Origin of the sequence: Streptomyces sp. NPDC048639, assembly GCF_043199075.1 — a bacterium.
GTDB lineage: Bacteria > Actinomycetota > Actinomycetes > Streptomycetales > Streptomycetaceae > Streptomyces.
The window spans coordinates 911515-969185 of the sequence record NZ_JBICVP010000001.1 but is presented as its reverse complement, the minus strand read 5'-3'; the positions used below and the strand labels follow the sequence as shown (position 1 = coordinate 969185).

General features: G+C 72.7%; 37 protein-coding genes and 1 tRNA gene (1 of these 38 running past the window's edge). 14 read left to right on the top strand and 24 right to left on the bottom strand.

The annotated features are described in order from the left end of the window. Positions 1-516 precede the first annotated feature (516 nt). Positions 517-592: transfer RNA gene (locus ACGFNH_RS04090), tRNA-Arg, on the bottom strand. Between the two features lie 296 nt (positions 593-888). Between ACGFNH_RS04090 and ACGFNH_RS04085 the strand changes: the two genes are divergently transcribed. The 7 genes from ACGFNH_RS04085 (at position 889) to ACGFNH_RS04055 (ending at position 11730) form a co-directional block, all read left to right on the top strand. Then, a complete protein-coding gene (locus ACGFNH_RS04085; protein WP_393651505.1) occupies positions 889-2562 on the top strand; it encodes a dynamin family protein in 1674 nt (557 codons plus the stop codon). Next, positions 2559-5150: a GTPase gene (locus ACGFNH_RS04080; RefSeq protein WP_393651393.1), complete on the top strand. Its 2592-nt coding sequence runs from the start codon at positions 2559-2561 to the stop codon at positions 5148-5150. The genes ACGFNH_RS04085 and ACGFNH_RS04080 overlap by 4 nt, the downstream gene beginning before the upstream one ends. A gap of 332 nt (positions 5151-5482) precedes the next feature. After that, positions 5483-6007 (top strand): single-stranded DNA-binding protein, encoded by a 525-nt coding sequence (locus tag ACGFNH_RS04075; protein ID WP_393651392.1) that lies wholly within the window; start codon positions 5483-5485, stop codon positions 6005-6007. 275 nt (positions 6008-6282) lie between these two features. Continuing rightward, positions 6283-7674: a Cys-Gln thioester bond-forming surface protein gene (locus ACGFNH_RS04070; RefSeq protein WP_393651391.1), complete on the top strand. Its 1392-nt coding sequence runs from the start codon at positions 6283-6285 to the stop codon at positions 7672-7674. Positions 7675-8759: 1085 nt separating this feature from the next. Continuing rightward, on the top strand, positions 8760-10424 hold the full coding sequence (gene ettA / locus ACGFNH_RS04065; RefSeq protein WP_393651390.1) for an energy-dependent translational throttle protein EttA: 1665 nt from the start codon (positions 8760-8762) through the stop codon (positions 10422-10424). Positions 10425-10429: 5 nt separating this feature from the next. Beyond that, positions 10430-10900, top strand: coding sequence for an acyl-CoA thioesterase (locus ACGFNH_RS04060; RefSeq protein ID WP_393651389.1), 471 nt, complete (start codon positions 10430-10432; stop codon positions 10898-10900). After that, entirely contained in the window at positions 10897-11730 is an 834-nt protein-coding gene (locus ACGFNH_RS04055; protein WP_393651388.1) for a hypothetical protein, read from the top strand. The genes ACGFNH_RS04060 and ACGFNH_RS04055 overlap by 4 nt, the downstream gene beginning before the upstream one ends. Positions 11731-11787: 57 nt before the next feature. On the opposite strand, the gene ACGFNH_RS04050 is transcribed toward ACGFNH_RS04055, so the two are convergent. Then, positions 11788-13467: a cytochrome P450 gene (locus ACGFNH_RS04050; RefSeq protein WP_393651387.1), complete on the bottom strand. Its 1680-nt coding sequence runs from the start codon at positions 13465-13467 to the stop codon at positions 11788-11790. A gap of 47 nt (positions 13468-13514) precedes the next feature. After that, positions 13515-13919 carry a globin gene (locus ACGFNH_RS04045; protein ID WP_393651386.1) on the bottom strand — a complete coding sequence of 135 codons (405 nt, stop codon included), beginning with the start codon at positions 13917-13919 and terminating at the stop codon, positions 13515-13517. 279 nt (positions 13920-14198) lie between these two features. Here ACGFNH_RS04045 and ACGFNH_RS04040 point away from each other — a divergent pair, with 279 nt between their 5' ends. Continuing rightward, positions 14199-15257 (top strand): methyltransferase domain-containing protein, encoded by a 1059-nt coding sequence (locus tag ACGFNH_RS04040; protein ID WP_393651385.1) that lies wholly within the window; start codon positions 14199-14201, stop codon positions 15255-15257. A gap of 30 nt (positions 15258-15287) precedes the next feature. Here the strand turns inward: ACGFNH_RS04040 and ACGFNH_RS04035 are convergent, their stop codons facing one another. The 7 genes from ACGFNH_RS04035 to ACGFNH_RS04005 form a co-directional block, all read right to left on the bottom strand. Further along, complete coding sequence (locus tag ACGFNH_RS04035; protein ID WP_393651384.1) at positions 15288-16649, bottom strand: FHA domain-containing protein; 1362 nt, start codon at positions 16647-16649, stop codon at positions 15288-15290. A gap of 79 nt (positions 16650-16728) precedes the next feature. Next, positions 16729-18069, bottom strand: coding sequence for a VWA domain-containing protein (locus tag ACGFNH_RS04030; protein WP_393651383.1), 1341 nt, complete (start codon positions 18067-18069; stop codon positions 16729-16731). 84 nt (positions 18070-18153) lie between these two features. Beyond that, positions 18154-19701 (bottom strand): protein phosphatase 2C domain-containing protein, encoded by a 1548-nt coding sequence (locus tag ACGFNH_RS04025; protein ID WP_393651382.1) that lies wholly within the window; start codon positions 19699-19701, stop codon positions 18154-18156. 3 nt (positions 19702-19704) lie between these two features. Beyond that, positions 19705-22449, bottom strand: coding sequence for a tetratricopeptide repeat protein (locus ACGFNH_RS04020; protein WP_393651381.1), 2745 nt, complete (start codon positions 22447-22449; stop codon positions 19705-19707). Next, a complete protein-coding gene (locus tag ACGFNH_RS04015) occupies positions 22446-23861 on the bottom strand; it encodes a hypothetical protein (RefSeq protein ID WP_393651380.1) in 1416 nt (471 codons plus the stop codon). The genes ACGFNH_RS04020 and ACGFNH_RS04015 overlap by 4 nt, the downstream gene beginning before the upstream one ends. Positions 23862-24054: 193 nt before the next feature. Further along, complete coding sequence (locus tag ACGFNH_RS04010; protein WP_393651379.1) at positions 24055-25080, bottom strand: glutamate ABC transporter substrate-binding protein; 1026 nt, start codon at positions 25078-25080, stop codon at positions 24055-24057. Between the two features lie 8 nt (positions 25081-25088). Then, positions 25089-26519 (bottom strand): hypothetical protein, encoded by a 1431-nt coding sequence (locus tag ACGFNH_RS04005; protein ID WP_393651378.1) that lies wholly within the window; start codon positions 26517-26519, stop codon positions 25089-25091. A gap of 397 nt (positions 26520-26916) precedes the next feature. Between ACGFNH_RS04005 and ACGFNH_RS04000 the strand changes: the two genes are divergently transcribed. After that, positions 26917-29625, top strand: a complete 2709-nt coding sequence (locus tag ACGFNH_RS04000) for a hypothetical protein (protein WP_393651377.1) — start codon at positions 26917-26919, stop codon at positions 29623-29625. Positions 29626-29669: 44 nt separating this feature from the next. Here ACGFNH_RS04000 and ACGFNH_RS03995 read toward each other — a convergent pair whose 3' ends face one another. From ACGFNH_RS03995 to ACGFNH_RS03960, 8 genes are all read right to left on the bottom strand, one after another. Continuing rightward, positions 29670-30674: an N-acetylglucosamine kinase gene (locus ACGFNH_RS03995; protein ID WP_393651376.1), complete on the bottom strand. Its 1005-nt coding sequence runs from the start codon at positions 30672-30674 to the stop codon at positions 29670-29672. Next, on the bottom strand, positions 30665-31915 hold the full coding sequence (locus ACGFNH_RS03990; RefSeq protein ID WP_393651504.1) for a 6-phospho-beta-glucosidase: 1251 nt from the start codon (positions 31913-31915) through the stop codon (positions 30665-30667). The genes ACGFNH_RS03995 and ACGFNH_RS03990 overlap by 10 nt, the downstream gene beginning before the upstream one ends. A 112-nt stretch (positions 31916-32027) precedes the next feature. After that, positions 32028-33281, bottom strand: coding sequence for an ROK family transcriptional regulator (locus ACGFNH_RS03985; protein ID WP_393651375.1), 1254 nt, complete (start codon positions 33279-33281; stop codon positions 32028-32030). Between the two features lie 232 nt (positions 33282-33513). Continuing rightward, the gene (locus ACGFNH_RS03980) at positions 33514-33747 is read right to left on the bottom strand and encodes a hypothetical protein (RefSeq protein WP_393651374.1); all 234 of its coding nucleotides are present in this window, start codon (positions 33745-33747) and stop codon (positions 33514-33516) included. Between the two features lie 134 nt (positions 33748-33881). Continuing rightward, positions 33882-36371, bottom strand: a complete 2490-nt coding sequence (gene malQ, locus ACGFNH_RS03975) for a 4-alpha-glucanotransferase (protein WP_393651373.1) — start codon at positions 36369-36371, stop codon at positions 33882-33884. Continuing rightward, positions 36372-36659, bottom strand: coding sequence for a hypothetical protein (locus ACGFNH_RS03970; protein WP_393651372.1), 288 nt, complete (start codon positions 36657-36659; stop codon positions 36372-36374). It abuts the gene before it with no gap. 239 nt (positions 36660-36898) lie between these two features. Next, positions 36899-38314, bottom strand: a complete 1416-nt coding sequence (locus tag ACGFNH_RS03965) for an amidase (protein ID WP_393651371.1) — start codon at positions 38312-38314, stop codon at positions 36899-36901. A 179-nt stretch (positions 38315-38493) separates the two neighbouring features. Then, positions 38494-39030 carry an HNH endonuclease gene (locus ACGFNH_RS03960; protein ID WP_360849715.1) on the bottom strand — a complete coding sequence of 179 codons (537 nt, stop codon included), beginning with the start codon at positions 39028-39030 and terminating at the stop codon, positions 38494-38496. Between the two features lie 231 nt (positions 39031-39261). Here ACGFNH_RS03960 and ACGFNH_RS03955 point away from each other — a divergent pair, with 231 nt between their 5' ends. Further along, complete coding sequence (locus ACGFNH_RS03955) at positions 39262-40338, top strand: mechanosensitive ion channel family protein (protein WP_393651370.1); 1077 nt, start codon at positions 39262-39264, stop codon at positions 40336-40338. Positions 40339-40544: 206 nt separating this feature from the next. Here the strand turns inward: ACGFNH_RS03955 and pepN (ACGFNH_RS03950) are convergent, their stop codons facing one another. Next, entirely contained in the window at positions 40545-43124 is a 2580-nt protein-coding gene (gene pepN / locus ACGFNH_RS03950; RefSeq protein WP_393651369.1) for an aminopeptidase N, read from the bottom strand. A gap of 110 nt (positions 43125-43234) precedes the next feature. On the opposite strand from pepN (ACGFNH_RS03950), the gene ACGFNH_RS03945 reads away from it, so the two are divergent. After that, positions 43235-43738: a DUF1203 domain-containing protein gene (locus tag ACGFNH_RS03945; RefSeq protein ID WP_393651368.1), complete on the top strand. Its 504-nt coding sequence runs from the start codon at positions 43235-43237 to the stop codon at positions 43736-43738. Positions 43739-43790: 52 nt separating this feature from the next. On the opposite strand, the gene ACGFNH_RS03940 is transcribed toward ACGFNH_RS03945, so the two are convergent. Together ACGFNH_RS03940 and ACGFNH_RS03935 are read right to left on the bottom strand one after the other, a co-directional pair. After that, positions 43791-44819, bottom strand: a complete 1029-nt coding sequence (locus ACGFNH_RS03940) for an aspartate-semialdehyde dehydrogenase (RefSeq protein WP_393651367.1) — start codon at positions 44817-44819, stop codon at positions 43791-43793. A gap of 462 nt (positions 44820-45281) precedes the next feature. Then, the gene (locus ACGFNH_RS03935) at positions 45282-48602 is read right to left on the bottom strand and encodes a S8 family serine peptidase (RefSeq protein ID WP_393651366.1); all 3321 of its coding nucleotides are present in this window, start codon (positions 48600-48602) and stop codon (positions 45282-45284) included. A gap of 561 nt (positions 48603-49163) precedes the next feature. Here ACGFNH_RS03935 and ACGFNH_RS03930 point away from each other — a divergent pair. After that, the gene (locus ACGFNH_RS03930; protein ID WP_393651365.1) at positions 49164-50912 is read left to right on the top strand and encodes a TIGR03767 family metallophosphoesterase; all 1749 of its coding nucleotides are present in this window, start codon (positions 49164-49166) and stop codon (positions 50910-50912) included. Between the two features lie 138 nt (positions 50913-51050). Beyond that, positions 51051-52316 (top strand): serine hydrolase domain-containing protein, encoded by a 1266-nt coding sequence (locus ACGFNH_RS03925; RefSeq protein ID WP_393651364.1) that lies wholly within the window; start codon positions 51051-51053, stop codon positions 52314-52316. Between the two features lie 46 nt (positions 52317-52362). Here ACGFNH_RS03925 and ACGFNH_RS03920 read toward each other — a convergent pair whose 3' ends face one another. Beyond that, positions 52363-53394, bottom strand: a complete 1032-nt coding sequence (locus tag ACGFNH_RS03920) for a hypothetical protein (RefSeq protein ID WP_393651363.1) — start codon at positions 53392-53394, stop codon at positions 52363-52365. A gap of 475 nt (positions 53395-53869) precedes the next feature. Continuing rightward, positions 53870-56515, bottom strand: a complete 2646-nt coding sequence (pepN, locus tag ACGFNH_RS03915; RefSeq protein WP_393651362.1) for an aminopeptidase N — start codon at positions 56513-56515, stop codon at positions 53870-53872. Between the two features lie 160 nt (positions 56516-56675). On the opposite strand from pepN (ACGFNH_RS03915), the gene ACGFNH_RS03910 reads away from it, so the two are divergent. Then, the gene (locus ACGFNH_RS03910) at positions 56676-57341 is read left to right on the top strand and encodes a DsbA family protein (RefSeq protein WP_393651361.1); all 666 of its coding nucleotides are present in this window, start codon (positions 56676-56678) and stop codon (positions 57339-57341) included. 196 nt (positions 57342-57537) lie between these two features. Here the strand turns inward: ACGFNH_RS03910 and ACGFNH_RS03905 are convergent, their stop codons facing one another. Next, positions 57538-57671, bottom strand: partial view of a superoxide dismutase gene (locus tag ACGFNH_RS03905; protein ID WP_393651360.1) — the end only. 508 nt of this gene lie beyond the right edge of the window; only the last 134 of its 642 coding nucleotides appear in the window; its start codon lies off the right edge, out of view — the gene reads right to left on this strand; the stop codon is at positions 57538-57540.

Sequence of the window (57671 nt, the reverse complement as noted above, 5' to 3'; positions counted from 1 at the left end):
CACGCCCGGGGCCTGGGAAGGGCATCGCCATGGGGGGGAGCTGAACCCCATGGCGGGTCGCCGCCCCCCCCGGGCGTAGCCGATGGTGGCAACTGGACTGCGGTCCAGCTGCGTCGGGCCGGACGGGCCATGCGACTCGGCGGGTCGGCCGGGCAGTCCACCGCGTTGGGCGGCGCGCCCGGGCGGGCATAGGGCGTTTCCTTACGGATCGCCGGCCGTGCTCGCTGCATCTCCGGCCGGCTCAAGGAACTCCCCTGCGTGTGAAGGACGGCCCTTGGCCGGGCATCGCGCGACAGCTCTAAGGGGGAGGCCTTCACGGCCCATGGGGAAGTCGAGCCTGCCGGAACGTCACCCCGTATCCGCCGCGCCCGCCCCCGGAACCGCGGTGGCAGACCTCCGCCGCCGGCCCGGCGTGATGCTCGTCCGAGGGCCGTGCCGCGCTTACGCCCGCGCTACGCCCCGCCCACTAGGCTGCTCTGACCAGCAAAAATGCCCTCCCGGAGGAGGGCTGGTCCGTGGCGCCCCCGGCAGGACTCGAACCTGCGGCCAAGCGCTTAGAAGGCGCCTGCTCTATCCACTGAGCTACGGGGGCCAGGTGTGGTGGCCGGAAGGGCCTGGACAAGGATAGGGCCCGGTGCGCCCCGTCCCGGTTGCTTCACCTCCGTGACACGATGTGGAGGTTCGGTGAAGCAGTCCGATAATCGCAGGCAGATGTGAATCCTGCACCGCTTTTCGCGCTCCGAACGCGTGCTGTTGTGCACTCGTTATGCCTGAGTCTCGGCCGTCACACACGCCCCGCGTTGCTCCGGTAGGGATGCGGTGGCGCGCAGAGGTAAGCATACGCTTCAAAAAGACTCCAAAATTGGGCATTCTTCGCATGTGGCGACCTTGGACGTACGGCCCCAGATGCTCGAAGCACTGTCCGCACTGCGCGACCGTGTCGCCGCCGCGCGCTTTCCGCTCGCCCTGCCGGGCGCCGCGCGGGCGCGGCGCGACCGGGCCGAACTCCTCGCGCAACTCGAGGACTACCTGATCCCCCGTCTGCACGCCCCCGACGCGCCCCTCGTCACCGTCATCGGCGGCTCCACCGGCGCAGGCAAGTCCACCCTCGTCAACTCCCTCGCCGGCCGCCAGGTCAGCGCCGCCGGCGTGCTCCGCCCCACCACCCGCACCCCCGTGCTCGTCTGCCATCCGGATGACCATCACTGGTTCGCCGGGCAGCGGGTGCTGCCCGGCTTCACGCGCGTGTGGACTCCGGTGCACGCCACCATGGGCGCCAAGGACGGCAAGGGCCACGGAGGCGGAGGCGCCTACGACCCGTACGACACCTACGAGAGTTACGACGACGAGCCGGCGCGATCCGGCCCCCGCAGCGGGCCACCGTCCCTGCGCATCGAGACCGTCAACAGCCTTCCGCCAGGCCTCGCCCTCCTCGACGCGCCGGACATCGACTCCCTCGTCTCCCGCAACCGCGAGCTCGCCGCCGAGCTGATCTGCGCCGCCGACATCTGGGTCATGGTCACCACCGCGACGCGCTACGCCGATGCCGTGCCCTGGCACCTCCTGCGCACCGCCAAGGAGTACGACGTCACACTGGTCACCGTCCTCGACCGCGTGCCCCACCAGGTCGTCGCCGACGTCTCCCGGCAGTACGGCGCGCTGCTGGACAAGGCCGGGCTCGACGCCGTACCCCGCTTCACCATCCCCGAACTGCCCGAGTCCACCGGCGTCGGCAGCGGGCTGCTGCCCGGCAGCGCCGTCGCTCCGCTCCGCGAGTGGCTCGTCCGCCACGCCCAGGACCCGGGCACCCGCTCGGCCGCTGTGACGCGCACTGCACGCGGCGTGCTCGCCTCCCTGAACGTGCGGCTGCCCGCGCTCGCCGGTGCCGCCGCCGCCCAGCACGCGGCCGCGCTGCGGCTCGCGCACTGCGTGGAGGAGGCGTACGCGGAGGCGGGTGAGCGGGCCCGCCGGGACGTCGCCGCCGGCACCGTTCTCGCGGGCAACGCCCTGACGCGCTGGCGCGGTTACCCGCAGGACAGCGGCGCCGCGGAGTTCCTCGACGCCCTCGCCGACAGCCTGACCGCCCTCCTGTGCTGCGCCGTCGCGGGCGCCGACGAGCGGACCGAACAGGCCTGGCACGCCGACCGGATGGGCGCACACGCGTACCAGCCGGGCAGCACGCGCACGGAGGGTTCCGCCGCACGCATCGGGGTCGCCGTACGCCGCTGGAGGCGCTGTCTCGAAGAGCTGGTCGACGAGGAGATCCGCACCCTGGAACGACCGGCGAACGTCGACGCCGACCGGATCGCAGTCCTCCTGGCCGCTGCGCTCCTCGGCGCGGACCGTGGCCGGGCAGCGGGCGAGAACCTCGCCGACACCCTCGGCGCGCAGGGCGCCGTCCGCCTGCGGGACCGCGGCGGTGAACTGCTGGCCGAGTGCCTGGACGAGGTCCTCAAGGGCGAGCGCGACCGCCGACTGGCCCCCTTGGACGCCCTCGACGTCACCCCCGAGCAGCAGGCCGCTCTCATCGCCGCGCTGTCCGTACTGCAGAAGGAGAGGTGACCGCGGTGACCTCCGCCGCCACCGACCGCCCCGGCGAGCCCCGCCACCCGTCCGGATCCGCCCCCGCCTCCGACGCCGACGCCGACTCAGCCCGTCCGACAGAGCGGTGGGCGGGCCTGCCGCGGCGCGAGGACGCGGAACGCTCCTACGAGGCCCAGGACGCGTACGGACAGGGCCCGGTGTACGAGCCGGGGCGTCCGTACGAGCCGCGTTCCTACGAGCCGGAGGCGGCGCCGTACGGACGCGGGAGCGCGTACGAGAGCGGTGCCTCGTACGCAAACCACGGCTCCTATGGTTCCGGCGGCTCCTATGGAGGCGGCGGGGCCTATGGACCCGGTGTGGTCGAGGACCGTGCCGAAAGGGCGGACGCCGCGGACAGGTGGCAGCCGCACCATGCCCCTCAGGACCCGGCGCCCCGTACGGAGAGCGGACAGGTACCCGCTCACCGGGATGGCAGCGTGCCCGCGTACGGCCCCGGCGGCGCTGCCGAGTACGGTCCCCGCGCCGCCGAGTACGGTCCGGACGGCCATGCCCTCCATGGTCCCGGCGGTGCCGATGGCCAGGCCCCCTGCGACGCGCCCGCGGCTGAGGAGGAACCGCGACGCGCCCCCTCGCACGAGCAGGCACACGGGGCGGAGTCCGCATCCCATGACGACCTCGACGCCGAAGCGGTGGGGGAGTGGGACGACGGTCTGATCGCCCGCAGGGCCCGCGACGACGCCGACACCGCGTACTACCGGGCGGCCCGCCGGCCGGAAGCCGGGCCTCCCCTGTGGGAGACCGACAACGCACCGGGTCCGGGCCCCAGGGAGCAGGCATCCCCGCGCGTGGCCACGGCACTCATGCCGGGTACGCCGACGGCACCGACCCGCAGCGGGTTCAGCCGGGGGCTGCGCCAGCGGCTCGAGGCGCTGCGCGAACTCGTCGGGCTCTCGCGCGCTCGCCTCGAACCGGGGGCGCTCGCCGAGCCCTCCCGCGTCCTGGAGGAGGCCGCCGCCCGCCACCGCCTCTCCCTCGACCACACCGTCGTCGCCATCGCCGGTGCCTCCGGGAGCGGCAAGTCGACGCTGTTCAACGCCCTGGCCGGAACGATTCTTTCGGAGGCGGGCGTCCGGCGGCCGACCACCTCCTCACCCATGGCCTGTACGTGGTCGGAGGGGGCGGACGGTCTGCTGGACCGGCTCGGCATCCCGCCCCGGCTGCGCCGCCGTCCGCAACGCGTCCACGACACGGGACTGCGCGGGCTCGTCCTCATCGATCTGCCCGACCACGACTCGGCCGTCGCCGGGCGGCGCGAGCAGGTCGACCGGTTGCTCGGGCTCGTCGACGCGGTGGTGTGGGTCGCCGACCCCGAGAAGTACGCGGACGCGGTGCTGCACGAGCGCTATCTGCGGCCGCTCGCCGGGTACTCCGAGGTCACGTTCGTCGTCCTGAACCAGGTGGACCGGCTGCCGGGAGACGCCACCGATCAGGTGCTGGACGATCTGCGCCGGCTGCTCGACGAGGACGGGCTGGCGCTGGGCGAGCACGGCGAGCCCGGGGCGACCGTCCTGCCCGTCTCGGCCCTGACGGGCGAGGGAGTCGGTGAACTGCGCCGGAGGCTGGGCCAGTTCGTCTCGGAGGGCGGCGCGGCCGAACGCAGACTGGTCGCCGACATCGACGGCGCGGCCGACCGCCTCCGTTCGGTCTACATGGCCAAGGGCCGTCCCGGGCTCACGGAGCAGGCGCGCGCGGACTTCGAGGACCGGCTGGCCGATGCGGTGGGCGCGGTGGCCGCGGGACAGGCGGCCGAGCGTGAATGGCTGCGCTACGCGGAACTGGCCTGCGGCGCGCCCTCGGCCCATATGCGGCGCCGGTACGACGCGAAGCGCTCGACGGAGGGGAACGGGGTGAAGTCCCGGCTCCCTTGGCCGGGCCGCATTAAGGGCTCCGCCCCCGTCGGCGCCGCGGTGACGGACGGCGAGGTGCTGCCGCCCGTACAGGCTTCACGGGGCGAGGCGGCGGCCGGGGCGCTCGGGGACGAGGCCGCGCCGCTGGTCCCGAGCACGGCGCGCGCGATCGTGGAGCAGGCCGTGCGCACGCTGACCGACGAGGCGTCAGCAGGGCTGCCCGATGCCTGGGCCCAGTCGGTGCGGGAGGCCGCGGCCCGCGGCGGTACGCGACTGCCGGATGCTCTGGACCAGGCGGCAGCGGCACAGGCGGCCGGTACGGCGCGGCCCGCGGGACCGGGCTGGTGGCGCATCGCCTCGACACTGCAGGGTCTGCTGCTCGCGGTCCAAGTCCTGTGCGCGCTCTGGCTGGTGGCGTCCGTGGTGGGCGGGCCCGGCAACAGCTGGATCCTGCCCGCGGTGCTGATGGGCGTCGGCGTGACCGGTGGGCCGTTGCTGGCGTGGTGCTGCCGGGCGGCGGCCCGAGGGCCCGCCCGTCGGTACGGGCAGGACGCCGAGCGGCGGTTGCGCGGCGCGGCGGCGTCGTGCGGCCGGGCACGGGTGCTGGAGCCCGTGGCGGCGGAGCTCCTGCGGTACCGGGAGTTGCGGGACCAGTACCTGGTCGCGGCGGGCGGACCATCGCACACGACCCTGTTGTAGGCGGGTGGGCTTGCGGGCGCCTGCGGGCGTCTGCGCCCGCACTGTCGGCGACTGCCGGACTGCTGCCCGCTGCCGGGCTGTTGTGGCGGGCCGGGGACGGCGGGTTGGTACGGCGAGGGGGTGCGGCGGACCGGGAGGACGGGTTGGTGCGGCGGACCGGTACGACGGGTTGGTGCGGCTGGGCCTTCGCGACCGGGTCGCGGCCGCACCTCTCACCCGTTCCGGTGACGGAGTTGTCCACAGCCGGAGGCCCGTCCACAGCCGTCAGCAGCCGTGCTCGATCGCGTGCAGCATGGTCGGCACGAGGTACGGAACGAGCGCCGGGGGATGGAATGCGTACGAGTCCGGGGACGGGTGTGCGGGAGAGGGCCGGGACGGGAGCGGCCGGCTCAGCGACAGCCGTGGAGGCGGCAGTCGGCTCCACGACGACGGTGACGGTGGTGGGCAGCGCCGCGACGCCGGTGGAGTTGTCCGAGACGCGTGCGGGCGTCCCCGTGGCGCGGTTCCGGCTCGCGGCGACGACCGACCGCCGCCGGGACGGTCGGAGCGGGGACGGCCGGGGCAGGGGCGGCCGAGGCAGGGACGGGACCGACGGGCACACGAGCTTCTACACGGTGTGGGCGGCGCGGTCACTGGCCGCCAATGTCGCCACGTCCGTGACGAGCGGTGAACCTCTCGTCGTCCACGGCCTGTTGAGGGTGCGCGAGGAGGAGCGCGACGGTAGGCCGCGTCTCTGCGCGGAGATCGAGGCGATGTCCGTGGGACACGATCTGACGTACGGCACCGCCGTGTTCCGCCCGGTCTCGGACGCCAACCCGGCGCTGACGGCGCCGATAGGTGGCCTGAGCGCCTACTGACCGTCCCCTTCGCCGCCTGTGCGTGCGCTGCGACCGCAATGGGCGCGTTGCCGAACTGGCGTGGAAACACCCGGGTTTGGGCTGCGGGTTTGTCGATAAACCCAGGTCAGACACGGGCTGGGCGATAACGATTCCGAGTCGGATCGGTTATCCCCTGTGATTGGTGGGGACGGTGTTGCGCTTTCTCCTTAAGATCCGACCGTGCTCACGGGGGCACTTGAGTTCGCTTGCGGGGCGCTTCCTCCCCCCAACTTCGCCTCGCCGGAGGGGAATCCATGTTTTCTGTACGCAGGCGTGGCTCCGCCCGCCTCGCCGCCGCGATTGTGGCCTCCGGCCTCGTCGCGGCGGGTGTGATAGCCGGCGCGGGCCCGGCCGCGGCCGACGACGCCACGCCGAGCCCCGGTGGCGCGACCGCGACGCTCGACGGCCTGAAGATCTTCGATCAGGCCGTCATCACCAACGACGGCGGCGAGCAGAAGGTCGGCGCCGGACTCTTCGAGATGACCGTCGACGGCGGTGGCACGCTCCAGACATACTGCATCGACATTCACAACCCGACGCAGAGCAAGGCGCAGTACCAGGAGAAGCCCTGGTCCGCCACGTCGCTGCACAACAACGCCGACGCGGGCAAGATCCGTTGGATCCTGCAGAACTCCTACCCGCAGGTGAACGACCTCAGCAAGCTCGCCGCAGCTGCCGACTCGGGTGCGCTGACCGAGAAGACCGCGGCCGCCGGCACCCAGGTCGCGATCTGGCGGTTCTCGGACCAGGCGCACGTCGACGCCGTCGACCCGGCCGCGGAGAAGCTCGCCGACTACCTGCAGCAGAAGGCTCAGGACCTCGAGGAGCCGAAGGCGTCGCTGACCCTCGACCCGCCGGCCGTCTCGGGCAAGTCCGGTGACCGGCTGGGCCCGATCACCGTCCACACGGACGCCGCCAACGTCACGGTCAGCCCGGACCCGGCCTCCGAGGCGTCCGGCGTCAAGGTCGTCGACAAGGCAGGCAAGGCCGTCACCAGCGTCACCAACGGCGGCGAGCTGTTCTTCGACGTGCCGAGCGGCGCACCCGACGGCTCGACCTCGCTGATGGCCCAGGCCACCACCACCGTTCCGGTCGGTCGCGCCTTCGCCAGCCAGACCAAGAGCCAGACGCAGATCCTCGCCGGCTCCAGCGAGAGCACGGTCAGCGCCACCGCGACGGCGAACTGGGCCAAGAAGGGGGCGATCCCGGCTCTTTCGGCGGAGAAGAACTGCGCAAAGGGCGGCGTGGACGTCACCGCCTCCAACGAGGGCGACGAGCCGTTCACCTTCGAGCTGGCGGGCATCAAGCACACCATCGATGCCGGCAAGACCGAGACCGTCACGGTCCCCGTCAAGGAGGACCAGTCCTACGACCTCACGATCACCGGTCCCAACGGGTTCGAGAAGAACTTCTCCGGCGTTCTCGACTGCAAGACCGCTGAGACGCCCGGCACGCCCTCGTCCGAGCCGAGCCCGGCCACGGCCGGCGGCTCCTCCGAGGGTTCCACCGGCGGCGGTGACCTCGCCGAGACCGGTAGCAGCAACGCCACCCCGCTGATCGCGGGCGTCGCCATCGGACTCCTGGTGCTCGGCGGCGCGACGGTCTTCTTCCTCCGTAAGCGGAAGGCCAACTCGGCGGACGAGTAACCCTTCGGCGCACAGCGCTCCGTTCGCATGGTGAGGGCCGGGACCCTGGTCCCGGCCCTCACGCGTGCTCGCCCACCGGCGCGGGCGGGCGAGGAGCAGCGGCATGTGAGAGGCGTCGGGACATGAGGGGCGTCGGGACATGAGGGGTGTGAGCGCCGGTACGAGACGTGGGCGGATGGCGCTGGATGTCCGCATCGAGGTCTGGGCGTGACGCCATATCGCCATCTGCGCGTGATGTGTTCGGCGGCGGCGGTCGAGCAGGCCGACGGCGGTGCGTACTGGGTTCTGCGCGACAGGGTTTCGCGCGTACCCCTTTTCGCAGGTGCCGGTTTCGTTTGTGCTCGGACTGTGCGTATCGGATCGCACAGGCCGGGGTCTGTAAGGGTCGGGTTCCTTGTGTACCGGGTCCGCCCGCAACGGGGTCGCTGCGCGTTCGCCGTCGTGGGCAGTCGTGGGCAGTCGTGGGCCGTGGTGGGGCACCGGGGTGCCGCCTCGTCCGCGGCCAACCGGAGGGGGCATGCGGTGTTGGCGGTGCGGTGGTGGTGCAGTTGTCGGCGCCGTACGGGTGCGTGGGTGCGGTGCGAGCGGCGCGCGCAGCGGGCACTGCCGACCATCGGCCGTTCGCCCTGCGCATCGAGGGACGGACCGGCTCGCTGCGATCGCCCGCACCCGCCCTTGCCCGTATGACGGGACAGGCGGTGCCGACGCGCGGATCGCTGGGTAGTCGATCCGGCCGGGCCCGTCTCCGTGGCCCCTTGCGCTCCCAAGGCCCCCTGAGTTTCCAAGGCCCCTTGCGCCTCCGCTGGACTCCTGCGTCACAGCGGCCTCTGAGCGCCCGTCTCCGCAGAGGTCGGGGTGTTCATGCCGGTGCTCACGAGGAGCCGATCGCGTACACCGTCGGATCACCCCCCGCCCGTCGCTGCGTCCGCACCCGCGGGCACCCGCTTCCGCCCCCTCCGGGTGCCCGCCCGTGCGCCGTGCGGCGGGCCGGGCGGGAGCCCCGATGACATCTCGTTTTCGTGGAGCGCGACCGTTACGGCAAGATGGCTGTATCTGCCCACCCATCGATTGCCGGACGGTTTCTCTTGGCTGAGCTCATCTACACCATGCGCAAGGCGCGCAAAGCGCACGGCGACAAGGTGATCCTCGACGACGTCACGCTGAGCTTCCTGCCCGGCGCGAAGATCGGCGTCGTCGGGCCGAACGGCGCCGGGAAGTCCACGGTCCTCAAGATCATGGCCGGGCTGGAGCACCCGTCGAACGGCGACGCCTTCCTCACGCCCGGTTACACCGTCGGCATGCTCCTTCAGGAGCCCCCGCTCGACGAGTCGAAGACGGTGCTGGAGAACGTCCAGGACGGTGCGGCCGACACCATGGCCAAGCTCAAGCGGTTCAACGAGATCGCCGAGCAGATGGCCACCGACTACTCCGACGCGCTGCTCGACGAGATGGGCAAGCTGCAGGAGGCGCTCGACCACAGCAACGCGTGGGACCTCGACACCCAGCTCGAGCAGGCCATGGACGCCCTCGGCTGCCCGCCCGGCGACTGGCCCGTCACCAACCTCTCCGGTGGTGAGAAGCGCCGCGTCGCGCTCTGCAAGCTGCTGCTCGAAGGCCCCGACCTGCTGCTCCTCGACGAGCCCACCAACCACCTGGACGCCGAGTCCGTCCAGTGGCTGGAGCAGCACCTCGCGAAGTACCCCGGCACCGTCGTCGCCGTCACCCACGACCGGTACTTCCTGGACAACGTGGCCGAGTGGATCCTCGAGCTCGACCGCGGCCGTGCCCACCCGTACGAGGGCAACTACTCCACGTACCTCGACAAGAAGGCCACCCGCCTCAAGGTCGAGGGCCAGAAGGACGCCAAGCGCGCCAAGCGCCTGAAGGAGGAGCTGGACTGGGTCCGCTCCAACGCCAAGGGCCGCCAGGCGAAGTCCAAGGCGCGTCTGACCCGTTACGAGGAGATGGCCGCGGAGGCCGAGAAGACCCGGAAGCTGGACTTCGAGGAGATCCAGATCCCGCCGGGCCCGCGCCTGGGCAGTGTCGTGGTCGAGGTCGAGAACCTCTCCAAGGCGTTCGGCGAGAAGGTCCTCATCGACGACCTCTCCTTCACGCTGCCCCGTAACGGCATCGTCGGTGTCATCGGCCCCAACGGCGCGGGCAAGACGACGCTGTTCAAGATGATCCAGGGCTTGGAGACGGCGGACTCCGGTTCCATCAAGGTCGGCGAAACCGTCAAGATCTCCTACGTCGACCAGAGCCGCGCCAACATCGACCCGAAGAAGACGCTGTGGGCCGTCGTCTCCGACGAGCTGGACTACATCAACGTCGGTCAGGTCGAGATGCCGTCCCGCGCATACGTGAGCGCCTTCGGCTTCAAGGGCCCGGACCAGCAGAAGCCCGCGGGCGTCCTCTCCGGCGGTGAGCGCAACCGTCTCAACCTGGCGCTCACCCTCAAGCAGGGCGGCAACCTGCTGCTTCTCGACGAGCCGACCAACGACCTCGACGTCGAGACCCTCTCCTCGCTCGAGAACGCGCTGCTGGAGTTCCCCGGCTGCGCCGTCGTCGTCTCCCACGACCGGTGGTTCCTCGACCGCGTCGCGACCCACATCCTCGCGTACGAGGGTGAGTCGAAGTGGTTCTGGTTCGAGGGCAACTTCGACTCGTACGAGAAGAACAAGGTCGAGCGTCTCGGCCCGGACGCGGCCCGCCCGCACCGTGCCACGTACAAGAAGCTGACCCGGGGCTGAGCGGCGTGGCCCGGCACGTCTACTCCTGCCCCCTGCGCTGGTCGGACATGGATGCGTTCGGCCACGTGAACAACGTGGTCTTCCTCCGCTACTTGGAGGAAGCGCGCATCGACTTCATGTTCCGGCTCGCGCGGCTGGACGACAGTCCGTCCTTCACCGGCGGCTCGGTGGTGGCGCGTCACGAGATCGACTACCTGCGGCCGCTGGTGCACCGGCATGAGCCGGTGACCATCGAGACGTGGGTGACGAAGATCGGTGCGGCGTCACTGAACCTGTCGTACGAGATCAAGGACGAGGAGCAGGTGTACGTCCGGGCCTCGACGATCGTCGTGCCCTACAACCTCGACCACGGGCGTCCCCGGCGGATCACCGCCGAGGAGCGCGTGTTCCTGGAGAAGTTCACGTCCGACGAGTCGTCCGACGGGACCCCGGACGGGAGTTCCGACGGCAATTCCGAGGGAGCCGTCGCCGCATGACGGCGCTGCGCCTCGCCGACGCCAGGGAGGCGGCGGATCTCGCCGCCTTCCTGGCCAGGCTGCTGCACTACGACCGCCGTGCGGCGGTCCGCCTCCAGGCGGGTGCGGGCAGTGCGGGAGGCGCCGACCGGATGCCGGGCGGGGCCCGGCCCGGCGCGGGCGGCGGGCGCGTGCTCGCCGTCTTCGGACGCCCCGCTTCGTTCGAGGTGCTGGCGATCCGTACGGCCCGGCTGGACGAGCCGTACGAGCTGGACGTCACCGTCTCCGCCGGCCAACTCGCCGACGCCCTCGACACGGCATCCGCAGAGGATCCGGCGGGGGGCCTGACGCTCACCGTGCCCGAGAGCGTCACGGGCCCGCCATGGGCGGGCGTGCTGCCGCCGCGCGGCGGCTGGCAGCGTGTCGAAGGGCTGCCGGACACCGATGACATCCGGTCGGTGGTCGCCGTGGCGGTCGGTGAATTCCGCGCGCGGATCGAGGAGTTGCCCGAGGGCCGGCGCACCCGTGCCGAACTCGACCGCATCGGGCGGGAGATCTGGTCCCGCACCCTGGGCGCCACCGAACTCCCGCTGCGCGCCGTACACGCCGCGCAGTCGCTGGGCTTCCTCGGACCGCTCCCGGCCGGAGCGGCCGTGGCTTCGGCGGCGCGCGGCGGAGACGGCGCTGTACGGCAGCCGCGCGCGAACGGTGCTTCGACGGCGCTTGCGCAGAAGCCGCCGGAGGCGCCGGCGCTGTTCGCGGCGGGAAGCTGGCTGCGCCTTCGGACGCCGTACGGCTCGATCGTCCTTCGCCGTACGGGACTTCCCGGTCTGACCGTCACCCCCGGTTAGAGCGGGCCCGAGGGGCCGGTTCCCGGTCCGTGGGGCTCGCCATCCGCGCCAGGCGGGTCAGCGGGCCGCGGTCACCGGTACGCGGCGCGGTCCGCGGACCAACAGGCCCGGCCGGTACGGGAGTTCAGCGGGGTCGGCCGCAAGTCGCAGGCCGGGGAAGGCGGCGAAGAGGCGCGGCAGGGCGATTGCCGCCTCCAACCGCGCCAGGCGCGACCCGACGCAGAAGTGTGGGCCGTGCCCGAAGGCGACATGGGGCGCGGCACGCCGCTGCCCGCCCGCGGCCCCTGCACCGCCCGCGTCGCTGACATCCGCGCCGGAGCAGTCCGCGCCGGAGCCGTCCATGCCGGAGCCGTCCATGCCGGAGCCGTCCATGCCGGAGCCGTCGATGCCGGAGCCGTCCACGGAGAGGCCGCTCATGGAGAGGCCGCTCATGGAGTCGCCGTCCGGGCCCCGGCCGGAGCCGGCCCCGGAAGCAGCTGAGAGGTGTGCACCCGAGCCCGCCACGTACCGTTCAGGCCGGAAGGCGTCCGGGTCCGGGTAGCGGGACGGGTCGCGGTTGGCCGCGGCCAGGACCGCGAGGACCGAGGCCCCCGCAGGGACGACCGCCCCGCCGCCGAGGTCCACCTCCTCCGTCGTACGCCGCCACGTCGTGCCCTCCAGCGGGCTTGCGTGCCGCAGCGTCTCCTCGACGACCGCCGCCCAGCGGCCGGGCCCCTCCCGCAGGGCAGCCTCCAGTTCCCGCGGGTGCGCGAGCAGCAGCAGGGACGCCGAGGCGAGCAGGTTCATCGTGGTCTCGTAGCCCGCGAAGAGCAGGAGAAAGGCCATGGCGAGCAGTTCGCCGTCGTCGAGTCCGCCCTCGGACGAATCGTGGACGAGCGCGCTGAACAGATCCTCGCCGGGTCGTCGCCGCTTCTCCGCGATCAGCCCGGTGAAGTAGCCGTAGAGCGAGGTCCACGCCTCGTCGACGGCCCCGCGCTCCAGTGCGTCCGCCGGCGACCCCACCCGGTACGTCCACCTCCGCAGGTCGCCGCGGTCCTCCTCCGGAACGCCCAGCACTTCGCCGATCACCAGGACCGGCAGTGGGAACGCGAACGCGTCGACGAGATCCGCCGTGCCCCCGTCCTCCAGCCGTGCCGCCACGTCCGCGATGAGCCCGTCCGTGAGGCGCGCGATGCGCGGGCGCAGCGCGTCCACCCGGCGGGGTGCGAAGGCCGCCGCCGTGAGCCGGCGCAGCCGTGAGTGGTCCGGGGCGTCGGAGTTGAGCATGTGGCGGGCGAGGCAGGCCCGGGCGCGCTGGGCGGGGGAGTCGGGCTTGTGACGGCCCGCTCCCTGGGGCGGCACATTGGAGAACCGGGGGTCGGCGAGCACGGCGCGGGACTGCTCGTAGCCGGTGACCAGCCAGGCATGCGTACCGTTCGCCAGCGCCACACGCGTCACGGGCCCCTGTGAGCGCAGGGCGGCGTAGTACGGGTAGGGGTCGCGGGCGAAGGCCCCGTCCGCCGGGTCCAGTACGGGCTCCGGGGCCGGTGGCTGCTCGCTGCCCCGTCGGTGCTCGGGGGCGCGTACGTGCTCGGGGGCGTATAGGCGCTCAGGGCCCGGCGCACCCGCCGGCTTCCGTACGGCCGCCGACTCCTGTACGCCCGCCGGATCGTCCGGCACGGCGCGATCGGGCGCTGTGCGGTCATGATCCGGCGGGTCGAGTACGGGAGGAAGGGCGAGGTCAGCTGGGTCGGACACGGGCCCCATCCTGGCAGGGCACGGCCGATCACAGCGTGACGGGGGCCTCAGTCAGCGGTGTTGATCATGGAGGCTGCCGCGTACTGGAGGTAACTCCACAGCTGCGCCTCGTGTTCCGGCGACAGCCCCAGCTCGTCCACGGCGGTGCGCATGTGCCGCAGCCACGCGTCGTGCGCGTCCCGGTTCACCGTGAACGGCGCGTGCCGCATCCGCAGCCGCGGGTGCCCGCGGTTGTCGCTGTACGTGCGCGGTCCGCCCCAGTACTGCATCAGGAACAGCACCAGGCGCTCCTCGGCGGGGCCCAGGTCCTCCTCCGGGTACATGGGCCGCAGCACCGGGTCCTCGGCGACGCCCTCGTAGAAGCGGTGCACCAGCTTGCGGAAGGTCGGTTCCCCGCCGACCTGTTCGTAGAAGGTCTGATCCTGCACCGTGCCACGTGGAATCTCAGTCACCTCACCATGGTCTCAGACACCCGGCCGAGGTCCAGGGGCCTAGGTCCGGGGTCCGGAGGCGCAGCAGCGACCCCCGGCCGCCGCCCTGTTCCGACCCTCCGGCCACCGCCCGGTTCCGACCCTCCGGCAGCCCGGCCCCCAAGCCCTTCGCCTGCCCCGCCCCGAGCCCTTCGCCCGCCCGCCCGGCCGGGCCCCGCCGCCCCGCCCCCGCCGCCCGGTCCGCACTCCGGCCCCGCCCGCGGTGTCGCGCCGCCGCTGCGCCCGCAGGACAGTGGAGGCATGACGGAGGCCGGGACACAGCCGGAGGCGGCCGCCGCGGCGCGGGCCGCGCTCGTCCGCACGATCGTGGCCGAGGGGCTGCTGACCGATCCCGCATGGCGGGCTGCGTTCGAGGAGGTGCCGCGCCACCTGTTCGTGCCCTCGTACTACCTGCCGGTCCGGGACAGCTTCGAGCTGCTGTCGTACGGCGACCCCGACCCGGGCGTACGGGCCCGCTGGCTCTCCGGCGCGTACGCCGACACGCCCCTGGCCACCCGGGTACGCGACGGCGCGCTGATCTCCTCCAGCAGTCAGCCCTCGCTGATGGCGCAGATGCTGGAGGTGCTGGACGTCCGCGACGGGGACCGGGTCCTGGAGGTCGGGGCGGGGACCGGCTACAACGCGGCGCTGCTCTCCCACCGGCTCGGCGAGAAACGGGTGACGACCGTGGATCTCGACCGGGAGATCACCGACTCCGCCCGCGGCCATCTCGCCGCGGCCGGGTACCGCCCGGTGGTCCTCCGGGGTGACGGGGCACACGGCTGTCCGTCGCGCGCCCCGTACGACCGGATCCTGGCGACCTGCGCCCTTCGGTCCGTACCGCACGCCTGGCTCGAACAGTGCCGGCCGGGCGGGCTCGTCCTCACCCCGCTCGCCACCGGTCTGCTCGTGCTGCGCGTCAGCGGCGCCGGGCAGGCCGAGGGCCGGTTCCTGAACACCTCCGCGTACTTCGTACCGCTGCGCGCCGGTGCGGCGGAGGCGCAGCAGGGTCCGCCGCTGCCGCAGGGCTCTTCGCACCAGGGGACGTCGCTGCCGCAGCCGGAGGACGCCGAGGGCGTGCCCCACCACGTCCTGCGCCACGAGCCGTTCACGTTCCTGCTGGCCCTGACCGCGGGCAGACTGACCCCCCGGGAGGCGTACGAGCTGTGGCAGCGCGCGCACCATCCCGAGCGCAGCCGCTTCGGCGTCACCATCCGCGGCGCCGAGCAATGGGCGTGGCTGGACGACCCCGAGGGCCCGGGCGCCTGGCCGCTCGGTCCGGCGGTGCAGGGCATGACCTGGCGGCAGGGGTTCGTGTGAAGACGGCCCGGATGTCTCCGGGTCGCGTACTCAGCCCCTGCGGAGGGTGATCGTCGTCCAGGCGCCCACGTGTACGCGGTCACCGTCCTGAAGCGGGACGGGGATGAACGGCTCGATCGGCTCCTCGCCGCCGTTGACCGTCGTGCCGTTGGTGGAGTCCTGGTCGACGACCGACCAGGAGCCGTCGGGCTGCGAGACGAGCACGGCGTGCTTGTGCGAAACGCCCGGGTCCTCCGGCGGTCGGGACAGGTCGATGTCGGGGGACTCGCCCGTGCTGTTGCGGCGGCGGCCGATGGTGATCTGGCTTCCGGAGAGCGGGAGTTGCTGCTCCGGTGAGTAGGCCGGAAGGTTCAGTCCGGCCGCTTCCGGTCCGCTGCGGTTCATCATCGCCAGGAAGTACTCACGGTCCGGGCCGATCGCCGCGATCCAGTTGGCCGGCCGTGCGGCCTGCGGCTCGCCCGGGAACTGGCCCGTGCCCGGCCCGGGGGCGGGCAGGGGTGCCTGGTGCGGCGGCTGCAGATTCCAGGCGTCGCCGCCGTGGCCGTCCGTGGGAGCGGGCCCGGGCGCGGGAGGCGCCTGCGGGAACCCTGCCTGGGGCGCGTACGGGCCCTGGGGAGCACCACCGTGCAGCGGCTGCTGCTCCGGCCCGGGCTGCGGCGGAGCGAGCGACTCGGCCGGGCGGTTCATCTGCGAGGGCCGCGAGCCCTGGTAGTCGAAGCCGTTCGGGGCCTGGGGTGCCTGGGGTGCCTGAGGTGCCTGAGGTGCCTGAGGCACCCCGTGCCCCTGCGGTTGCATCGGAGGGAAACCGGGCGGGCCGCCCTGCATCCCCTGAGGCGGCGCGGCCGGAGGCGTGAACGTCGGGGAATGCGTGAGGAAGTTGTAGCGGCACTCCTCGCAGAACGGCGCCTGCGCCTCGCGCGGCGTACGGCACTGCGGGCACAGCTCGCCCTGCGCGGTGGCGTTCGGGTCGAAGCCGGGACCCGGGTCGAAGCCGGGGCCCGGGACGGGGCCGAGTCCCTGGCCGGGCGCGGGACCGGAGCCGGGCACCGGGCCGGAGCCGGGACCGTACGGGCCGGGCGCCGGTGGCTGGTTGGGGTATCCGTAGCCGCCCTGATAGTGCTGGTGCTGGTTCGGGTGGGGATAGCCGTAGCCGCCCTGCTGGTGCTGGTCCGGGCTGGGATATCCGTAACCGTCCTGCTGCGGCTGGTTCGGGCTCGGATATCCGTAACCACCCTGCGGGGTACCGGGGCCACCGGGTCCGCCCTGGAGCGGTGGAGGCGGGGGCGGCGGGGCGACAGCTCCGCCCTGAACTCCGGCACCGGCCATGCGGTGTCCGCAGATCTCGCACCAGTCGTCGGAACCCGACTGATGTCCGTTCGGGCAGGTCGGCATGTCGGTGCTTCCCCCTCTCACCTCGGCCCCCTGTGGACCGTTGTTCTTGCGTTGCGACTGCTCAGGGATGGATCCAGGACTACTTCTTGACGCGGACCGTCTTGGTCGAGCGCGTCTCCAGAGTCATTTCGTCGGCTTCCGCGACATCTCTCTTCAGTCGCACAGTACCGGTCGCCACATCGACGACGTCCACCACCTTCGCAAGCAGTTTCGCAGTCTCCTCGTTGCCCGACGCATGCGCCAGATGCACGGCCCGCCCCAACTTGGCCGTCGCTGCGTCTCGATCGCCCGACTTGCGTGCTTCCAGTCCTTGTTGGATGGCCTGTGCCAGTTCGGCCTGACCTGTGTAGTGCGCGACCTGGGGGTTGAAGGAGGTGGACGCGGCCAGGTCGCCGGTCCACACGGCCCGTACGAGCCCCTGGGCCCGCGTCTCGGGTGTGCCACCGCCCGGCGGCGGGACGACCACGGACACCCGGGCGGCGAGCATCTCGCGCCCGACCTCCGCGGGCGGGACCCGTACGCACACGTGGTAGTCGCGCGACTCGTCGCCCCAGGAGCCCGTCGGATAGTCCCCGGCGCGCGCCCCCGCGTCGGCGCGCCGGTCCGTGAGGTTCTCGACGGTGGGGGCGACCTGCTTCACGAACGCGACCTCCGCGCCGGCGGGCGTCCACAGCCGCAGGTTCACGTCCGCGACCTCCTTGCCCATCGCGGTCTCCATCATCCGCGCGAAGTCGGCGGCGAGACCGGCCGGATCGGCGACGATGTCGGCGCTGCCGAGCAGTGCGGCGGCGATCCCCGTGACCTCCCCCACCTCCCAGTCCGTGCCCACACCGCGCGCGTCGCAGGTGAACCGGCCCGCGCACGCCTCCAGCGCGGCGCGCAGAGTCTCGGGCGCCTCGTGCTCGTTGCGCCCGTCGGTCAGCAGGATGCCGTGGCGGATGGCCGCCTCGGAGGAGGAGAGCAGCCTGTCGGCCAGGCGCAGCCAGGTGCCGATCGCGGTGCCGCCGCCCGCGCTCAGACCGCTCAGGGCCTGGACCGCCTGGGCGCGTGCAACGGTGTCGGCGACCGCGAGGCGGCCGCCGCCCGGGTAGACCTCGCTCGCCCGGTGGGTGCCGCTGACGACGGCGAACGCGACGCCGTCGCGGAGGGTTCCGATCGCGGCGGCCGTGGCGTCCCGTGCATGGCGCATCTTTGTGGGCGGGTACTCCATGGAGCCGGAGCAGTCGACCATGATGACGACCGCGGCGCCCGGTCCGCCGCGGCCTCCCCGCGTCCTCGCGGAGGCCCGAGGCCCGCCGGTGCCGCCGCGGCAGGTGACCGTGACGATGGCGTTCACCTCGCTCCCGCCCGCCGGCAGATACTCGTTCTGGTACACCTCGGCCGAGAACCGCGGCTCGGTCGACTCCGGGTCATTGCCCATCCGTGTGCGCCCCCCCCCGCGCGTGATGCTCGTGCAGTCCGTGGCCGCATCGGGCCCATCGAGGGCCCGGCCGTACGGCCGTGTTCAGAGCGATTCTGTCCCTGGGGCGGGGGAGGGGAACGGTACGACGGCCACGGTGACGTTGTCGTGACCCCCGCTGTCCAGGGCGTATCCGACGAGCGTACGCGCGCTGTGCAGAGGCCGCGTACGGGCGTCGGCGGGCACCGCCCGCGCCAGGTCCCCGGCCGCTTCCGCGTAGTTCCACAGCCCGTCCGTGCAGACCAGCACCACACCGGGACGGTCCGGCTTGAACGACGCGGTGTGCGGCTCCAGTTCGTAGGCGTCCGCCCCGAGCCAGCCGGTGATCGCGTGCGCGCGCTCGTCCGCGTAGGCCTCCTGCTCCGACATCAGGCCCGTCGCCACCATCTGGGCGGCCCACGAGTCGTCCTCGGTCAGCCGCGCGGCCGGAGCCGTACGGTCGTCGGGCACCCAGTACACCCGGCTGTCCCCGACCCAGCCGACCGTGAGGATCCCGGAGGTGACGACCGCGGAGACGATGGTGCAGGCGGGGGAGTTCTGGTGGTGGCGGTGCGGATTGTGCTCCTCCGGCTGCTGTGGCGCTTCCGCCAGGGAGTTGACGGCCTCGGCGGCGGCCAGGATCGCGTCGTGCATGGCCTGCTGCGGGTGGGTGCCGGCGGGGAGGGCGGCGAGGAGCGAGGTACCTGCCGCTTCCGCGGCCGCCTGCGAGGCCTCGTCGGGTCGCGTCGCCGAGGACACACCGTCGCACACGACGGCGACGACGGCGGGTGAGCCGTCGGGCATCGCGGTCGAGGTCACGGCGAACGCGTCCTCGTTGCGGTGGTGACGCAGACCCCGGTCGCTGACCGCCGCGAGGCCGTCGAGCCCCTCCTCCATGTGGTCCCGCTGACGGGGCTGGGCATGGCCGCAGTGACTGCAGTAGCCGTCCTCGTCCACGGCGCCGGTCCGGCAGGCGACACAGACCTCGCCCGGGGCTCCGGCCGGGCCGCCACGCGCGGAACCCGGTGCTCCGCCAGGAGAGTCGTCCACCGTCGGCCGGGGAGGCGCCGGATCGTAGGCGTTCGCGGTGCGCGGGTCGGCGGGCGGGGGCATGCCGCCCGCGGGCGGCCCGTCGCTCCCTGCGGGGGGCAGGGCCTCGCCCGCCGCGGCGGGCGGCGCGAGCGGGTAGGCGTCCGGGGCGGCGGACGCCGGAGCCGCCGGGCGATCGTCGTCCGCGGAGTCGATACCCGCCAAGTCCTCGGGGCGGTGGGCCTCGCGGGCGGAGCGGGAAGCGGGGTCAGGGGCCGGCCACCCGGCGGCCGCACCGGCTTCCGGCGCCGAAGGGCCGGGGTGTGCCGCGGAGTTCCCCGGCCCGGGCCGGGCGCCGGTCCGCGTCGTGGCCGTGTCGCGAAGCCGGGAGTCTGGCTGCGGCGGGGGCGGCGTCACAGGGGCTGTGGCGTGGGCGTCCGCGGGCGGACCGCCGCGCGGGGCCTGTGCGGCCTGTGCGGCCGACACATCGGCTCCGCATGCGCCGCAGAAATTGTCACCGGGCTCCAGCGGCTCATGGCAGCTCGGGCAGGCCGACAGTTGGGGCACCTTGGGCATCTGCGACATCACTCACACCCACGTCCTGGGGCGGCAGCGGTTGGCCCGCTCCACCATTTCGATCCTCTCCTCGCCACGCTGGGCGAGCCGCGCGAGCACGCGGTACGAGCGTTCCAGGCCGAACCGCAGGCCCCGCTCGTCCAGTCGGCTGCCGAGCAGCACGGGCCGCTCCCCGGCACGGGTTCCGGTGAACGAACCCGGCCCGGCCCCGCCTCCGGCGCCGGTCCCGCTCACGGTCGCGGCTCCCGTTCCACCGGCCGTGGCTCCCGCCCCCGTTCCACCGGACGCGGAGTCCTCTCCGGCGCCGGGCGGGGCAGCGGCGGGAGTGCCCCGTCCTCCGGCGGTCACCCAGGCCAGCGCACAGCTCAGCACCTCGGCCGACAACCGTTCGCGGCGCACCGCGTCCAGGCCGAACTTCTGGAGCCGTTCGACCTGTTCCGCCGCGGCGGTGAGGTCGTCGAGCAGGGCGTCCTGCGCCGCGCGCTGCCGCAGCCGGGCCCGTACCGCCGCGATGCGCGCCGCCGTGTAGTGGATCGACGCCTCGGGTACGGACTCCAGAGCCCGTACGGCTCCTGTACGGTCGCCCGCCGCGAACCGCACGCGGGCGAGGCCGAAGGCGGCGCTCACATGGCCGGGGTCGGCTGCCCAGACGAGGTGGTAGTACTCGGCGGCGTTGTCCAACTGCCCCAGCACTTCGGCGCAGAGGGCGAGCGCGAGCTTGGGGGCGGGCTCGCCGGGGAACGCGTCGTAGACGGCGTCGAAGGACAGGGCCGCCCGCTCGTGGTCCCCCGTCACCAGCGAGGTGACGCCGCGGGACCACACCACGCGCCAGTCGTCCGGGTGCTCCGCCTCCAACCGTGCCAGCGCATCGGCGGCGGCGCCCGTTTCCCCGGTCTCCAGTCGCGCCCGCAGCTCGCGCAGGCGCAACTCCACCGAGTCGGCGGGCGCGTTGGCCAGTGCGGCCAGCAGCTCCTCGGGGGCGGAGGACATGAGCCCGGCGAGGAACCCGGCGTTCGGGTCGCGCGAGTCGACGTGCGGTACGGGCAGTGCGAGGGCGGCGGCGCGCAGATCGGGTGCCGCGGCGGCCGGCGGCCCGGCGGTGGCATACGGCCCGGCGGCCGCCGCGGGGAGGCCGGGCGCCGCAGGGCCGGGCGCCGCAGGGCCGGGCGCCGCAGGGCCGGGCGCCGTCACGGGGTCCTCCTCGGCGAACAACTGCGTGTCCGCCACCCGGAGTTCCGGCCCGAAGAGCGTGGACAGCGCGGGTCGCGGCTGCCCCGTCCGGAGTGCGACGACCTCCCTCAGGACACCGGTGAGCTGTTCCGCCATCTCCTCCGCCGAGGCGAAACGGCGCCCCGGATCGGGGTCCGTCGCGCGCACCAGCAGGCGGTAGAACGACTCGTAGCGGCGGAAGACGTCGATGTGGTCCGGGTCGGGGAGGCTGTCCGCGTAGAAGTTGGTGTAGCCCTGGAAGTCGAAGGTCAGAACGGCCAGGGTCCGCGCCACGGTGTAGAGGTCGGAGGCGACGGACGGGCCCGTGTCCGCGACCTCCGGCGCCTGGTAGCCGACCGTGCCGTAGATCGCGCTCTCCCGGTCGTCCATCCGGCGGACCGCGCCCATGTCGATGAGCTTGAGCTGGTCGTGCTGCTGGATGGCGTTGTCGACCTTGAAGTCGCAGTACAGCAGCTTCCGGCTGTGCAGATGGCCGAGTGCCTCCAGTGCCTCCAGGCCGTACGCGCACGCCTGTTCCACCGGCAGCGGGTCGCGCCGGCCCTCAGGGGTCCGCCGCTCATTGGCGATGTCCTTCAGCGACTTGCCGCCGACGTACTCCATCACTATGTAGCCGTCGAGGCTGCCGGTGCGCTGGTCGAGGTGCTCGACGAAGTTGTAGATCCGCACGATGTTGGAGTGCTCGATCTCGGCGAGGAAGCGCCGCTCGGAGACGGCGGCGGCGAGCGCGTCCTCGTCACCGGTGTCGAGCAGGCCCTTGAGGACCACCCAGCGGTCCGACACCGCGTGGTCCACGGCGAGATAGATCCAGCCGAGGCCGCCGTGCGCGAGGCAGCCCGCGACCTCGTACTGCCCGTGCACGACATCGCCGGGCCTCAACTTGGCCACGAACGAGTACGGATGACCGCACTTGGTGCAGAACCCCTCCGTGCGGCCGGGGCGCTCCCCGCGGGCGCGGCCCACCGGGGCCCCGCAGTCGCTGCGGCTGCAGAACCGCTTCCGCTCCGGCACCTCCGCCTTCTCCAGAACGGCGGTACGCGGGTCGGGGCGCGGCACTTCGGGTACGGACACCAGGCCCGCGCCCAGCCTGTTGCGGCCCGAGGACGGTCCGGAGGAGCCGGAGCTGCGCACCGAGACCGAACGGGCGCCGCTTCCTCCCGAGAGCCGCCCCGACACCGACCGGCGCGAGGAGGACGACCCGGATGACGCGCGGGCGGAGGACGACGAACGGCCGGACGCCAGGCCGACGGTCGGCACACCGCCGGACGCGGACGACCCGGACGCGGACCGGGCGGAAGGGGACGCCCCGGAAGCGAACGGGTGCGATGAGGACGGACCCCAGGACGGCTTTCGCAACAGGGCCGGCGGAACGCCGCCGCCCGCGACACCCGTGGGCTCCGACCCGACCGTCCCGTCGGCCGAGACGACGGGCGCCAGACCGCAGGTGTCGCAGTACACCTGCCCGCCGCCGACGTCCTCGTACGCTCCGGGGCACTCCCGTCGCTGACAGGCCTCCGTGCTGGTGCTCATGTGCCCCCCTCGCCGCCCGCGCCCGGGGAGTCCGCACCGGCGCCCGCCGCGTCCCCCGCGGTGGCCGGCCGGTCCGCCGCAGGCGCCTGCCGGGGCACCAGCAGCTCGGCGGCCGCCGCCTGGTAGCGCAGCACCGCCGCCTCGGCCGCGCGCAGATCGCACGGCGCGCTCCACAGCATCCGGCGCGCCATGTCGTACCGCTCGGTCAGCAGCGGATCCTCGGCCAGGCCGTGCCGGGTGATCTTCGCCTTGTACGCGTCGAGCCTGCCGCGGAGTTCGGCCCGTACGGCCAGGGGCGCGGTCACCGAGGTCAGCGACTCGCGGGCTCGTATCAGCTCTTCCTCGGACCGCTCCTCCAGGCGCTCCAGCAGCGGCGAGAGCCGGTGCCACTGGGACCGCCTGCGGTAGTCGGCGGCCGCGGCGAGCTGTTCGTGCAGGGCGGTCGGCGGGCCGCTGACCGCGGGAACCTCGGACGCCGCGATCTTCGCGAGCACCTCGCCGCGGGCCTGCCGCGCCTCGGTGAGGGTGCGGTCGGCCCGGGAGAGCAGGTCCCGTACGGCGATCAGGCGGCGCTCGGCGTCCTGCCGGACGGCGAGGACCGCCTCGATCTCGCGCCGTACGTCCTCCAGGGCGCGGGCCTCGCGGTCGTAGCGGGAGGTGTCGGGGCGGCCGCCGCCCGGTGCCGAACTGGCCGACGCCGCAGGGTTCCAGAAGGTGAGGGGATCGGAGATCACCTCGGCGCGCAGCGCGGTGAGTTCGGCCGTGATGCGCTCCAGGTCGTCGCCCGCCGGGTGCTCGCCCGGGCGCACGCCGACGGAGTGGGCGAGCGAGCGGGTGCGCTGCAACTCGGCGGAGAGCAGGTCTATCCGGGCGGGCAGCGCGGACCAGACGGCGTCGGCGGCCACGACCACGTCCAGAGCCTGCGCGTACCAGGTGTTCATCCGGTCGACGAGCTGCTCCATGCTCAACTGCTCGCTGAGCCGGGCCGGTCCCGTGAGGCCGGGGGAGGAATCGGAAGCGTCCGGGCCGACGGCCACGGCCGTGCTGCCCGGGATCGTGACGCGCGGGCCGCGCAGCAGATCGGTCAGCTCGACCAGATCGTCCCGGGACGGCCAGCGCCGCCCGGCGCGCACCTCGCGCGCCTCCTCCAGAGCCTCGGTGTAGAGGTCGAAGTGGGCCCACAGAAGGGAGATGACCTGCTCGGTCGAGGCCCACCGGCGCTTGGTGGCGCCGGTGAGTTCCGCCCCTTCGAGGAGTCTGCGCCCCGCGTGGTCCTGGAGCGCGAGCAGGGACGTCTCGATCGCCTCGTGTTCGGCGCCGAGCCTGGACAGCGCGCGGTCGGCCTCGTCGCGGTCCATGACCGGACCGTGAGGCTCGTCCGCGGAGCTGGGAAAGGGTCCCGGGACCCCCATCGATCACCTCTCCTGTTCTGTCCGGTTCCTCTGCTGTCCGGTTCCTCATCCGTCGGTCCGCAGCCGCGCCGGTCGTGCGCTGTGGCCACCGCTGCTGCCGTGGTCGTCGCTCTCGTGTCGCCGGCCGCTCCGGTCGTCGGCTCGCCTTGGCCGCCGGCCGTCCCGGCTGCCCCTGCCGGCCGCCCTTCCCCGGCTACCCCTTCCGGTACTTCGGCTCGGGCGGTCCCGTGATGCCCTTGAGGTCCGACGCGAGCCAGCGCTTGTACGCCTTCATCCATGCCCCGCTCTCGCGATAGTCCTCCAGGACCTTGTTCACCCGGCGTACCAGATCCTCATCCTCCAGGTTCATGGCCACGCCGTAGGGCTCTTCCGTGAACGGCTCACCCACCAGTGTCACCGAAGGGTCCTGCGCGGCCTGGCCCGCCGCCAGTGCGTTGTCGGTGACGACCGCGTCGGCCTCGCCGAGCTGCAGCCTTACCAGGCAGTCGAGTTGGTTGGGCACGGTGGTGATGCGCGCGCCGTGCGACTCCTTCCTCAGCTCGGCCTCGCCGGTCGAACCGGCCGCCGTGCAGACCCGCTTGCCGCGCAAGGTGCCGTCGAAGGCGGTGACGGACGAGCCCTTGGGGACGAGGACCTGCTGGCCGGCCTGGAAGTAGGCGGTGGAGAAGGCGACGTGCCGTACGCGGTCGCAGTTGATGGTCATCGTGCGCGCGATGATGTCCACGGTGCGCTGCTCCAGCGCGGGGATGCGCTGATTGGTGGGGATCGCCCGGTAGACGACCTTGGCGTCCTCGCCCAGGATGTCCTCGGCGATGGCCGTGACGAGATCGATGTCGAAGCCTTCGAGCCTGCCGGTCGCGGGATTGCGGTAGCCCCAGCGGTAACTGTTCTGGTCCACCCCGGCGATGAGATAGCCGCGCTTCTTGATCGCGTCGACGGCCGGACCGCTCTTGCCCGAGGGGCGCAGCCCCGCCTCCGGGTCCTTGCAGCTCTCGTCGGCCGAGGTCCGTGCGCGGGACGCTCCGGGCCGGTGCTCAGCGGCATCCGCCCCGGCGTGAGTGGCGGCGGGCGCGTCCCCGCCCCGGTCCGCCTCGTGCCGGGCCAGGGGCAGCAGGGCCGCGGCCAGTGCGCACGCCACCGCCATCGCGGCGACGCCGCCCCAGCCGCGCAGCCGCCCCCGGGGCGTGCCGCGTCGTTCTGCCGGTTCCTCCCGCACCATGCCTCCCCTCACCGGTACTCCGACAGTCTGCGCCCGATTCCGAGCAGTGCGCCCGCCGCGCCGAGGAGGGCGAGGACCACGGCACCCGGCGCCAGACCCGTCAGGGCGCCCCGCCCGTCGCCCGCCGCATGCGCGAACTCCCGCTGCTCGTGCGTCAGAGCCTTCTGCAGACTCGCGTCGATCCGGTCGAACTGCCGGCCGGTCGTGTCGCCGCCGCCGATGACCTTCTTCAGCGCCTTCTCGTATTCGCCGTTGTCATCCGTCTCCCGGGCCTCGCCGTGGAGGGCGCGCCAGTCCCGTACGGCGTCGACCGACGCCGCGACGGGAGCCGACCCCTCGCGGTCGTCGGAGAGGGACGCCGCGGTGCCGAGCAGGGCCGGCCGGCTCTGCCCGACCTTGTCGTCACCGCCGCCGTCACCGCTGCTGCCGCCGTCACCGCTGTCACGGGTGCCTACGAGCCGGTTCATGGCCGAGCGGTACCCGGCCTCGTAGAAGTCCTCGCCGTCCCCGTTGAGCACCGCGCCGCGCGCCACGAGCGTGAGGCTCTCGTCGCCGCGTGCCTGGAGCGAGGCGATCCGCGCCTCGTTGAGGACGCGCAGCGATCTCGCGCCGTCCTCGTAGGAGGTGGTGAGGCCCGACCAGGCCAGGGTGTGCGCGGTCGCGAGCCAGAGCAGTACGACCGCGGAGGCGGCGGTGGCGGCGACCAGGCCCGGGTTGAACACCCGGTTCGTCCGCCGGTGGTCGCGGCGCTGGGCCCACACCAGCACCGCGAGCGCGATCACGCCGCTGCCCAGCGCGGGCCACGGCCATGCCTCGGCGTCGTCGTAGTCGGATCCGAGCCGGTCCGTCTCGGCGTCGTACAGCGCGCGGGCGGCGGGCAGCAGTTCGCTGCGCATACGGTCGTTGGCGTGGCGCAGATAGGCGCCGCCGAGCGGCAGCCCCTGCAGGCCGTTGGCCCGGGCCTGCTCGATCAGGCCGGTGTAGACGGGCAGTTGCTCGTTCAGGGTCCGCACGTGCCGGCCGGCGGGATCCGAGCTGTCGCTCGCCGCCGCTGCCTTCACCAGCAGGGCGGAGGCGGTCCCGATGTCCCGTTCGTACCGCTCGCGCACCTCACGTGGCCACTGGCCGCCGGTCAGGAAGCCCTCGGCGGCCGTGGTGTCGGCGTCGGCGAGGGAGCGGTAGATGCTGGCGGCGTCGGCGCTGAGCGGCTGGCTCCGGTGCGCGACGGCCTCCGCCGCGTCCGCCCGTGCGGAGACCTGCCAGGACGTCGTCGCACCGAACACCACGACCAGCGCTGCCAGCACCGCGCCGATGATCCGCAACCTGCCGGGCTCGGTCGTCGCCGCGGCCCGCAGCCGGTCCGTGCCCTCGGCCCACGCGGTCCTGCGTCTGGGAGCCGGCGGCTGCGGCGGGGCGGTGCCCGTCGGCGACTGTGTCACGGGACCTCCCCCTCGGTCGCTGCGGTGGCCCGCCGCCCGGTGGCCGGGCGGGGGACGGTTTACGGCCAGAAGTATGGCCCGGAGAGGCGGACATCCACACCGGGATTGACTCGATCTTGTACGGATCGGTACGCGGAGCACAACCGGATGCGCCGGCGGAGGCCGCTCCCGGCTCCGACTCCCGGTGCCCCTCGTCGGCGATGACGCGTTCGGTATCCGTTCGGTTCCGGTGCGTATCCGGCCACGCTGTGGCCGGTAGGGGCATGACGGTGTCAAACCTATGGACGATTCACGCAACTTGCCGTGTTTCGTGTGACGTACGTCTCTATAGTGCTCCCCGGATTCGAGGTCACGGGGACCGTGCGGCGGCAGCCGTACGGGGACGGGGGTCACAGGGGTGGAAGAGCAACTGGACGTCGTGCTGGCGCAATTGGCGGTCCGCGACAGGCTGCGCCGGAGGAGGGTCCGGCTGGACCGCCGGTCCGGCGGCGGGCTGATCCTCCAGATCGAGACGACGGACCGTGCGGCCCTGGCATGGACGGAGCGGTACCACGAGAGGTACCGGGGCGTCCTGCCGGTCAACAGCCCCGGTGCCCTGCCGCCGATGGAGTCGCGGGAGCGGCAGGTCGCCACCGAACTGCTGGCCATCGCCCAGGGCTGCGGCTACGACGGCCGCCCGGCCTACCGTCTGCCCATCGTCTTCACCCGCTTCGCGGCGGCCTTCGCGGCGTTCTACGCGTGGGAGCCGGAGGACGGGGGCATGCCGGCCGAGCAGGTGGACGGGCTGGCCCTCATGGTCAAGCAGGCCATCGCCCGGGAGCGCCGCCATGTCCTGCTGGAGCTGCGCAGGCGTTTCAAGGGGCTGGGTCCCGACCACGCCCCGCAGAACGTCAACTGGCTCCTCGCGCTGGGCGGCTGGGCCGTCGATGCCCTCCGCTTCCCGCACTACAGAACGGTGCGCTGGTACCGCAGGAAGCGCTTCCCGAAGCTGGACGGCCACCCGTCCCGCGAGGTCTTCCGGGAGCTGCTCAAGTGGCGCGAGAAGTCCGAGGAGGCGAAGACGCTGCTGCTCGTCGAGGCGCTGCTCGCGGACATCGACGCCCACTTCGGGGCATTCCGCCGCCTCAACCGTGCGCGCAGGCCGGTGATCCTGCTGCCCGGTGTCGACACCGTCCCGGCCCGGAGGGTGATCAGGGACTCCCTTCTCATGGCCTACGACGACGAGTCCCGCAATCTGCGCACGTACCCCGTCGTCGTCGCCACCGCGCAGCCGGGCGGGGCCACGCCCGAGCACGGTGCCAACGAGCCCGCGACCGTGGCCGATCTGGAGCGCCGAATCCCCCGGCTGTTCACCAGGAGGGAGCGTGCCGCCGAGTTGCGCAGGCTGGGCAAGGAGGTGCCGCTGCCCGGGCGCCTGCTGCAGGTGACGCTGGACGAGCGGGCCGCGGCACCGCCCGCACCCCCGGCCGCCGGTGAGCCCCCGGGCCGCGGGCCCCGCTACATCCGCCTGGGACCGGTGACCTTCGGAGCGCTCTCGCTGGTCGCCGTCGGTGCCGTGGTCTACGGCGCGTACGGGCTCTTCGGGCCCGAGGGACCCGCGAGCTGCGGCGAGGGGCTGGAGGTCCACGGGCGGGACTGCGTCGGGGTCTCGGACGGCACAGGGGTGTTCATGCCCCAGGTCGAGGGCGCGCGCGAGGTCTTCGGCAGGATCGAGGCCGAGAACGAGCGGATCGCCGGCAGGAAGCACGCCACGGTCGCCCTGATGATCCCCATGGAGTCGGACAACTCCGCGGTGCAGGAGCAGATCCTCAGCGAGGTGCAGGGCGCGTATCTGGCCCAGTACCAGGCCAACAAGGCCGATGCCGCGAAGCCCCCGATCCGCCTCGTCCTCGCCAACCCCGGTCGCAACTACGGGTCGTGGGACCACACGGTGGACCGGCTCGTACGGGACGAGCCGCAGCTGCGGGTGATCGCCGGGTTCAACCTCAGCCTGGAGAACACCCGCGAGGCCATGTCCCATGTGACGAACGAGCTGGGGATCCCCGTCGTCGCCAGCCTCGTCACCTCGGGCGACTTCGCCAACCCCGAGGGCCGCGACCGCGACAAGGACCCGTATCCGGGACTGGCCCGGGTGGTCTCCACCAGCGAGGACCAGGCGCGCGCCCTGCTCGCCTTCGACCCGGGGCTGGCGGGCGAGCAGACGGCACTCGTCGCCGACACCCGCCCGAAGGACAACTACAACAGGTCGCTGTGGACGGCGTTCACGCGCGCCCGGGGCGACCGGGCGACCGGCGCGCGCGGTGTGCAGGACATGACCTTCCGGTCCGAGGGCATCGAGGAGGAAGGGGTCACCCCGAACGAGTTCGAGGACTTCGCCCGGAACATCTGCCAGTCCCGTGCCCGGGTCGTCTACTTCGCCGGACGCGCCTTCCACCTGGAGCTGTTCGTCAAGAAGCTCGCCGGGACCTACTGCGCCGGCAAGAAGTCCTACACCGTGATCACGGGATCGGACGCGACGAGCCTGGGCCAGCGCCTGGACGCGGAGGAGCGCGACCTGCTGCGCGGCGACACCGGCACCGGCAAGCCCTCGGTGTCCGTGCGGTATTCGGCCCCCGCGCACCCCGACGCATGGAACGACGCGGTGCGGAAGTGGGAGAAGAAGGCCGCCGAGCAGGGGAGGAAGCACGGCAGGGAGGACCGCCCGCGCCATCTCGCCGAGCCCCAGGACGCCATGAACGAACTGATGGCGGACATCACCACCGTCGGGGACATCGGGCCCGTACGACTCGACGACGGCAGGACGATCGCCACTCATGACGTCGTCCTCACCGCCACCAGGGCGCTGGCGAAGGCGGCGTCGATCAGCAAGGCCGAAGTCCCCCCGACCGAGCGGATCAAGCAGGACTTCACCCACCTCAACCTGGCCTCACGGGTGCAGGGGGCCAGCGGCTGGATCTGCCTCACCAACGCGGGCAACCCGTACGACAAGGCGTCCTCCGTCGTCCGGCTGGATCCGGCGTCGGACGAGCTGAAGTTCGAGGGGGTGGCCTGGCCGGACGGGAAGGAGCCGCCGCGCAACTGCGCCGTGCCACAGGCGGCGCCGTAGCGGCCGCGCGCTGCCGGAGGACTCCCGCACGCCCTACGGCCGTCTCAGGCGGTGCCGTACGACGCGCGCAGCCGCGCATGCGCCTCGGGCGGCGCGCCCGTGGCATCCAGGCCGAGAAGGGCCGCCCCCAGGACCGGCGGCGCGGTGACGACGTGCAGCGCCGCCTCCGGCGCGCGGGCGGCGAGGAGTTCGGCGATGCGGTCGTGCAGCAGCGGGTGGCGAGCGGCCAGGACGCTGCCGCCGAGCAGGACCGGTGCAGGCTCCGCCAGCAGCCCGAGGCGATCCAGGGCAACGGTGGCCAGGGCCACGACTTCCTCCGCCTGCCGGTGCACGATGCGCCGGGCGACCGCGTCGCCCTCCGCCGCGGTCGCGAAGAGCACCGGTGCCATCTCGTGCTTGCGCCGCGCCGGCAGCCTCCGCAGATGCAGCGCCTCGATCAGCGCGTACATCGTGGGCAGCCCGAAGTGCGCGGGCAGCGCCGCGGAGAGGGCGGTGGGCTCGCCCCGCCCGTCCTCCGCCCGGGCGGCGAACCACAGCGCCTCCTCCGCGAGATGGGCACCGCCTCCCCAGTCGCCGGAGATGCGGCCGAGGGCGGGGAAGCGGGCCGTACGGCCGTCGGGGAGCATGCCGACGCAGTTGATGCCCGCGCCGCAGACGACGGCCACGCCGCGCGGTGCGTCGGCGCCGGCCCGCAGGATCGCGAAGGTGTCGTTGCGCACGTCGGTGGTGCGGGCCCAGCCGCGCGCCCGCAGGGCCTGCCCCAACTCCCGTTCCTCGGACGGAAGATCGGCGTTGGCCAGGCAGGCGGAGACATGTGCGGCGAGCGGCCGCGCGCCGTCCGGGCTGCTCCCGGCCGCGATGGCCGCCTCGCGGACGGTCTCCGCCAGTGCGTCGACGGCCGGGCCGATGCCCGCCGTCGGTGGGCTGAAGCCGCCGCCGCGCGCCGTGCCGAGAACGCGGCCGTCGGCCCCGACGAGCGCCGCATCGGTCTTGGTGTTCCCGGCGTCGATCGCCAGCACGGCCGCGGCCGGACCGGTCCTCACGCCCACGGGAGATGCTCCCGGTTGTGCGCCAGGAGGCGGTCGGTGAGCGCGTCCGCGAGCGCGCACTGCCCGACCAGCGGATGGGCGAGGAGGGCGGCGAACACCCGGTCGCGCCCGCCGCGCAGGGCCGCGTCGAGGGCCAGGTCCTCGTACGCCGCCACATGCCCGATCAGACCCGCGAAGAGCGGTCCGGGGGCGGCGGCCGGGAGCGGCTCGGCACCGGTGGACGTGACGCGCGCCGGTACCTCGATCACCGCGTCGTCGGCGAGGAACGGCCATGTGCCGTCGTTGCGGGTGTTGACCACCTGCACGCGGCCCTCCCTGCCGCCCAGCAGCGACGCGGCCAGGTCCACCGCCGCCTCGGAGTAGTACGCGCCGCCCCGCTTCGCCAGCAGCGCGGGCTTCTCGTCCAGCGCCGGATCGGCGTACAGCCCCAGGAGCCGGCGTTCCATCTCGGCCACCTCGGCCGCGCGGGACGGCTGGGTCCGCATGGACCGTACGACCTCGTCGTGCGCGTAGAAGTAGCGGAGGTAGTAGGAGGGGACGACGCCGAGCCGGTCGAGGACGGCACGCGGCAGGCGCAGTTCGTCGGCGATGGCGTCGCCGTGCCGGTCCAGCAGCACGGGCAGGACGTCCTCGCCGCCGGGCCCGCCGAGGCGGACGCCCCGCTCCCAGGTGAGGTGGTTGAGCCCCACATGGTCGAGGTGGACGTCCTCAGGACGTACGTCGAGCAGGCGGGCGAACTTCCCCTGGAATCCGATGGCCACGTTGCACAGCCCGACCGCCCGGTGACCGGCCCGCAGCAGCGCGCGCGTCACGATCCCCACGGGGTTGGTGAAGTCGATGATCCAGGCACCCGGGTTCCTGCGGCGCACCCGCTCGGCGATGTCCAGGACGACGGGGACGGTGCGCAGGGCCTTCGCGAGCCCGCCCGCGCCCGTCGTCTCCTGCCCGACGCAGCCGCACTCCATCGGCCATGTCTCGTCCTGTTCGCGCGCGGCCTGCCCGCCGACGCGCAGTTGCAGGAGGACGGCGTCGGCGCCGTCCACGGCGGCGTCGAGGTCGGACGTGGTGACGATGCGGCCGGGGTGGCCCTGGCGGGCGAAGATGCGCCGGGCCAGCCCGCCGACCAGTTCGAGGCGGTCCTGCGCCGGGTCGACCAGAACCAGTTCGGTGACCGGCAGAGTGTCGCGCAACCGCGCGAACCCGTCGATCAGTTCGGGCGTATAGGTGGATCCGCCACCCACGACGGCGAGTTTCACGACAAGCTCCAACCCTTCGGATGCGGTACGTCTCCCGCCGGGCGGGGCGGCGACGGCGCCAGGACGGCAGAGGCGGGGACGTCGGGGGGCCGGACGGTCAGCGGGAGGTGTCGAACACCTCGTCCCGCGTGGTGGCGAGGGCGCTCTGCAACGCGCCGCTGAGGACCGGGTGTTCGCGGACGGTGCCCAGGACGAGACGGGGGCGGGGCACGGCCAGCTCCGCCAGTTCGGCCTGGACCAGCGCGCGCAGCGGCTCCCCTCCTGCGGCGATCACCCCGCCGGAGAGGACGACGAGCCCGGGGTCGAGGACGGCGACCATCGACGCGAGACCCGTCGCGATCCCGGTGGCGAAGCGCTGCATCAGGTCCAGGTGGGCTTGGTCCGGGGGCGCCCCGTCGCCGACGGGCCCGGTGGGCTCGACGGCGTCCGCGTACTGCGCGGCCCGGGCGAGGAGCTGTGCCGCGACCTGCCGGTGCGGCCCCTCGGGCACGGGGAGGCCCAGTTCGCCGGCGATGACCCGTACGGCCCGGGCGCCCGCCAGCTCCTGGAAACCACCGCTGTTGGCCCTGGCAACCTGCCGTACGAGCGGGGTCCCCGGCACCGGAAGGAAACCGACCTCGCCGGCGCCGCCGGTCCGGCCCCGGTGCAGACGGCCCCCGATGACGAGGGCGGCGCCGATGCCCTCCTCGTTCCAGAGCAGGACGAAGTCGTCGTGGCCGCGGGCCGCGCCGAGCCGGTGCTCGGCCACCGCGGCCAGGTTCACGTCGTTGTCGTAGGCGAGCGGCATCGGCAGGGCCGCGGCGAGGTCGTCGAGGAGCGTCGGGGAGTGCCAGCCGGGGAGGTGACTGGCGTAGCGCAGCCGTCCGGTGCCGGGGTCGAAGGCGCCCGGGGTGCCGATGACGACGCGGTGCAGATCGGCGCGGGTCAGCCCGGCCGCCTTGACCGCACCGTCGAGGGCGTCGAGGACATGGCGTACGGCGCCGTCGCCGCGGCGGCCGGGCGTGGGGAGTTCGTACGTGGCGACGGTACGGCCGGTGATGTCGGCGACCTCGGCCAGGATGCGGTCGGGGGTCACATCGAGCGCGGCGACGTGCGCGGTGGCCGGATTGACCGCGTAGAGCCGGGCGTTCGGCCCGGGGCGGCCCTCGCTGGTCCCGGTGACGATCACGAGTCCGGCGGCTTCGAGACGGGCCAGGAGCTGTGAGGCGGTGGGCTTGGAGAGCCCGGTGAGCGTGCCGATGCGGGTACGGGAGAGCGGACCGTGCTCCAGCAGCAGGTCGAGGGCGGCGCGGTCGTTCATCGCCCGCAGCACCCGTGGCGTCCCCGGTGTGGTCCCCGGTGTCACGGCCATGTCCGCCCCCTGCGCCGCTCTGCACTGTTAGGAAGGTTTCCTGTTGCGGTTGAACGCTAGGCCGCGGCCGGAGCGGGCGTCAATGGCGGGGCGCGGCCGTGCCGGAGGACGAATGGGCCCTGGAACGCGTCGAGGGCGTCTTCCGGCTCGTACGCATGACGAACCGGAAGACGCCCTCGACGGTGAATCGGTGAGGCTTCTGCGGCGGTGCGGGCGGGCTGCGGCGCCGCCGTCAGCCCTGCTGCTTGTGGGACTTGTCGCCCACCATCACCAGGCCCGCGATCACCGCGAAGAGCAGCAGCGGCAGGCCGACGAAGAGGCCCAGCGTCTGGACGACGCTCAGGCCGGGACCCGGGTCGTCGCCGTCGTCGCGGGTCACCGCGAGCGCGGGGGACGACATCAGCAGCATCATCAGCGCGGAACCGGCCGTGACGACTCCGGCGCGCAGGGCGTTCTTCTTGTCCACAAGCTCACCGTAGCGGGCCCCTTCGCACCCCGCGCGCCCGGGGTGCCCCAACGCCGTACGGGCCCGCGGTTCGCAACGGAAGCGCCGTACACCGCCGTACACCGCCGTACGCCGCCGCGCGCCTCGGGCCCGCCTCAGGGGCGGCTCGTCCGGGCGGGCCCGTCGTCCGGGGCCGACGGCGGTACGCGGTCCGCCAGTTCCGCCATCAGATCGCGCAGACGCGGCGACGCCGCGAGCTGCTCCAGGGTGACCGGCCGCCCGCCGGCATCGGCGATGGGCAACCGCCAGTTGGGGTACTGGTCCCAGGTCCCCGGGAGGTTCTGCGGCCTGCGGTCCCCGACCGCGTCCGGCAGCCACACTCCGATCATCTGCGCCGGTGTGTCGGCCAGGAACCGGTAGACCGCCTTGATCGCGCCCTCCTCGTCCTCGCCCCCCTCCGGCAGAAGCCCCATGCGTCCGAGCAGCCCCAGCCACTCGGCGACCTCGGCGGAGTCCTCGGCCTGCTCCTGCGCCAGGGGCTTGGTGAGCAGTCCGAGCCGGTGCCGGAGTTCGACGTGGTCACCGGTGAGACGGGCGGCGGTGCTCGGCAGATCGTGCGTGGTGGCGGTGGCCAGGCAGCCGGACCGCCATGCCGCGGGTTCCAACGGCTGTGCGCGCCGCTCCCGTTCGACCTTGCCGCGGTCCGCGCCCACGAGGCCCTCGAAGCCGCCGTCGGGGGGCGGCGGGGACCCGGTGACGTGCGCACCCCTGGCCGCTCCGGCGGCGACGGGCTCCGCGCTCTCTCCGGCGACGACGGACTCCGGGGGCTCCTCCGCGGCGACCTCCGCCCCCCGCCCCTCCGCTTCCGCCTCCTGCGCGTCGTAGTCGCGCTCGAACCACAGCACCGACGTGCCCAGTACGCCGCGGCCCGCCAGAGTCTCCCGGACACCCCGCTCGACCGTGCCGAGGTCCTCTCCTATGACGACCGCACCCGCCCGGTGCGCCTCCAGGGCCAGTACGCCGAGCATCGCCTCCGCGTCGTAGCGGACGTACGTCCCCTCGGCCGGCTGGCGGCCCTCCGGCACCCACCACAGCCGGAACAGGCCCATCACATGGTCGATGCGCAGCGCGCCCGCGTGGCGCATCAGCCCGCGCAGCAGCTCGCGGGGCGGGGCGTAACCGGCGGCGGCCAGCGCGTCGGGGCGCCACGGCGGCAGGCCCCAGTCCTGCCCGCGGGAGTTGAAGGCGTCCGGGGGAGCGCCCACGGACATGCCGGCGGCGAAGGCGTCCTGCTGCGCCCAGGCGTCCGAGCCGCCGGGGTGCACGCCGACCGCCAGGTCGTGGACGAGCCCGATGGCCATGCCCGCGTCGCGCGCGGCCCGCTGCGCGGCGGCGAGCTGCCCGTCGGTCAGCCAGGTGAGCCAGCAGTGGAGGTCGACACGGTCCAGCAGTTCGCTGCGGGCCCGTGCCGTACGGGCCGAGCGCGGGTCGCGCAGTCCGCCGGGCCATGTATGCCAGTCGGGCCCGTGGACCTCGGCGAGCGCGCCGTAGGTGGCGTGGTCCTCCAGGGCACCGCCCTGTTCGGCGAGGAAGTCGCCGTATGCCGCACGGCGGCCGGGGCTCAGCGGCACGGCGCGCACCAGCTCCAGCGCCTCGCGCTTGAGCCGCCACACCGCGTCCCGGTCGATCAGGGCGTCCTTGCGCAGGACACCGTCCCGCAACTCCGCGGCCCGGGTGAGGAGTTCGTCGGCGCGGCGCCGGGCGGGGCCCTCGAGATACCCGTACTCCGGCACGTCCTCGACGCGCAGATGCACCGGGTCGGGGAAGCGGCGGGAGGACGGGCGGTAGGGGGACGGGTCGGTCGGATGCTCCCCGTCTACCGGGACAGCCGCATGCAACGGGTTGAGCTGCACGAATCCGGCGCCGAGTGCCCGCCCCGACCAGGCGGCGAGATCGGCGAGGTCCGCGAGGTCGCCCATGCCCCAGGAGCGGGCGGACAGCAGGGAGTAGAGCTGGACCAGGAAGCCGTAGCTGCGCTCGGGGGGCGCGGGCATCCGCTCGGGCGCCACGATCAGGGTGGCGCGGGCGGAGCGGCCGTCGGGGGACAGCGCGCGCAACGTGTGGGTGCCGAGCGGGAGTTGGCCCGCGGACGAAGTGATCCCCGCGGCGGCCGAGGCCGAGGCGAGTGCGGCGCTGCCCGAGGCCCGCAGAGCGCGGTTGCCGCGGAAGAACGCGGAGCCGTCCCACGGGAGACTCTCGCCGCTCTCGGTGTCGACGTGCAGCAGGGTGCCCTCGGGAAGGGCCGGTACGGGCCGGGTGCGCTGGGACCGGCGCGGACGCCCACCGCGCCCGGAGGTCGCGGGCGTGGGCGCGGCGATACGGGCCGTGGGCGGGGTGCGTTGCGAGGCCGCGGAGGCCGGAGCGGTCGGCCTCCGCAGGACCACCGTCCGGGGCAGCAGACGGTTCGCTTCCCAGTGCGCGTGCCCGTCGAGGGCCGCACGGACCGCGCGCGGTGTCGACGCGTCGACGCCCAGGGCGGCGAGTACGGCGACGACGGTGTCGTCGGGGACATCGACGCGATGTCCGGGTGAGGGTTCGTAGAAGGTGGCGACTCCGTGCAGGGCGGCGAGCCGCGCTCGGCCCATCTAGACCTCCAGGGACTCCAGGCCCGCGCCCATGCCGGTGGCGGTCGGCTCGCTGGTCAGCGGAAGTTCGGAAGCGAGCGGCGGCTCGCTGGTGAGGGGCGCTGCGTCGGCCAGCGGCGGCTCGCTGGTGAGCGGGGGTTCGGCCCACTCACGGGAGCTGGCACCGTCGAGTCCGGAGTCGGGGTCGGACAGGCCCTCGAGGTCGAGCGGGTTCACCGGCACGATGGCCCGGGGGCCGACGGGTTTGGAATGGGCGGCGGACAGGAGCAGCGGTGCTGACGCGGCCACGCGGGGCCTCCGTAAGAAGTCGTCGAATGCAGGTCACCAGCAGGCCTACCCAGCGGATGCGGGAGCAGACGTGATCTCTTCGCGAACGTGGGACAGGTCACACCTGACTCCCGTGCGTGATTTCACGGCCGCACCGCGCACCGAGCGCAGAGCTTCCGGCTGAAGGTGAGTCTACGGCGGCGGATTTCCGGTTTGTGCGGTGAGGCGGGCGTATGGGGGGTCTGGCGGGAGAGAGGCGCTCACCACACCTTCGGCCTCCGGGACGCCCACGGCGCCGCCTCCTCCAGCTGCGCGGCGAGCGCCAGCAGCGGGCCCTCGGCGCCGTGCGGTGCGCCCAGCATCATGCCGACGGGCAGGCCGTGGGCGGTCCAGCCCAGGGGGAGGGAGAGCGCGGGCAGCCCGGCGATGTTCCAGGGACCGGTGAAGGGTGTGAACGCGATCTGGGCCTCGAAATCGGCCGCCGGGTCGTCGTCGTCGCGCAGGGCCCCGACGGGTTGCGGGAGCCGGGCGAGCGTCGGGGTCAGCACGGCGTCGTACGGGGCGACGGCCGCGGCCAGGCGGCGCCCCACCTGCTGCATGGCGGCCAGCGCACGCGCGTAGTCCAGGCCGGTCGCCGTCCTGCCCTGTTCGCGCAGCCAGCGGGTGAGGGGCATCAGCTCCTCCTCCCGCTCCGGCGGCACGGGAGCCATGGCGGACAGCACCGCCCATACCGGCGTGAAGGCGTCCCGGTCGTGCGGGCGCAGCGGCTGCTCGGCGTCGATCACCTCGTGGCCCAGCTCGGCGAGCAGCGAGGAGGTCTTCTCGTACGCGGCGAGCACCTCGGGCTCGACGGTGACGCCCGGCACCTCGGGCCGCGCCCAGCGGGCGATGCGCAACCGGCCCGGGGGGCGGTCGCACCAGGTCAGGAAGGCCGTTTCCGGGGCGGGCACCGGGATCGGGTCGCCGGGCACGGGCCCGGCCATCACATCGAGCAGCGCGGCCGCGTCGCGGACGGTACGGGCGAGCGGCCCGGCCGTCGCGAGCCCGCTGACATCGCCCTGCGGGGCCGGGCTGATGCGGCCCCGGCTCGGTTTGAGGCCGACGATGCCGCAGCAGCTCGCCGGGATGCGGATCGACCCCCCGCCGTCGCTGCCGGGGGCGGCGGGCGCCAGCCCGGCGGCCACCGCGGCCGCAGCCCCGCCGCTCGACCCGCCCGCGCCGAGGGCGGGGTCGTACGGGGTGCGGGCGGGCGGCCCGACGCGGCTCTCGGTGTAGGCGGGGAGCCCGAACTCGGGAGTGTTGGTCTTGCCCAGCAGGACGGTGCCCGCGCGCTCCAGCAACTCCACCATGTGCGTGGCGGCCTCGGGCGGGGCGACCAGGTCGGCGAAGACGGCGGACCCGGCGGTGTACCGCACGCCGGGCACGGGGTCGAGGTCCTTCACCGGCAGCGGCACCCCCAGCAGTGGCGGCGTCGCACCGCCGCCGGCCAGTCGCCGCTCCCCACGCCGCGCGTCGTCCAGCGCCCGCTCCGGGGTGACGGTCATGTACGCGCCGACGTCGCCGTCGAGCCGCTCGATCCGCCGCAGATAGTGCTCGGCGAGTTCGACGGGGGAGATCTCGCCGCGGCGGACGGCCGCGGCCTGTTCCAGCATGGTCAGTTCATGCGCTTCGGACACGCCCCCACCCTAGGCCGCGCCCTCCGGCCGTATCGCGGTCTCTCCGGTTCTCCGGGTCCTCCGTACGGGGAAGGCTCGTCCCTCACCACCGCGGCACGGACGCTTCCCCTGTCCACCGCACGACAAACCGCCCAGCGGCGCATCGTCGCCGGGCGGTGGGGTACGACGATGGCCCGGTCTCAGGCAGATATGCCGTCGATCCGGGCCATCGCGTCGTCCGCGCCGTACGGCTGCAGGTATGGCAGCCAGCGCGGATCCCTATGGCCGGTGCCGATGATGCGCCACGCGAGCCCCGACGGAGGGGCGGGCTGGTGCCTCAGGCGCCAGCCCAGCTCGGCGACGTGCCGATCGGCTTTGACATGGTTGCAGCGGCGACATGCGGCGACCACGTTCTCCCAGGCGTGCTGGCCGCCGCGGCTGCGCGGAATGACGTGATCGACGCTGGTTGCGACGCCACCGCAGTACGCGCACCGGCCGCCGTCACGGGCGAACAGGGCGCGGCGGGTGAGCGGGACGGGGCCCCGAAAGGGGACTCGCACGAAGCGCTTGAGACGGACGACGCTGGGTGCGGGGATGACGCGGGTCGCACTGTGCATCAGGGCGCCGGAGTCCTCGAGGCTGATGGCCTTGTCGTTGAGGACCAGGATGAGCGCGCGGCGGAGCGGTACGACGCCGAGCGGCTCGTACGACGCATTGAGGACCAGGACGTGCGGCACGGGTGCCTCCTTGTACGCCGGCGGCGCGTGGCTTGCGCCGGGACGATCTGGTCTCAGTCTCTCCTCATGCCTGGTCGCGGCGCCACCACGTGCCGGTAACGCATCAGGAGTGTTTTCGACCACATCTTGTTTTCCCCCTGCTCGAAAGGCTCACTCTCTCGAACAGAGCGTCGGATGACACGGGATGCCCCGTTAGTGTGGTTGGTCGTCCCACACAGGAAGGTCTTCTCCGTGTCCTGGTTTCTCGCCGACGGCACCTCCTCACCCGACTCGCCCGCGTTTCGGGAGGCTCACGAGAACGCAACCGAGGCCGCCGGGTACGTGGAGCAGCACTGGGCCGACTGGCTCGCCGCAGGACTGCGCATCGTGCTGATCATCGTCATCGCGATGGTGCTGCGCTCGGTCGTCCGCCGGGCGATCACCAAGCTCATCGCCCGGATGAACCGCACCGCCCAGGCCGTCGACGGCACCGCGCTCGGCGGCCTGCTGGTCAACGTCGAGCGGCGTCGGCAGCGCTCCGAGGCCATCGGCTCCGTGCTGCGCAGCGTCGCCTCGTTCCTGATCCTGGGCACGGCCGCGCTGACGATCCTGTCGGTGCTGAAGATCAACCTGGCGCCCCTGCTGGCCAGCGCGGGCGTCGCGGGCGTGGCGCTCGGCTTCGGCGCCCGGAACCTGGTCACCGACTTCCTCTCCGGTGTCTTCATGATCCTGGAGGACCAGTACGGCGTCGGCGACACCATCGACGCCGGGGTGGCCTCCGGCGAGGTGATCGAGGTCGGACTGCGCGTGACCAAGCTGCGCGGTGACGAGGGCGAGATCTGGTACGTCCGCAACGGCGAGGTGAAGCGGATCGGCAACAAGAGCCAGGGCTGGGCGACCGCCGCCGTGGATGTGCAGATCCGCTACGACGAGGACCTGGACAAGGCCCGCAGCACCATCCAGCGGGCGGGCGAGCAGCTCTCCAAGGAAGAGCCGTGGAACGAGCGCCTCTGGGGCCCGGTCGAGGTCCTCGGCCTGGACTCGGTGACCCTCGACTCGATGGTGATCAGCACGACGGCCAAGACCATGCCCGGCAAGGCGCTCGGCGTGGAGCGGGAGCTGCGCTGGCGGATCAAGCAGGCCTTCGACGAGGCGGGCATCCGCATCGTCGGCGGGGTGCCGCAGGACGCGGCGGTGGAGGCGGGCGCCGACCCGTCGGCGGGCGTCGCCGCCCCGTCCGCGCTGGCCAATCCCACCTCCCCGCAGGCGCTGAACGCCGCGCCCATCCCCCAGCAGCCGCCCGGCGGCTCCGCGAGCCTCACCAAGTAGAACCCGGCCCCGCGCACGACCGGCCCCGCGCACGACCCGCCCCCGTGCACCGACCCGGGCCCCTGCACCGACCCGGCCCCTGCACCGACCCGGGTCCCTGCACCGATACGGGCCCCTGCACCGATACGGCCCCGCCCGCGGCACTGATGCCGCGGGCGGGGCCGTATCGCTGGTGCGTCCGCTCTGTGGTGCCGCCGGCCGGCGTGTTACGGCTGGTCGGCGGCTGCCGCGTCCGCGGCCTGCGCCTTGAGCGCCCGCTCGACCCCCGCGCGCGACTCGGTGACCAGCCGCCGCAGCGCCGCGTTGGGCTCCGCCGAGGCCAGCCAGGCGTCCGTCGCGTCCAGCGTCTCCTGCGAGACCTGGAGCACCGGGTAGAGGCCGATGGCGATCTGCTGTGCCATCTCGTGGCTGCGCGACTCCCAGGCGCCCTTCACCGAGGCGAAGTACTTGGCGGTGTACGGGGCCAGCAGCTCGCGCTGGTCGGTCTGGACGAAGCCGCCGATGACGGCCTCCTGCACCGCGTTCGGCAGCGTGTCCGACTCGACGGCCGAGGCCCATGCCTCGGCCTTCGCCTCCGCCGTGGGCCGGGCGGCCCGCGCCGTCGCGGCGTGCCGTTCGCCCGCCGAGGTCCTGTCCCGCTCCAGCTCGGCCGCGATCGCCTTCTCGTCCGCCCGGCCCGTCGCCGCCAGCCGCTCCAGCAGTGCCCAGCGCAGCTCGGTGTCCACGGCCAGGCCCTCGACCGTCTCGGTCCCTTCCAGGAGTCCGCCGAGCAGGTCGAGCTGGGCGTCCGTACGGGCGGTGGCCGCGAAGGCCCGGGCCCAGGCGAGTTGGTGGTCGCCGCCCGGCTCGGCCGTCCGCAGCTGCTCCAGGGCCGCGTCGCCCCACTGGGCCAGTCCCTCGGGACGCCAGCCCGGGTCGGCATAGAGGTCCAGGGCCAGCTTGAGCTGGCGCTGCAGCGACTGCACCACGCCGATGTCCGACTCCTTGGCGATCCCGGAGAGGACGAGGCCGAGGTAGTCGCGCGTCGCCATTTCGGCGTCGCGCGTCATGTCCCAGGCCGAGGCCCAGCACAGCGCTCGGGGCAGGGACTCCGTGAAGTCGCCGAGGTGCTGGGTGACGGTCGCCAGGGACTCGGCGTCCAGACGCACCTTCGCGTACGACAGGTCGTCGTCGTTGAGCAGGAAGACGGCGGCCCGCCGCTTGCCCACGAGCTGCGGCACCTCGGTCCGTTCGCCGTCGACGTCCAGCTCGATCCGCTCCGTACGGACCAGCTTGCCGTTCTCGTCGAGGTCGTACGCGCCGATGGCGATGCGGTGCGGCCGCAGCGTGGGCTCGCCCTTGGCGCCCGCGGGGAGTGCCGGTGCCTCCTGGCGTACGGCGAAGGAGGTGATCACTCCGGAGTCGTCCACGGCGATCTCGGGCCGCAGGATGTTGATGCCCGCGGTCTCCAGCCACTTCTTCGACCAGGTCTTCAGATCACGGCCGCTGGTCTCCTCCAGCGCGCCGAGGAGGTCCGAGAGCCGGGTGTTCCCGAACGCGTGCCGCTTGAAGTACGCCTGCACACCGCGGAAGAACTCGTCCATGCCCACATAGGCGACGAGCTGCTTCAGCACCGAGGCGCCCTTGGCGTACGTGATCCCGTCGAAGTTGACCAGGACGTCGTCCAAGTCGCGGATCTCGGCCATGATCGGGTGCGTGGAGGGGAGCTGGTCCTGCCGGTAGGCCCAGGTCTTCATGGAGTTGGCGAAGGTGGTCCAGGCGTGCGGCCACCGGCTGCCCGGCGCATGGGCCATGCAGGCGATCGAGGTGTAGGTGGCGAACGACTCGTTCAGCCAGAGGTCGTTCCACCACTCCATCGTCACCAGGTCGCCGAACCACATGTGGGCCAGCTCGTGGAGGACGGTCTCGCCGCGCGTCTCGTACGCCGCGTCCGTCACCTTGGAGCGGAAGACGTACTGGTCGCGGATGGTGACCGCGCCCGCGTTCTCCATCGCGCCCGCGTTGAACTCCGGGACGAAGAGCTGGTCGTACTTGGCGAAGGGGTACGGGTAGTCGAACTTCTCCTCGAACCAGTCGAATCCCTGGCGCGTAACCTCGAAAATGGCGTCGGAGTCGAGGTGTTCGGCGAGCGAGGGCCGGCAGTAGAGACCCAGCGGCACCGAGCGGCCGTCCTTCTCCCAGCTGCTGTGCACGCTGTGGTACGGGCCGACGATCAGCGCCGTGATGTAGGTCGAGATCCTCGGCGTCGGCTCGAACCGCCAGATGTTCTCCACCGGTTCGGGCGTCGGCGAGTTCGAGATCACCGTCCACCCCTCGGGCGCCTTCACGGTGAACCGGAAGGTCGCCTTGAGGTCGGGCTGCTCGAAGGAGGCGAAGACCCGGCGCGCGTCCGGCACCTCGAACTGCGTGTAGAGATAGGCCTGCTGGTCGACCGGGTCGACGAACCGGTGCAGCCCCTCACCGGTGTTGGTGTACGCGCAGTCGGCGACGACCTTCAGTTCGTTGGGGCCCGCCTCCAGCGACGGCAGCGCGATCCGGCTGTCCTTGAAGACCTCGGCCGGGTCCAGCGCGGTGCCGTTGAGCACGACCTCGTGCACGGCCGGCGCCACGAGATCGATGAACGTCCCGGCACCTGCCTCGGCGGAGTCGAACTGCACCGTGGTCACGGAGCGGTACGTGCCGCCCTCCTGGGCGCCGGAGAGATCGAGCTCGATCGCGTAGGAATCGACGGTGAGCAGGCGCGCCCGCTCCTGCGCCTCGTCGCGGGTCAGATTCGTGCCAGGCACGCGGTCACTCCTTGTTTTCGGACTTTCCGCCATCCTTCCACCATCCGCGCGGGGAGCGCGACGTCGTATTGCCGCCGGAAGGGGATCGGCGGTTCGGCCAGGCTGGCGCCATGACCACCCACGAAGCCCGGCCCATCGAACCCGCGGTGGTGCGCCGGCTCCGCGAGAGCGACGACGCCGGCCACGCCGCGGAACCCTTCACGGACGGCGAGGGCGGTGCGCCGCTGCGCTGCTGTCTGCGCCCGAGCGAGCCGGGGGAGAGGATCGCGCTCGTCTCGTACGCCCCGCTGCGCCGGTGGGCGGCGCGGACGGGCGCCCGCCCGGGCGCGTACGACGAGCAGGGCCCGGTGTTCGTCCACGCCGGGGAGTGCGGGGGCGCGGCGCCGGCCGCGGGCTATCCGTTCGCGCACCCGGGCGCCCTGCGCACGGTGCGGATGTACGACGCGCGGGGCCGCATCGTCGGCGGGCGGCTGCTGGAGGTCCCGGACGCGGGCGCGGCCACGGAGGCCTACGAGCGGGCCTTCGCCGAGGCCTTCGCGGACCCGGACGTGGCGCTGGTGCACGTGCGGGCCCTGGGGTACGGCTGCTTCCAGTTCGAGGTGGGCAGACCGTGACAAGGCCGTGGCCGCACCCCGGTAGGTGCGGCCACGGCCCGTGTCCGGTGCCTCAGCCCTTGAGCTCGGCGGCCACCAGCTCCGCGATCTGCACCGTGTTCAGCGCGGCGCCCTTGCGGAGGTTGTCATTGGAGACGAAGAGGGCGAGACCGTTCTCGGCCGTCTCGTCGGCGCGGATGCGGCCCACGTACGAGGCGTCCTTGCCCGCGGCCTGCAGCGGGGTCGGGATCTCGGAGAGCTCGACACCGGGGGCGCCGCCCAGCAGCTCGTAGGCGCGCTCGACGCTCAGCGGCCGCTCGAAGCGGGCGTTGACCTGCAGCGAGTGGCCGGAGAAGACCGGGACGCGGACGCAGGTGCCGGAGACCTTCAGCTCCGGGATGCCGAGGATCTTGCGGGACTCGTGGCGGAGCTTCTGCTCCTCGTCGGTCTCGAAGAGGCCGTCGTCGACGATCTTGCCGGCCAGCGGCAGGACGTTGAACGCGATGGGGCGCTTGTAGACGCCGGGCTCGGGGAAGTCCACGGCCCCGCCGTCGTGCGTGAGCTTGTCCGCCTCCGCGACGACCTTCGACGCCTGGTCGTGCAGCTCGCTGACGCCGGCCAGGCCGGAGCCGGAGACGGCCTGGTAGGTGGCGACGACCAGGGCGGTCAGGCCCGCCTCGTCGTGGAGGGGGCGGAGCACCGGCATCGCGGCCATCGTGGTGCAGTTCGGGTTGGCGATGATGCCCTTGGGCCGGTTCCGGGCGTCATCCGGGTTGACCTCGGAGACGACCAGCGGCACCTCGGGGTCGCGGCGCCATGCGGAGGAGTTGTCGATCACGACGGGTCCCTGCGCGGCGACCTTGGGGGCCAGCTCCTTGGAGGTGGCACCGCCCGCGGAGAACAGCACGATGTCCAGACCGGAGTAGTCGGCCGTGGAGGCGTCCTCCACCGTGATCTGCCGGCCCTGCCACTCCAGCGAGGACCCGGCCGAGCGGGCGGAGGCGAACAGCCGCAGCTCCTCCACCGGGAAGTTCCGCTCGGCGAGGATCGTGCGCATGACCGCCCCGACCTGCCCGGTGGCTCCGACGATTCCGACCCTCATGCGATTCCCTCTCGGTACGGGCGTGCCTGCCCGGCACGGCATATGCCTCTCATCATGAGCCGAGGCCGGGCCGGTCTGTCCACTCGATTGTCCTGATTGTCCGGAGTGCGGGACGGGGACGAACGGTGCGGGACGGACGGGCGGCCGGGCACGCGACCTTGTGGCGGATACCCAGGCCGGTGGCCCGTACGCCCGTGACCTGCGTCTCGTAGGCCCTGCGCGGGCGTCTCGCAGGCCCGTACGCGGGCCCGGAGCGCGCTCGTACGGCTGCGGGCCCGGCGGCGTCCGCGGGCCGACGCCCGCGCCCGTACGCCACCGGCCCGCGTGCCCGTACGCCACCGGCCCGCGTGCCCGTATGCCACCGGCCCGCGTGTCCGTACGCCGACGGGGCGGGTGTCGTCCCCTGACACCCGCCCCGCCGTTTCCGGCCCGCCCACGGGCCGCCGCAGCTCCTGCCGGAGACTACGGAGTGACCTTCTCGATCCGTACGCTGCCGACGCCCGCGGCGGTGCCGCGGCCGTCGAGGAGCTGGACCTCACCGAAGAACTGCCGTCCCTCGGGGGCCGCGCTGTCCACCACGACCTCGGCGGCGACCTGCGCCGACGCGCCGTTGGCGAGCTTGACGGCCTTCGACTCGTCGACCTCGACCCGGCCGAGCGACGACGCGAAGTACACGTCCCGGTAGTCGTACTCGGTGGTGCCGCTCGGGACCGCGTAGCCGATGACCTCGAAGGTGTAGGTGCCCGCGTCCGGCTTGTCGAGGCTGACCGCCTCCTCCGAGTCGCCGTCCGCGGACGAGCCGACCGGCTCGCCGTCGCGGTAGACGTTCAGGTCCAGGTCGGCGGCGTTGTCGGAGACGCTGCCGATGGCCACGTCGAGCCGCTCGACGCCCTCGCCGACCGTCAGCTCGGTGGTCTGGGTCTCGCCCTCCTTGATCGAGGGGCGCGCGGACTTGGACGAACCGAGCGAGCCGCCCTTGAGCTTGCCGTCGATCGCCGCGAAGCCGTTGGTGACCTTCCACTCGACCGGGGCCGGCGTGCCGACCTCGGCCTCGGGGAGGGTCTTCACCTCGGGGTCGAAGGACGCGCCGAGGGCCGTGACGTCCAGCTTGTACGGGTTGTCGAGCAGCGGCGAGGTGCGCCGCGCCTCGACCTCGATCTCCCAGACGCCCGGCTGCGGGTCCGCGTAGCTGCGCAGGTCGGGGCGGCAGGTGTTGGCCGGGTTGTCGTAGTTGTTGTAGCAGTTCGGCGTGGAGGTCGGGTCGACCGGAGTGCCGTAGGGGTGGATGGAGATGAAGCGGGTCTGGCTGCCCGCCTTCAGCCCGCCGATGGCGACCTCGAGCGTCTTCGCACCCTCGGGCACCGTCACGAAGTACGAGGCCGAGGCGTTGCGCTGCACGGTGCCGGACACCGGAACGGTGAACCCGGGCTCGGTCAGCGGCTTGGCCACTACCACGGTGGTCATGATCTGCCGGTCCACGCCCTCGGTGCGCTCGTCGTCCACGGTGAGGATCGCGCTGTGCAGCCCTGCGGTGCGGGCCTTGGCCTCGACCCTGAGAGTCACCGGCTTGTTCAGCGGCAGGTCGATCTCGTCGTAGCTCGCGAGGCGGAACGTGCCGTCGTTGTTGGCCAGTCCGATCCGGTGGCGCACCGCGCGGTCCGGGCCGGTGGTGCGGGTGACGGTGATGGCGTAGGTCTTCTTCTGGTTCGCCTTGAGTCCGCCCTCGCGGTCGTAGAGGCCGGTGCCGAAGCCCGGCTCCTTGAGCGCGAAGTCGATGGCGGTGTCGACCGGGGCCTTGACCGTGTAGTCGTGGGCGGAGGCGTTGTTCCGGATGGACTTCCAGGCGCCCAGGATGTCCATCAGCCCGGAGCCCTCTTCGTACGCCTGGACCCCCTTGATGTGCTTGGCCGTGGAGGTCAGCGCGGTGCGCAGCTTCGCCGGGGGCAGCTCGATGCTCTTCTGCTTCGCGGCGGAGAGCAGCAGCGCGGAGGCGCCGGCTGCCTGCGGGGAGGCCATCGAGGTGCCCTGGAGCATGCCGTAGCCGGCCGGGAGGGTGTAGCCCGCCTCGGCGACCGGGGCGCCCGGCAGCCAGGTCTGGATGGTGTTGATCGAGGCGCCGGGGGCGGAGATGACCGGTGTGAAGCCGCCGTCCTCGCGCGGGCCGCGCGAGGAGAAGGGCATCATGCTGTAGCTCTTCTCCACCTGCGAGCCGTAGTTGGCGGCCCAGGTGTCCTTGGAGACGGTGGCGCCGACGGAGATCACCTTGTCGGCCAGGCCCGGGTCGCCGATGGTGTTGGCGCCGGGGCCGCTGTTGCCGGCCGAGATGACGAGCTGGACGCCGTACTCGTCGATGAGACGCGTGTAGAGCTCGGCGCGCGCGTTGTTGCCGTCGTTGAGTGCGGGCAGGCCGCCGATCGACATGTTGACGATGTCGACGCCGCGCTCGGTGACGAGGTCGATCATGCCCTCGGTGAGCGCGACGTTGGTGCAGCCGCCGGTCCAGGTGCAGGCGCGCGAGGAGACGAGCTTGGCGCCGGGCGCCGCGCCGTTCATCCTGCCGCCGAAGAGGCTGTGGGCGGCGGTGATTCCGGCGACGTGCGTGCCGTGCTCGGACTCGATGATGCCGATGTTGACGAAGTCGGCCTTCTTGCCGACCCAGTCACCGCCGTACGGGTCGGTGGGGACGTCCTTGCGGATCTCCACGACGAACGGCACGCGCTCGGCGACATCGGTCGACGGGTCGTCCTTGCCGAAGTACGCGACCTGGTGGCCGTCCTTGTACGGCTTCATCACCTCGTCGTCGGTGAAGTCGCCGTTGTCGTCGAGGTCGACGCGTACGGTGCCGGCGGCCGGGTCGTAGAGCACGCCCCACACGTCGGTGGTGTCGCCGTCCCGGTTCAGGTCGCCCTTCGCGTCGCCGCCGGTGCTGGCCGACTCGCGGAAGACACTGACCTGGTAGGAGCCCGCGGGGGCGGTCCAGGTACGGCCGTTGAAGGTGAAGCTGGGCCCGTCGACCGGGTTGGTCATCCGGCGCCAGGTGGCGTCGGCGTCCACGATCGGGTCGGTGGCCGTCACCCAGTCGACGATCTTGCGCTCGCCGGTGGTGGTCTTCTGCAGCGCGGGATGACCGAGGTCCACGCCGGAGTCGAGGATGCCGATGGTCACGCCCCGGCCGTCCGCCTTCGGGTTCTGCTTCACGAAGTCGACCGCGCCGGTCTCGAAGGCCGGCTGGTACGGGTTCCTGGCCGGGGTGTTCTTGTCCGGCGCCGGGTAGGTGCCCTTCGCCTTCACCGCCGCGCCCTTGGCCCGGTCGGCCTGGGGCGTCGGGTCGTCGAGCGCGATCTCGTGACGGAGATCGATGCCGTGGACGCTGGAGAGCTTCTTCGCCTCGGCGATCGCCGCGTCGGCCCGGCCGGTGGGCACGGTGGCCCGTACGTACCCCAGCTTGTCGTCGGTCCGGCCGACCGAGCCGCCCTTGACCGCGTCGAGCCGGCCGGCGACCTGCTCGGTCGCGCCGGGAGCCGTGGCGATCATGAGGGTGACGTTCTTGTCGCCGTCGGCCTTGGCCTCGGCGAGGAGGTCGGCGTCGGCCGAACCGAGCTTGTCGTCAGCCGACTTGACCGGGGCGGGGGCGGCCGGGGCGGGGTCGCTGTCCGCGGCCAGTGCGGTGATCGGCGCGGTGGCGGCCAGTGCGGCCACGAGGCCGGCGGCGATCGCGATCCGTACCGTGCGTCTCGGACCGGGGTCGGGCGACGCGGGTATCGAGGGTGAAGGCATGGTCATCCCTGCTTCTCAAATGGAAAAGGGGGTCCGCATTTCGGAGCCGGATGACCGAACTTTTATGTAAAGGACGGGTGTTTGGGGAGAGTTGCCCAACACGCAATGAGCCCGTGGCACATTTCCGCCAACCGCCATCGAACCCAAAGTGCCGTCAATGCGGGCAAGTCGATTGGATCGCGGTCACGCGTGGTCGTCATCCGTACCGGCGCGGTGGCCGTCCGGGCGTAACCGGTCCCGTTCGAGCGGCCGGGAAAGCGGCGCACGAGGGGCCGCCACCCCGGTCCGTGGCGACCTCCGGCGCGGGCCGCGGCGGCTTCCTGTGCGCGGCCGGGCAGCTTCCCGTGCGCGCCGCGTGGAGCAAGCGCGTACCCCGCAGAGTGAACACGCGGTGAGCGCTGGATCTCCGGCATGCGAGGAGCGGATGGCCGTCCATGCCGAACGTGATCCATGTGCGGTGATCGGCGTCGCTCGTTTCTGCGTCGTTCAAGCTCAGGCCATCCCGAGTGCCAAACATCCCAGGGGCGGGGGAATCTCGCCCGCGCCCACCACTCGGGGAGAAAGCGCATGTCCCGGACCACGTCCGTCGCCTCCGCCCTCGACCGCCGTTCCCTGCTGGCCGCCGCGGGCGCGGTCGGCGTCTCCGCGGGGCTGGGCCTCGCGTTCGGTCCGGGGGGTGGTGAAGCCGAGGCGTCGCCGCCCCCGCGGGTCGGTGGCGCCGGCCGGCGCGCCGTACGGGCCGCGCCTGGCACTCCCGGCGGCCAGGCGGCCGAGCCCTCGACCGCCGGCACCACACTCCGTACGGTCTCCGCCCCGCGCGGGAACGGCGGTTACCGGCGGCTGACCGAAGGGCCCGCCTGGGCCCGTGCCGTCCGCCCGGAGCCGGCCGCCGCCAAGGCGGGCCGCGAGGACCGCCGCACCGCCCTGGCCTCCTTCGTGCAGTTCACCGACCTGCATGTGGTCGACGTCCAGCACCCGCTGCGCTACGAGTACATGCGTTCCCAGACCGCCAGCGCCTGGCGTCCGCAGGAGGCACTGTCCGTCGCCGGCGCCGTCTCGCTCGTCGAGCGGGTGAACGCCCTGCGCGGTGGCCCCGTCACAGGCGCCCCGCTGTCCTTCGTCATGACCACCGGCGACAACACCGACAACAACTCCCGCACCGAACTGGACTGGTTCCTCACCACCATGAGCGGCGGCCGGATCGTCCCCAACTCCGGTGACCCGAAGGTCTACGAGGGTGTGCAGGACAGCGGTCTGAAGCTGTACTGGCAGCCGGACTCCGCCGTGCGCGACAGCGACAAGCAACTCGGCTTCCCGCGCATCGAAGGATTCCTCGACGCCGCGATCCGCGAGGTCAACAGCCCCGGCCTGCGCATGCCCTGGTACTCCACCGTCGGCAACCACGACAGCCTGCCCGGTGGTTGCTACGCGCCCGGCGGCAGCTTCTTCGCCGACTTCGCGGTGGGCGGCCGCAAGCTGGAGACGCTGCCGGAGGCCGAGGGCGCGGCCCTGTGGAAGGCCGTGCAGAAGGGCCTCGACCCCAAGGGCGAGAACTTCGAGGCACTGCTGAAGAAGTACGCCCCGAAAATGCGCAGCGTGACACCCGACCCCGGGCGTGCCCCCTTCACCCCGCGCGAGTACCTCCAGGCCCACCTCGACCCCCGGTACAAGGGTGCCGGTCCCGTCGGCCACGGCTACACCGCCGCCGACCTCGCCGCCGACCGGCTGTACTACTCCTTCCGCATCTCCGACGACGTCATCGGCATCAGCCTGGACACCACCGATCCGGGCGGCCACTACGAGGGCTCTCTCGGCACGGCCCAACTCCGCTGGCTGGCGCGGACTTTGGAGCAGCACCGGGACCACTACGCGCTGATCTTCAGCCATCACACCAGCGCGTCGATGCGCAATCTGCGCCCCGACCCGGGGCGGCCGGACGAGAAGCGGCACGGCGGCGACGAGCTGGTCTCCGTTCTCAAGCGCCACCGCAACGCCGTGGCCTGGATCAACGGTCACAGCCACAAGAACCGGATCACCCCGCACGGCACCTTCTGGGAGATCTCCACCGCCTCGCACATCGACTTCCCCCAGCTCGCCCGGATCGTGGAGCTGGTGGACAACGGCGACGGCACGCTCTCGCTGTTCACCACGCTCATCGAGTCGGCCGCCCCGTACCGTACGGACGTCACCGACCTCTCCCAGACGGGCCTGGCCGCGCTGTACCGCGAGCTGTCGTTCAACGCGCCGGGGACTCGGTCCACCCTGACCGGCGACCCGGATGACCGGAACACGGAGCTGCTGCTCAAGAAGCCCTGACCCCGAGCCGGTCTGCGCTGTCACGACGACCGGGCCCGTGGCCGGATATCGATCACCGCACGGGGGCCGAGCAACGCCGGTCGCCCCGACGGAGTCCTTCCCCTCGTACGGACACCGCAGTTCACGAGGGGACGGTTCATGCCGGTACGACGTGTTCGACGCAAGACGGTGGTGGGGGCAGTGCTGGTGGCAGCGATCGCGGGCACCCTGGGGGCCGCGCCTGTCATGGCCTCCGCGACGGCAGACCCCGGTCGCCATCCGGCCGGCGGCCATGACGCCACTCAGGCGGCAATGGACGCCAATGTGAAGGCAGGAGTTCCGGGAGTGCTGGGCCGGGCGCAGGACGCCCGGGGCGCCTGGTCGGGATCCTCCGGGGTGGCCGACCTGACGACCGACAGGCCCCGGCGGCCCGCGGACCGCTTCCGCATCGGCTCCATCACCAAGACGTTCATCGCCACCGTGGTGCTCCAGCTGGAGAAGGAGAAGAAGCTCGGCCTGGACGACACGGTCGACTCCTGGCTGCCCGGCGTCGTCGAGGGCCACGGCCACGACGGCCGCGCCATCACCGTGCGGCAGCTGCTCAACCACACCAGCGGCATCTACAACTACACCGAGGATCCGGCGTTCCAGAAGAAGTACCTCACCAAGGGCTTCCTGGAGCACCGGTACGACACCCTGACCCCGAAGCAGCTCGTGGCCGTCGCGATGCGCCACAAGCCGCTCTTCGAGCCGGGATCCGCCTGGACGTACTCCAACACCAACTACGTGCTCGCCGGGATGATCGTGGAGAAGGCGACGGGCCGCTCCTACGCCTCGGAGATCGAGCGCCGCATCATCCGGCCGCTCGGCCTGCGCGCCACCACACTGCCCGGTACGAAGGCCTCCATGCCGAGCCCGCACGGCAGGGCCTACGGGAAGCTCGACACCGCACCGGATGCCGAGATCCACGACGTGACCGAGCTCAACCCCTCCTGGGGCGGGGCCGCCGGCGAAATGGTCTCCTCCGCCGGTGATCTCAACCGCTTCCACCGCGCCCTGCTGGACGGCAAGCTGCTGCCGGAAGGGCAGTTGAAGAAGATGCTCACGACCGTACCGACGGGCGGCGAGGAGCCCTTCGCCCGCTACGGGCTCGGGATCAGCCCGTCGAAGCTGTCCTGCGGCAAGGAGATATGGGGCCACACCGGGGGCATCCACGGTTCGATCTCGGTGGCGGGGGTGACGCGGGACGGACGGCACTCCGCCGCCTTCAACCTCAACGGGGACTGGGTCGGAGACGTCCTGTTGCCCATGGAGGGCGAGTTCTGCGGCACCTTGCCGGAGAAGCCGGAGAAGGGTGAGGCGAAGACCTTCCGGAAGCCCTGGGAACCGATGACGGCCGGAGTCCGGCCGGCTGACGCCCGGTAAGGGGCCGGCGGCAGGGACCAGGCGCCGGCAGTCTCCCCCGCGACGCTCACCGGGGGAGCACGATCACATACTCCGCGGGCTCCCGGTCCCCCGCCGCCATCAGCGCCGTGCGGACGACAGCGGCCTGCTGGTCCGCCGTCTCCCTCAGCTTCCTGGGGGAGGTGTGGACCACGGTGATGCCCAGCCGCTCCAGGCGCTCCCGCTTGCGCGCACCCTCCGACCAGGCGGTGTTCTCGTCCTGGCGGGGGGTGCGTGCGTCGATCTCCAGGGCCACCGAGCAGTCCGGCCAGAAGGCGTCCACGCTGCCGAGGTACGGGCCGCCGGGCAGCCGCAGCTCGACGTTCCACAGCGGCTCGGGCAGACCGGCCGAGCGGACCATCTCGTAGAGGCGGCCCTCGGCCAGAGCCCTGCCCTCCGCGAGGAGGGTGTCGACGGCGTCGACGACATGCGGGCGGGAGAGCAGCCGCGCGCGGCTCAACTCGGCGACGATCGCGCCGGGTTCGCAGTGCCCGCCCCGTACGGCCTCGGTCAGCAGGCGACGTACGGCGGTGGCGTCGGAGAGCTGGGCGACGGCGTCGGCCAGGGCCCGCGGCACGGGCACGACGGGCAGACCGGTGATCTCCTGCGGCTCGGGGAGTTCACCGGATCGCAGGATGTGCGCCAGTCCCGCCGAGCGGACGCGGCGGGTCCGCGGCACCAGTACGTCGATGCGCTCCAGTGCGCGCAGCGGGGGAGTGGAGGAGAAGCCGTGCAGGGTGAGCGCGGCGAGACCGGTGATCATCGCCACGTCGCAGGAGTTCTCGGGGGAGGGGGGCACTCCTGGCCGCAGTCCGGTCGCGGGAGGGCGCTCGGCGTACAGCAGGGCGGCGTGCAGCCGCTCCTCGCTGGTGGGCGGTCCGGGGTGCAGCAGGTAGACGCCCGGCAGCAGGCGCTGCCAGCAGCCGCCGGGGCGGGTGCGCTCCGCGGCGTCGGCCGAGGTGATGCCGTGCTCGCGGAGCTGACGGAGGGTGAGGACCCGGCGCTGTGCGTCGGACAGGTGGCGCAGGGGGCGGGGGGAGACGGGGGTGTTGGAGTTCATGACCCGCCGATTCCCGTCCATGTACCGCCCGCTAACCGCTGTTACACGGTCGTCGACAAACCCGGACAGTCCCGCCCTAAAGTACGGGCGTTCGATGACCGAGAGCGGTTCCGCCGAACGGGGGTTCCGGGCGGCCGGTCGCGGCTCCCTCCCTGGCTGGAGGCGGTGTGCGCCGGCCCGCTGATCGCGCCGGCGCAAGGGGCGGCGGCTGCGCCCCGCTCCCCGGCGTGCGCCCCGGCGCCCAGGGTTCCGCTCCGCAACCTCGTGCCCGCCCCCGGGCGACCCTGACGCCTGCCCAACCCGCTTCGACAGCCCAGTGGTTGCGTCACGTCTTCCCCAACGACGCATGTGAAGCGGCGGTTGTGCCCGCCCCCGGCGCCGCAGGACACGAAAGCAGCTTCCCTGCCCGGCGACGCCCGGGGCGTACCCCGGCGGGCGGTGGCTCCAACAGGCCACCGCCCCGGAGGTGTTCGCCTTACGCCCCGGCCCCGGCCCCGGCCCCGGCCGCCTTCGCGTCGCACTCCTGCGCGCGCAGGGCGCGCGCCAGGTCGTCGTGCGCCTCGAGCACCAGGCGCCGGAGCGCGGACGGTGCCTGGCGGTGCTCGTCCAGCCACGCCTGGGACATCTCCAGCGTCCGCCGGTCGTCCTGGAGCGTGGGGTAGAGCCCGCGGACGATCGCCATCGCGATCTCGATCGACCGCTCCCGCCAGATCCGTTCGATCCCGTCGAAGTACCGCTGCGCGTACGGTGCGAGCAACTCCCGCTGCCCCGCCTGGTCGAAGCCCGAGATCGTCGCCTCCACCAGCGCATTGGACAACGCGTCGGACTCCACCACCTCCGCCCACGCCCGGGCCTTCACCTCGGCGGACGGCCGGGCGGCCAGACAGCGCACCTGGTGCCGCTTGCCCGACGCGGTGTCGTCACGCGCCAGTTCGGCGTCGACCGCGGACGCGTCGGCGTCGCCCTGCGCGGCCAGCGGCTCCAGGAAGGTCCAGCGCAGTTCCTGGTCCACATCGAGGCCGTCGATCCTGGCGGTGCCCGCCAGCAGCCCGTTCAGCAACTGCCGGTCCGCGTCCGAGGACGCGACCAGCGCGAAGAAGCGTGCCCACGCCAGCTGGTGCCCGCTCCCCGGGGTGGCCAGGCGCAGTTCGCGCAGCGCACCCTCGGCGAGCGCCCGGCCGCCCTCCTCGCGCCACTCGGGCGCCGCGTAGTGGGTGAGCGCGGACCAGGCCCAGGCATGCAGCATCTGCAGCACGCCGATGTCGCTCTCCCGGCCGGCGAAACGCAGCACCAGGTCCACGAAGTCGCGGGTGGGCATCAGCCCGTCCCGGGTGAGATTCCACAGCGCGGACCAGCACAGGGCGCGGGCCAGCGGGTCGCCCAGGTCCCCCAGATGCGCCCGCAGCGCGGCGAGCGAGTCCTCGTCGAAGCGGATCTTGCAGTACGTGAGGTCGTCGTCGTTGACCAGAATCAGATCCGGCCGCTCCGCCCCGGCCAGCTCGGCCACGACCGTACGCGGCCCCGTGACGTCCGCCTCCGCGCGGGCGTAGCGCACCAGCGCACCGCCCTCGGAGGCGTCCCGCCGGTAGAGCCCGACGGCCACGCGGTGCGGCCGCAGCGTGGGGTGCGACTCCGGGGCCTCCTGGAGGACGGCCAGCTCGGTGATACGGCCCTCGGCGTCGTATGTCGCCTGCGGCGTCAGTGCGTTGACGCCCGCGGTCTGCAGCCAGGCCCGCGACCACGCGGCCATGTCGCGCCCCGAGGTCTCCGCCAGCACCTCCAGCAGATGTTCGAGCCGGGTGTTGCCGTACGCGTGCCGCCGGAAGTAGCGGCGCGCGCCCTCCAGGAAGGCGTCCCGTCCGACGTAGGCCACGAGTTGCTTGAGCACCGAGGCGCCCTTGGCGTACGTGATCCCGTCGAAGTTGAGCTTGGCGTCCTCCAGGTCACGGATGTCGGCCGTGACCGGGTGGGTGGAGGGGAGCTGGTCGGCGCGGTAGGCCCAGGACTTGCGGCGGTTGGCGAAGGTGATCCAGCCGTCGGTGAAGCGGGTCGCCTCGACCAGTGAGAAGGCGCCCATGAAGTCCGCGAAGGACTCCTTCAGCCACAGGTCGTCCCACCACTCCATGGTGACGAGATCGCCGAACCACATGTGCGCCATCTCGTGCAGGATGACGTTGGCCCGGTGCTCGTACGAGGTCCGGGTGACCTTGCCGCGGAAGACGAACTCCTCGCGGAAGGTGACACAGCCCGGGTTCTCCATGGCGCCGAGGTTGTACTCGGGCACGAACGCCTGGTCGTACTTCCCGAACGGATACGGGTAGTCGAAGTGCTCGTGGAAGAAGTCGAGGCCCTGCTTGGTGACGGTGAAGATGTCGTCCGCGTCGAAGTGCTTGGCCAGCGAGCGCCGGCAGAGCGCGCCGAGCGGGATCTCCAGGACCGAGCCGTCGGGCAGCTCGCGGCGGTAGTGGTCGTGCACCATGTGGTACGGACCGGCGACGACGGCCGTGATGTACGTCGAAATGGGCTGCGTCGTCAGGAAACGCCAGGTGGCGCCGGACTCCCCGGCCGGTTCCGGATCGCCGTCCGCGGCGCCGTTGCTCAGCACCGTCCAGCCGGCGGGCGCGGTGACGGAGAAGGTGAACCGGGCCTTGAGGTCCGGCTGCTCGAAGTTGGCGAAGACGCGCCGTGCGTCCGCCGGCTCGTACTGCGTGTAGAGGTAGGCCTCGCCGTCCTCCGGGTCCGCGAACCGGTGCATCCCCTCGCCTGTCCTGCTGTACGCGCACTGGGCGTCGACGGTGAGGACGTTCTCCGCGCGGAGACCTTCGAGCGCGATCCGCGCTCCGTCGAAGACGGCGGCGGGGTCCAGCTCCTGCCCGTTGAGGACCACCGAGGTCACGGACGGTGCGACGAGGTCGGCGAAGGTGGCGGCGCCGGGTTCGGTGCAGCGGAAGCGGATCGTCGTCACCGACCCGAAGGTGCGCCGTCCCTGTTCGGCACCCGCGCCGGACGCGGAGCCGCCACCGGCGGCCGAGCGCACGTCGAGCGCGATCTCGTACGCGTCCACGGACAGCAGCCGGGCCCGCTCACGGGCCTCGTCGCGGGTCAGGTTCTCACCGGGCACGGCGGCTCCTTTGCCAGTCTCACATTCCGAACGCCCGCCATCGTGTCACGCAGAGCCGATCATGCGTACGAGGCATCGGCGGGAATGGCGGCGGCACCGCGCACTGTTGTCGCGAACGGCCTGTGCGACCGCGTTCGGGTAGTGACCACGAGGAGCATTTGTGACAGATACCGGCAAAAACCTCCCCTTGACTCCGTCGGGTGTGACCCCGGTCGACTTCTGGTTCGATCCTCTCTGTCCCTGGGCATGGCTGACTTCACGCTGGATGCTCGAGGTCGAGAAGGTGCGGCCGGTCGAGGTGCGCTGGCATGTGATGAGCCTGGCGGTGCTCAACGAGAACAAGACCGAGGAGCTCCCCGAGGCGTACCGCGAGATGATGGAAACCCACGCCTGGGCCCCGGTCCGCGTCGCCATCGCCGCCGAGCAGAAGTACGGCAACGAGGTGCTCGGCCCGCTCTACACCGCGCTCGGCACCCGCTTCCACAACCGGGGCGAGGGTCCCACCCCCGAGGCCATCGCCGGAGCCCTGGAGGACGCGGGCCTCCCGGCCGAACTGGCCGGCTTCGCGACCTCGGACGAGTACGACACCGAGCTGCGCGCCTCCCACCGCGAGGGCATCGACCTGGTCGGCGAGGACGTCGGCACGCCGGTCATCGCGCTGCCCGGCGCCGACGGCGACCGGATCGCGTTCTTCGGCCCCGTGGTGACCCCGGCGCCGAAGGGCGAGGCGGCGGCGAAGCTCTGGGACGGCACCCTGATGGTCGCCTCCACCCCCGGCTTCTTCGAGATCAAGCGGACCAGGACGGTCGGCCCGGTCTTCGACTGAGGGCGACGACGAGAGCATCCACCGGGTGAGGGTCCGGACCGCCCGGCGGATGCCCCGCCCTGCGGCGCAGGAGAGCCCCCGCACGTCACGTCCGCGCGGGGGCTCTCCCTCTTTTCTCCGCCTGCAAGGTGAAAGGTGAGAAGACGATCACGCTCGCAGGACGATTCCCGGGGCCCGGAACCGGGCCCTCGAAGACCTACGGCACGAGCAGCAGCCCGGTCGCCCGCTCCTTCGCCGCGGCGTAACGGGCCGCCACGTCCTGCCAGTTGACGACCTTCCACATGGCTTCGATGAAGTCCACCTTCTGGTTCCGGTACTGCAGGTAGAAGG

Coding starts and splice junctions, on each gene's coding strand:
- ACGFNH_RS04020 (WP_393651381.1), bottom strand. CDS start 22,449: ATGAGCACCAGCACGGAGGCCTGTCAGCGACGGGAGTGCCCCGGAGCG.
- ACGFNH_RS04070 (WP_393651391.1), top strand. CDS start 6,283: ATGTTTTCTGTACGCAGGCGTGGCTCCGCCCGCCTCGCCGCCGCGATT.
- ACGFNH_RS04055 (WP_393651388.1), top strand. CDS start 10,897: ATGACGGCGCTGCGCCTCGCCGACGCCAGGGAGGCGGCGGATCTCGCC.
- ACGFNH_RS04015 (WP_393651380.1), bottom strand. CDS start 23,861: ATGGGGGTCCCGGGACCCTTTCCCAGCTCCGCGGACGAGCCTCACGGT.
- ACGFNH_RS04035 (WP_393651384.1), bottom strand. CDS start 16,649: ATGCCGACCTGCCCGAACGGACATCAGTCGGGTTCCGACGACTGGTGC.
- ACGFNH_RS03985 (WP_393651375.1), bottom strand. CDS start 33,281: ATGGCCGTGACACCGGGGACCACACCGGGGACGCCACGGGTGCTGCGG.
- ACGFNH_RS03925 (WP_393651364.1), top strand. CDS start 51,051: ATGCCGGTACGACGTGTTCGACGCAAGACGGTGGTGGGGGCAGTGCTG.
- ACGFNH_RS03920 (WP_393651363.1), bottom strand. CDS start 53,394: ATGAACTCCAACACCCCCGTCTCCCCCCGCCCCCTGCGCCACCTGTCC.
- ACGFNH_RS04030 (WP_393651383.1), bottom strand. CDS start 18,069: ATGGGCAATGACCCGGAGTCGACCGAGCCGCGGTTCTCGGCCGAGGTG.
- ACGFNH_RS04040 (WP_393651385.1), top strand. CDS start 14,199: ATGACGGAGGCCGGGACACAGCCGGAGGCGGCCGCCGCGGCGCGGGCC.
- ACGFNH_RS03935 (WP_393651366.1), bottom strand. CDS start 48,602: ATGACCATGCCTTCACCCTCGATACCCGCGTCGCCCGACCCCGGTCCG.
- malQ (WP_393651373.1), bottom strand. CDS start 36,371: ATGGGCCGAGCGCGGCTCGCCGCCCTGCACGGAGTCGCCACCTTCTAC.
- ACGFNH_RS04010 (WP_393651379.1), bottom strand. CDS start 25,080: ATGGTGCGGGAGGAACCGGCAGAACGACGCGGCACGCCCCGGGGGCGG.
- ACGFNH_RS03945 (WP_393651368.1), top strand. CDS start 43,235: ATGACCACCCACGAAGCCCGGCCCATCGAACCCGCGGTGGTGCGCCGG.
- ACGFNH_RS03930 (WP_393651365.1), top strand. CDS start 49,164: ATGTCCCGGACCACGTCCGTCGCCTCCGCCCTCGACCGCCGTTCCCTG.
- ACGFNH_RS04075 (WP_393651392.1), top strand. CDS start 5,483: ATGCGTACGAGTCCGGGGACGGGTGTGCGGGAGAGGGCCGGGACGGGA.
- ACGFNH_RS04025 (WP_393651382.1), bottom strand. CDS start 19,701: ATGTCGCAGATGCCCAAGGTGCCCCAACTGTCGGCCTGCCCGAGCTGC.
- ACGFNH_RS03940 (WP_393651367.1), bottom strand. CDS start 44,819: ATGAGGGTCGGAATCGTCGGAGCCACCGGGCAGGTCGGGGCGGTCATG.